Origin of the sequence: Paenibacillus cymbidii (genome assembly GCF_004764705.1) — a bacterium.
GTDB lineage: Bacteria > Bacillota > Bacilli > Paenibacillales > NBRC-103111 > Paenibacillus_AN > Paenibacillus_AN cymbidii.
Map to the genome: position 1 here is coordinate 1 of NZ_SHLX01000032.1, position 57,671 is coordinate 57,671.

Below are 57,671 nucleotides of genomic sequence, written 5' to 3' on the forward strand. Positions count from 1 at the left end.
TGATTACAATCGCACTCGCATCCATTCGTCAATTGGTTACCTCACCCCGCATTTATGCGAAAAAAGGTACTACGAGCAACAGCAGATCGCTTAAATTGTGTGTCTACTTTCTTGACAAAGGTACATTCCGGCGAGCGGCGGACGAAATAAGGCTGATTTCAGCCTTACAGCAGATCGGGGCAGATGCCGTCGCTTAACCTGACAACATGTTTCGGGGTAGAGGGGGGTATCTTTTCCCATCGGCCTGCTTCCATTTTCCGGACGCCCCATATGGCTTTCCCTCCAAATTTTCTTGTGAGTTCTGATCTACGGGATTTCGTGCCGGGATGGTAAAATAAAGGCAAATCCTTATCAACGATCAACGGGAAGGCGGAACAGCAATGCAGCACATGAACGGAGGGGATATTGCGTGCGAGTGGCTGCGTTATGACGTCGTCAATTACGCCATGCAGCAAAATTACGTGCCCGTCGTCCGGCAAGTGTCGATCCGGAACCGAACGACCGCCGATCTGCGCGGCGTGACGGTGCACATCTCGGCGGAGCCGGAGTTCGCCGCCGTATGGACGAAAACGCTGGACGTCGTGCCGGCCGGCCAGACGGTGGACCTCGGTGCGATTCATCTTCCTTTGAATGGCACGTATTTGGCCGGGTTGACGGAGCGGCTGCTCGGCATTCTCCTGCTGGAAGTGAAGGCGGGCGAAACGACGCTGCACCGCGAAAGCTCGCCGCTCGCCGTGCTCGCTTACGATCAATGGGGCGGCCTCGCCTCCATGCCGGAGATGGCGGCGGCGTTCGTGATGCCGAATCATCCGGCGGTCGCGCAAGTGATCGCCGAAGCGGCGCCGCTGCTCGAGCAATGGACCGGCAACCCGAGCTTCGACGCCTACCAGAGCCGCAGCCCGAACCGGGTGCGGATGCAGGCGGCGGCGCTGTTCGCGGCGCTGCAGGCACATCGCCCGACCTATTGTGTCGCGCCGGCAAGCTTCGAGGAAACCGGGCAACGCGTCCGGTTGCCCGATGCGATCCTGGCGGCAGGCGGCATGGGCAACTGCCTCGATCTGACGCTGCTTTACGCCGCTTGTCTGGAAGCGGTCGGGCTGTATCCGCTGCTTGTTTTTACGAAGGGGCATGCGTTCCCGGGCGTCTGGCTCGTGCAGGAAACGTTCGCGGAGTGCGTGCAGGACGACGTGTCGCTGCTGACCAAACGGCTGGCCGCCGGCGTTCACGAGATCAGCGTCGCCGAAGCGACGCTGCTGTGCGCCGGAAACGCGGCCACGTACCAGGAGGCGGAAGCTTCCGCCATGGCCAAGCTCGCCAACCCGGCGGCGTTCGACGGCTTCGTCGACGTGCGCCGGGCGCGGGCAAGCGCCATCCGGCCGATTCCGCTGCGTATTCCGCAGCCGGACGGCTGGGCGATCCTCGAGGAAAGCAGGCAAACCGCAGCTGCCGCCAAGGAGGCGCCGGACGACATGACGATCCGCGAGCGCCCGGCGGAAGCGCCCGCGATCGCCGTCACCAAGCAGAAGCAGTGGGAGCGCAAGCTGCTCGATCTCAGCCTGCGCAACACGCTGCTCCATATGCGTCCGACCCGGTCGGCGCTGCCGCTGCTGTACAGCCGGCTGGACGAATTGGAGGATGCGCTGGCGGAAGGGCGCGAGTTTCAGCTGCTGGCGAAGCCCGCGGACTGGAGCGACACGGCGCGAAGCGCGGAGCTATTCGCCAGCGTCGGCCAGGACGATCCGCTCGCGCTGCTGATCCGCGAGGAATTTCTGCAGAAGCGGCTGCGCACAGGCGCAAACGAAAAGGAGCTGGCGGACAAAGCGACGCACCTGTATCGGGCGGCCCGGCTGTCGCTGGAAGAGAACGGCGCGAATACGCTCTATTTGGCGCTGGGGCTGCTCAAATGGTACGAATCCGGCGCAAGCGAACTGGCGCGTTACGCGCCGATCGTGCTCATTCCCGTCGAACTGCTGCGCAAAACGTCGCGCTCCGGCTTCGTCGTGCGCATTCGCGACGAGGAGCCGCAAATCAACATCACGCTGCTCGAAATGCTGCGGCAAGACTTTGGCCTGCAAATCGAAGGATTGGACCCGCTGCCTCGGGATGAAAAAGGGATCGATTTGCGCGGCATTTTCAGCGCGATCCGCCACGCCGTGATGAGCATGCCCCGCTGGGACATTGTGGAAACGGCACTGCTTGGTTTGTTTTCGTTCAGCCGGTTCGTCATGTGGAACGATATCCGCAGCCGGGCGGGCGATTTGGCGCGCAATAAAGTGGCGGCAAGTCTCATGGCCGGCCGTTTGACCTGGGAGCCGGAAGGGCCGTTCCCGGCGGCGAGTCAACTGGACGAAACATACGCGCCGGATCAGCTGCTGCTGCCGATCAGCGCCGATTCGTCGCAGATGACGGCCGTGCTGGCGGCTGGCGAAGAGCGCAGCTTCGTGCTGCACGGTCCGCCGGGGACGGGCAAGTCGCAGACGATCACGAATATGATCGCTTCGGCGCTCGCCGGAGGCAAGACAGTGCTGTTCGTGGCGGAAAAAATGGCGGCGCTCGCCGTCGTGCAAAGCCGGCTCGCCTCGATCGGTCTCGGGCCGTATTGCCTCGAGCTGCATTCCAACAAAAGCACGAAAAAAGCGGTGCTCGAGCAGCTGCGGCTGACGCTCGAATCGGCGCGCACCGCGTCGCCGGAGCAGTGGAAGCGGCAGGCCGACCGGCTGGCCGCCGCCCGCGCCGAGCTGAACGGCTACGTGACGGCGCTGCACAAGCGGCACCGGTTCGGCGCGTCGCTGTACGAGGCGATTGCCCGGTATGGCCGGGTTCAGGCGGCGCCCGGGTCGGTGCGTTTCGAACCGGCGGCGGTGGCCGCGATGGACGAAGCGCAGGCGACAGCCTGGTCCGACCTGGCGAAGGAGCTGCGCGTGGCAGGGGCCGCTTGCGGCCATCCGGCGGCGAATGTGTGGGAGGATGCGGCTTGTACGCATTACACGCCGGCGCTGAAAGCGCAAGCCGAAAGCTTGCTCCAGGCTTACGCGGCCAAGCTGGAGGAGGCGCGGGAGGCCTACGCCGATCTTGCGTCGTGGCTCGGTTACGCGAACGAATCGCCGCTTCCGCCCGACCTGGAACGGCTTGTCGGCGTTGCGGAGCATGTGTTGGCGATGCCGGCCGCGGTGCCGACGGGCGTGCTCGGGGCGGAGCAGCCGGGCGCGGCGTTCTCGCGCGTGGAGCTGGCTGCCGGTCACGGACGGTCGTACGGCGCGCTGCGTTCGCGGCTGGAAGGCCGTTTCGACATCGGCGCAGCTGCCGGCTTCGGGGCCGAAGCCGCGCTCGCCGAATGGCGGCAAGCGGAGCGGCAATGGTTTCTGCCGCAATGGCTCAAGACGAATCGCATCCATAAGCAGGTGAAAGGATTTGCGCTGCCGGGCGCGGCGCCGGAGAAGAAGGATACGGCGGCGACGCTGGCGCTGCTGGTGCAGTTTCAGGCGGAAACGGCTGCGTTGCGGCAGTTCGGGCCGGAAATGGCGTCGCTGCTCGGCGCCTTGTGGCAGGGCGGAGAAACGGATTGGGAGGCTGCGCTTCAGGCGGGCGAATGGACCCGTCAACTCGCCGGGCTGCTGCTTGGCTTGTTTACGGACCCGGTGCGGGCCGGGCAGGCGCGGGAGCGGATCTCGGCTTATTTGGCCGCCGGGCGCGAATCGTTCCTTGCCCGCTCCGGCGAAACGCTGCAGCGTTATGTCGCCTGCAAGCGGGAGCTGGACGAGGCGGAACGCAAGCTGGCGGAGGCGCTGGCGATCGATATGGCGGCGCTGGACCGGAAACGGGAGGCGGAGCCGTGGTTCGTTTATCGCGAGCGGCGCGTGCGGCAATGGCTCGGCGGTGTAGCGAATTTGCGCGACTGGTGCAGCTGGCGCAGCATACGCGAACGGGCGCTGGCGGTCGGGCTGGCGCCGCTCGTAGCGGCTTACGAGTCGGGGCAGCAGCTGCCTCATGACGACGTGCTGCCTGCATTCGAACGGGCGTGGTGGAAGGCGGCGATCGAAGCGATTTTGGCTGCAGATCCGGAATTGGCGACGTTCTCGGGCAGGCTGTTCGAGGAAAAAATCCGCTCGTTCCGCGAAACCGCCGAGCGCTTCGAGCAGCTGACGCGGGAAGAAATCGCCGCCCGGCTGGCGTCGCGCATACCGCCGCTGCACAATCAGGCCGCCGGCAGCTCGGAGACGGGCATCCTGCTGCGGGCGATCCGCAGCGGCGGGCGCGGGCTGTCGCTGCGCAAGCTGTTCGAGCAAATTCCGCAGCTGCTGGCGCGGATTTGCCCGTGCATGCTGATGAGCCCGCTGTCGGTGGCTCAGTATCTGGACCCGGCGAACGCGCCGTTCGACCTTGTCGTGTTCGACGAAGCGTCGCAGCTGCCGACCAGCGAAGCGGTCGGGGCGATGGCGCGCGGCCGCAGCGTCGTGGTGGTGGGCGATCCGAAGCAGCTGCCGCCGACGAGCTTCTTCATGAATGCGGCTACCGGCGAGGAGAACGACGAGGTCGTACCGGAGGATCTGGAAAGCATTCTCGACGATTGCCTCGCGCTTGGCATGCCGCAGGAGCATCTGCTCTGGCATTACCGCAGCCGGCATGAAAGCCTGATTGCGTTCAGCAACCGCCATTTTTACGAAAACAAGCTGCTGACGTTCCCTTCCCCGTTCGAAAAGCATTCGCGCGTCGAATGGCATCCGGTGGACGGTTTCTACGATCGCGGCAAGTCGAAAAGCAACCGCGCGGAGGCGGAAGCCGTCGTGGAGGAAATCGCCCGGCGGCTGCGGCATCCGTCGCTGTCGGCGCTCAGCATCGGCGTCGTCACGTTCAGCTCCGTGCAGCAGACGCTGATCGAGGATTTGCTCGACGAAGCGTTTCACAAGGACGCCGAGCTGGAGCATGCGGCCGGCAAACTGCAGGAGCCCTTGTTCGTCAAAAATTTGGAAAACGTGCAGGGCGACGAACGCGACGTGATTTTATTCTCGATCGGCTACGGGCCGGACGCCGGCGGCAAGGTGAGCCTGAACTTCGGGCCGCTCAACCGCGAAGGCGGCTGGCGCCGGCTCAACGTCGCCGTGTCGCGCGCCCGCCATGAGATGCACATCTTCTCGACCTTGCGCGCCGACCATCTTGACGTTTCGCGGACCCAGGCGCACGGCGTCGCCATGCTGAAGGCGTTTCTGGCGTACGCGGAAAAAGGGCTTCCCGCGCTCAAGGCGCAAGCGGGGCAGCTGGCGGCGGCCGAACCGGCCGGCGTCGGGCTCGAGACGCAAATTGCCGAGGCGTTGGAGCGGGAAGGCTGCCGCGTCGACGTGCACGTCGGGGCGTCCGGCTATCGGGTCGATCTGGCGGTTATCGACAATGAGCGACCGCAGGAATACGCGCTGGCAATTCTGTGCGACGGCAGCGGCTACCGCGAAGGCCGAACGGCGCGCGACCGCGAGCTGCTGCGCGCCCAGGTGCTGCGCCAGCTCGGCTGGCGGATCCATCGCGTCTGGTCGATGGATTGGCTGGACGATGCCGGGCGCGAGCTGGCGCGCATCCGCGAAGCCGTGCGCGCGGCGCAGGCGGAAGCCGCCGCCGTTCGGGCGGCCGCGGCAGAAAGCGCGGCACAGGCGGCGGTGCAACCGGCAGCCGCGGAGAGCGTGCCGGTGCAGTCGGCCGCCGTGGAGCAGGCGGCGCCGGCGGTGGTGGTGGCGGCTGCGGAATCGCCGGTGCAGTCGCGTCCGTCGCGCGAGCGCGTATATGCGTCGTGCGCGCTGCCGGAAGTGCCGCTGCCGGCGGAGGAGTTTTACAATCCGGAGCAGGCACGGCTCATCGCCCGGCAAATCGCCGACGTCATTGCAGCCGAAGGGCCGATCAGCCGGCCGCTGCTGTGCCGGCGGGTGCTTCAGGCGTGGGGCATGACCCGCACGGGCGCGCGGCTGGAGCGGCAGTTCGACGAGCTGCTCGAGCGGACGGCGGTCGGGGTGACGACGGCGGCGGACGGCACGGCGTTTTATTGGCCGCGCGGCGTCGAACCGGAGCGGTACGACGTCTACCGGGTCGCGGCGCGGGAGCAGGATCGGCGGAACGCCGAAGATTTGCCGCCGCAGGAAGTGGCGGCGGCGGTGGCGGAAGTGCTGGAGGGGCAGATCAGTTTGCCGCAGGAGGATTTGGCCCGCGAGACGGTGAAGCTGCTCGGCTACGCCCGCTCCGGCGCCTCTCTCGACAAAGCCGCGGAAGGCGGCTTGGCGGAGGCGGTCCGCCGCGGCACGGCGCGCGTGGAGCAGGGGCGCGTGTATTTGGCGTAGCGGCGGGCGGCACGAGTGTGCTTTGCCGAAATAGCCAATGAAAAATGGCTTATTCGCCCGTTTTCGCCTGCGGTTGCGAAAATAGCCAGCAAAACCGCTGGCTATTTTCACCAAACAGCCTCAAAATCGGCCTTCTCAAAGAAATAACCAGTGATTTCACTGGTTATTTCTTTGCTGTCATCCCTTTTTGACGCAATAGCCAATAAAATAGGGCCTATTTTTGAACATGCCTGGTTAGCGGGCGTGTGACGGCATGACGAGGCGGCGGCACCGAGCTGACGGTGCTTTTATGCGCTTGGCTGCGGTGTGCGACGTGCGGCGTGCCGACGATGGCGGGAACCGCTGCTACCCCGCAAGCGGCAGGTGTTTTCTTGCTGCGCAAACCATCAGCCGCTGCGCTTGATGCGGCTCCGGGAAGCGGCGGCGCGTTTCCGCAGCGCCGGTCGGCGCTTGCCGAGTCGTCGGCGTCGCATCGCATGACGCCGCGTAAACGCCGGACGCTTGCGCGCCAGACGGCGCCGCCGTGCATGACGCCGCATGAACGCCGGGCGTTTGCGCGCGCGTTTCCTAACGGGAAGCGCGACCGTCCCGGGTGGCGGCTGATCCGGCAACGGCCCGGCGCCGCATGCCTCGCCCAGGATGCGCCGGATTTCCGGAAGCTCGCCGGTCCCGTGCAACTCGTACAGGTCGCTTGCCGCCTTGAAGGCCGGCTGCACCGCTTCCAGAAGCTGCAAGTAGGCCGGCGACGCCGGATTGTCGATGCATAGCCGGGCTCCGCGTTCGCATGTCGCCCGGACGTGGGCGGCGGCGCTGCGGTACAGCGGGTTGTCGCCGGTTGCCCATGCCTGCAGGATGCGCAGCACGTTTTTGTACACCCGGATATCTTTCGACGGCGGATACACGGCCAGCAGGCTGAGCTCCGGATCGCTGCAGCCGTTGTTTTCATAGAGCAGGTCCAAATTGACCGTTGCCGATTCGCCATTGCGGTACGAGCCCGGATGTTCCTGGTGATAGCCGATCGTTTGGGCGATGCTGGCGAACCGGCAGCCGAGCCGGTGGAGGCGGTAGCCGAGCTCCCAATCCTCCAGCCCGTGCTGCTGGAATTTGTCGAAAAAGCCGCCCGCCTGCCGAAACAGCCGCCGCGGCATCGACAGGCAGCGGGTGACGGCCAGCATCCAGGGAGCGACATCCGTCGATGCGAATTGCGCTTTGATCGGCTGCGGCAAATCCCAGGAGGCAACGACCCGCTCCAACTGGCCCGTTCCATGCCGTATGTCGTCCGGCGTTACGATTTCGACGGTGGACCGCGCGTGCCAATAGCCGTCCTGCCAGAGCCCGGATTGCTGCAGCGAGGCGCGCGCCACGTGCTTCTCCTCTTCGGTAAAATCGGCGTGGAAATGCGGATAAACGCGGCCCCATGAATGCGGGATGCCCGATACGACGGCGTTTTCTGCCTGACTTTGATACTGGTCGTGCATGCTCAGAAATTGCGGCAGCACAACAAAATCGGGGTCGCAGAACACGAGAATGTCCCCTCGAGCCGCCGATACGCCGACATTGCGGGCGACGGCCCGGCCCGTCTGCCGACTGAGCGAAACGAGCTGGAGTGGATACGGCGGGGCATACTGCCTCAGCCGCTGGTCCGTATCGTCGGTCAAACCGTCGTTGACGACGATGAGTTCGAATTGCCCGAGCGGGTAAGCCATCTTCTCGAATGCGGCAAGCGTAAGCATCAATTGGGCGGCGCGGTTGTACGAAGGGATGACGACGCTGAATCTCATGAAGGGGGATCACCTCCGGAGAACGGGATTGTCATCCATAGTATACGTAGACGAATGCGGTCTGAAAGGGACAATAAACCAGCGGGCATCCGGCAGTCGGGCAGGTTTGGGGAAATAGCCCGGCTGCTGCTCCCTCAGCCGATTGCGTTAAACGGCGCGTTCACCGATGGCCCCGATATCGTCAAGCAGTTTGCCGATCTCCGGCCAACCGGCAGCCCGATATACCCGTTCGTGGCTGACATCGCGATTATAGGGCTGGTCGAACAAAATGACGGGCCTGTTGCGTTCGGCGAATTCGCGGGCGTAGTGGGGGGCGTCGTCGATCAGCACGTCCACTTTGGCCTCCATGCAGGCTTCCAGCTTGTTTTCGGTGAACGCGATGCGATGGTAAGGGACGCCGTGATGCGCCAGCCAGCGGAGCGTCACATCCTGGAACAGCGGGGGACGGGCGGTAATAATCGACAGCCGATGTTGCGCAGCCAACTCGCCCAGCACCTCGATTGCCGACGGGAAGGGCGACGAATGCCAGTGAATATCGTGGCCGTGGCGATGGTAAATTTCGTCCCGTTCGGCCCGGCTCCATCCGTACAGCCGGTAGATAAAGAAGTCGTTCACATCCTCGGGGACGAACGATAAGCCGGACACTTTATTATAGTAGAACAGATGGGATGAAGTAGCGTCGAGCACGGTATTGTCCAAATCGATTCCGATGTGCAACGGGGTGCCTCCTTTTTTTGCGAAAATAGCCGCCCTGCAGCGACGCCCGGGCCCGCCCGTCGCTTGTCCATGCTACTTCGCCGCCCGGCCCCCCATGTCCTGCTCCGCAATAAGGGGCCCGATTCGTAAGGTTATTTTGCGGCCAGAATCTGTTACGATAAGAAAAAAGCGAAGGAGGCGTTTCGGCCATGCCGATTCGCGAAAGCAGCGAGGCGGAAGTGCTGCGGATGACGGCGGTCGCCGGTTCGTATGCGGTTTTTCTGTATACGCCGCTGTGCGGCACATGCGCGCTCGCCGAGCGTATGCTCGACATTGCGCTGGCGGCCGGCGTACGCGTGCCGCTGGCGAAGACCAACATCAACTTTGCGCCGAAGCTGCGCGATGCGTGGCAAATCGCCAGCGTGCCGTGCCTGGCGCTGCTGCGGGACGGTCGGCCGGTGCGCCTGGCTTACGCGATGCGTTCGGTGCAGGATGTGCATGCGATGCTCAAAGAGTTGGAGTGAACCGCGCATGAAGGTGGGCCGGCTGGCGCACGGTTTGCCGCTATGGCCCGATTCCGCTATAATGACGGGGACTTCATTTCACGTACGGAGGCGTTGCAGGTGCTCAGTTTCGAACAAAAGCTGGCGATTGCGGACTCGTTTCGCGAATTGTCGCGCAAGGACGTTTCGCTCGGCCGCGTCAATTATCATTACGAAGCGAGCGTGCAGGAGAAGAAGACGGTGATCTACCACCTGCACCCGAATGGCAACGGATTCGTTTATGCCGGCGAGTTGAAAGGGTATGAGGCGGATGCCAAAGGGCTGGTCAACATTCGCGATTATTCGGAGGACGAGCTGCGCGCATTGATCGCGCAGTCGATTCGGCTGCTCGGCGGCGGCAGCGAAAGCGTTGGCGGCGCAGGAACGGGCGTGCCCGAGCCGTCGGCGGCCGGGTCCGAGGGCGAGCCGACGCGCGAGGAGCGCTGGCGCAATGCGAAGCGGCAAGAGCTGTTGCTGCAATGGGAAGAGGAAGACGGCATGTGGTATGTCTTCGCCGGCGACAACCTCGACACTGTCTGGGAAACGTACGACGAGGCGCGCGAGTACCTTGAGGAGGAAGGCTTCAGCCGCGTTGGTTAGCGTGCAGGAAGCTGTTGCCGCACATAGAAAGCCCCGCTCCCGCAGCCGAATCGGCCAGCGAAGACGGGGCTTTCCTGCGCGAGCGCGGCTGCTTGGCGTTACTCTGTTGCGGTGCGTCTCTCCGCATCCAGGTAGATGCGGCTGCCGGTGGCGTTGCGCTGGCCCTGGTATTTGCCGCGGTACGGGCGTTCCGCTTCATGGTCCATCTCCGCGATCACCAGCTGGCAAATGCGCCAGCCGCTGATCAGCTTGATTGGCAGCCGGTTGGCGTTATACAGCTCCAGCGTAATTTGCCCTTCGAAGCCGGGATCGACCCAGCCGGCGTTCTGGATGAACAGGCCGATGCGGCCGATCGAGCTGCGCCCTTCGACGAACGCGGTCAGGTTGTCCGGCAGCCGGATCGTTTCCACCGTTGTGGCGAGCAGGAACGAGTGCGGCGGAATGATGACCGAGCCGCTTTCGAACGACTCGTATTCCATCTCTTCATCGAGCGAAACGTAGCCGACTTGGTTTTCCTTGATTTTCAAAAAGTGCGTGCCCAGCCGCAAATCGATCGAAGCCGGCTGCATTTGCTCCGGCGTAAGCGGATCGACCGCAAGCTGCCCTTCCGCCAACAGCCGGTTGATCGTGCGATCGGATAATATCATGCGTTTGCCACCTTCCATCATCCGGGAAAATAGTACCCTGCGACCAGCTTATCATTCCGCCGACGGAATTGTAAACGTGCGACAGCTGCGTTACGGAAGCTGAGATTTTGCCTTCCTCACGACGCTCTGAACTCCGAGCTCCAGGTCGTAAATCGTCTCGCGCGTTTCGACAAGCTGACGGGAGGTCGCCACAAGCGAAGCCAGCGAGTCGGCGGCGGCGCGGACGTCTGTCTTTTTGGCCGCGGCGGTGAACGATTTCCACTCCGCGGCATACTGCTTCTTCTGCGCCGCTGCGCCGGCGGTGCGCGTTTTGATGCCCGTCTTCCGCGTATCGACGCCGGCAAGCGTCTCGCGCACGAGTTTGGCGGTTTTGGCGGCGCTGTCCTTGGCCGCCTGCAGCGCCTTATCTTTGGCGCGAATCTCGTCCTTGGCCAACTGCACGGCCGGCTTCATCAGCGCCGCCTGCGTGCGCAGCACGGACGCCCATTCCTTGGCGCCGATCGTACGCGCCAGTTCGATCTGGCGGTTCACAGCGGTGTACGAATCGAGCAGCTTCCGGTGGCGTTCGCGCGTTTGTTTGGCCGCGTCTGTCAGTTGATTCTTCTTCTCGGCGCCGATCAGCGCAATCTGCTTGCGCACGGCGGCGGCTTCCGCTTCATTGGCGGCATGCAGCGCCTTGATCTTGGCCTCCCACTCGACCTCCCGCTTGCGCGAAGCGAGAAGATCGGCGTACCGGGCGCGCAGGTTGTCCGCCGTTTGCCGATCCGCAGCCGCTATCGTTTTGTCGAGCGAGGCGCGGATTGTCACCCCTTCTTCGGCCAGCCCGGCGGCGGCCAAGGCCGGCCAGGCTTCGACTGGCAGCAGCAGCGCGGCCCATACGAACAGCAGCATACTCCAGCGTTTCTTCATCTCATTCCTCCCTCTGCGGATTGTCGCGCGAACGCAAAAAAGCACCGGCAAGAAACGGCCGCATACGGCCATTCTTACGGGTGCTTCCATCGTAAGCGCAACGAATGTTCAATCACGTTAAAGCATGTCTGAGAACTCCGAGGGCAGCAGGGGGGAGAAGGCGGTGCAAGATGCCACTGAGCGGGTTTCCGACATGCCTTAACTGTACAATGGCGCAAGAGGACGTGTCAAGCACCCCTTATCCACGGAAATAGCGGGTGTCCGAAGAAAATAATGTTGTAGACTGGGCAAAATTGTTTGCCCGATTCGGGCTTTTGAACAAGCAGACCGATGATTATTGGAATCGAATTTCGTCCAAATAAATGAGAAAAAACAGAGGTCAATTAAAATGATGTGGGAGGAACTCGATGATGAGAAAAATTATTGTGCTTGAACATGTCTCTATTGACGGCGTCATTCAAGCCCCAGGCGGACAAGACGAAGATACCAGCGACGGTTTTGCATATGGCGGGTGGTCAGCGCCATATGCCAACGAAGTCGTAGGAACGCTAGTGAGAAGGCAGATGAACATGCCGTTCGATCTGTTGTTGGGGCGCAAAACCTATGAAGTTTGGGCACCGTATTGGCCGAAACATGCAGATGTATGGCCTAATGCCAACAAAGCTACCAAGTACGTAGCCTCGAACACCATGACAGCTGGCGAATGGCAACCGTCCGTGATTTTAAGTGGGGATATTGCGGAAAAAATCGCTCAAATCAAGCAACAGCAGGGGCCCGATTTGCACGTTTGGGGAAGTGGCGATCTCGTTCAGACGCTATTCAAGCATGATTTGGTCGATATGTTCTGGTTGATTGTTTATCCTATAACATTGGGCAGTGGTAAGCGGTTGTTTGCTGACGGCACAATTCCTGCGGCATTCAAGGTGACGGAGAGCACAGTTGCTCCGAATGGCGTTATTGTCGTGAGTTACGAGCGTGCAGGTGCAATCGCAACCGGAAGTTATTGAATAGGCAGGATTATTCAGTCGCGTAAATGAAACAGCGACAGTCAGGGACTTTATTTTCACGTCCCTGGCTGCCGCTGTTTCATTTCCTAAGTTCAGCCTATCGCTTATTCTCCCTTTACAATTGCCGCATGCTGGCATATACTCGACTCAACAGAAAAAAAGTGAGTAATCACTCACTTGTCCGGAGCGGAATCAATCACGCCGCCGGGAGCGCTGACCAAGATCAAGGAGGAATCAATCATGTCCACGACCACAGACGATCATGCCGTAGACGTTCGCGACGTCGTGCGCACGTTCGGCAGCCGCAACGTGCTGGACGGCGTGACGCTGAGCGTCCGGCGCGGCGAGCTGTTCGGGCTGCTCGGCCCGTCCGGCTCGGGCAAAACAACGCTGATCAAGCTGATCACCGGCATCGACAAGGCGGATCGCGGCACGGTGCGCATGCTCGGCGAGCGGATGCCGCAGCTGGCGATGCTGCAGCGGTTCGGCTACATGGCGCAGTCGGATGCGCTTTACGGCGAGTTGACCGCCCGCGAGAACCTGCAGTTTTTCGGCTCGCTCTACGGCCTGTCCGGCGCGCGCCGGAACGAGCGCATCCACGCCGCAATGGCGGTCGTCGATTTAACCGACCACCTGAACAAGCCGGTGTCCGCCTATTCCGGCGGGATGAAGCGGCGGCTGTCGCTCGCTATTTCGCTGCTGCACGAGCCGGAGCTGCTGGTGCTCGACGAGCCGACGGTCGGCATCGACCCGGTGCTGCGTCAGTCGATCTGGGCGGAGCTGCTCCAGCTGCGCGACCGCGGCACGACGATCATCCTGACGACGCACGTCATGGACGAAGCGGACAAATGCGATCGCATCGGCCTGATCCGCGACGGCGTTCTTACTGCCGTCGATTCTCCGGCTGCGCTGAAAGCGGCCAGCGGCACGAACACGATCGAAGAAGCGTTCATCAAGCTTGGGGGAGGTGTCCGCGCATGAGAATCCGCGCCCTCGCCTTCCGCATCATGCGCCAGTTCATTCGCGACAAGCGTACGTTGGCGCTTATTTTTCTGGCGCCGCTGCTCATTTTGACGCTGATGTACTTCGTCTTCGCGGGCAATACGGTGAAGCCGGACATCGGTCTCGTCGGCACGCCGCCGCAACTGCAGCAGCGGCTGGAGCAGCTCGATGCCAATGTCGCCTCCTACGCGACCGCCGACGTAGCCGAGCAGGCGCTGCGGGAAGGCAAGCTCGACGCCGTGCTGTCGCTGGCGGGCGGCAAGCCGTCGATCCGCTTCGAAGGCAGCGATCCGTCGATGAACCGCGCCTCGCTGCTGTTGCTGCAGAAGGCGCTGCAAGGGCAAGGCGACGCGCAGGCGGCGCAGCCGACGGTATCGTATTTGCACGGCGAAGAAGATTTGTCGACATTCGATAACATCGGCCCGGTGCTGATTGGCTTCTTCTCCTTTTTCTTCGTGTTCATGCTTGCCGGCGTCGCCTTCCTGCGCGAGCGCACGACCGGTACGATGGAGCGGCTGCTGGCCACGCCGATCCGCCGAGCGGAAATCGTCGCCGGTTATTTGCTGGGCTTCGGCGTGTTTACACTGCTGCAGGCCGCGCTCATCGCCGCCTATGCGATCGGTGTGCTCGGGCTCTACATGGAAGGAGCCATCTGGCTCGTGCTGCTGCTGAATCTGCTGCTGACACTGACGGCGCTGACGCTCGGCACGCTGCTGTCGTCTTACGCGAGCACGGAATTCCAGATCATTCAGTTCATACCGATCGTCATCGTGCCGCAAGTGTTTTTCTCCGGCTTGTTCAATCTGGAGGCGATGAGCGTGTGGCTGCAGAAGCTGAGCTACATCATGCCGCTGTATTACGGAGCCGACGCCATGCGCGGCGTCATGCTGCGTGGCGAAGGGTTCGCCGACATCCAGCTCGACGTGTACGTGCTGCTCGCTTTTTCCGTTGCGTTCGCGTTGCTCAACGTCATTGCGCTCAAGAAACAGCGGGCCATTTAGCAAGCGGACCGGCGATGTGATAGGATAGACGAAAACGGTGGGAAGCGGAGGACGGGACAACGTGACGGATGCGATGGAGCCGTGGATCGAGGAGCTGCTGCAGGCCGGGACGAACGACGGCAACATGACCGCCAAACAAAGCCGGATCGTCGAGGCGGCGATCGAGGTGTTCGCGGAGAAAGGCTATGCCGGCTCGTCCACGAACGAAATTGCGCAGCGCGCCGGCGTGGCGGAGGGGACGATTTTCCGTCACTACAAGACGAAGAAGGACTTGCTGCTTTCGATCGTCACCCCCGCCGTGGTCAAAATGATTGCGCCGTTCCTGCTGCGCGAATTCCGCGGTGTGCTGGATACCGAATACAAGAGCTACGACGATTTTTTGCGGGCGATGATCGAAAACAGGCTGCAGTTCCTCGAACGCAATTTGTCCCTGTTCAAAATCGTGCTGCAGGAGTTTCCGTTCCACTCCGATCTGCAGGAGCAGCTGCAGAAGGTCGTTTTTTCGCAGGTGAAGGAGCGGCTGGAGAAAGTGATCGCCAAGTTCAAGGCCGAAGGGAAACTGGTCGACCTGCCTTCGATGACGATCATCCGGCTGAATGTGTCCGCGATTATGGGGTATGTGCTGTTCCGCACCTTTTTCGGCTCGCGCGAAGGCGCGCTGTGGGACGACGAGCGGGAGCGCGAAGCGACGATAACGTTTATTATGAAGGGGCTGGCGCCGTAGAAGGGCCGTGCGCTCCGTGTTTGCGTTTACGAATAACCCCGCTCTCGCCGTCGAATCGAAGATGGGCGAAGGCGGGGTTATTCGCGCGCGGCCTTGCTTCGCTCCGCTTCGACAACAGAGAGAACTACCCGAAAACAGAAGTTTATCCACTACGACGTCTTGAAAACGCTTGCTATACTATGCGTATGACAGGAAGCGGGAGGGACATCATGGGGACATGAACAGCAGACGCATACGAAAAAATTGGGATCTCTATTTGCTGATGGTGCCGGGTATCGGATTTTTGGCTTTGTTTAAATACGCGCCCATGTACGGAGTTTTGATTGCTTTTCAGGATTTCAATATATTCAGTGGAATATCAGGGAGTACTTGGGTTGGGTTAAAGCATTTTCAGGAATTGCTCGTCTCCGAGGAGTTTCGAAACGTATTCCGCAATACCTTGCTGATCAGTCTGTACAAGATTGTTATCCTGTTTCCCATTCCTATCGTGATCGCCTTGTTTCTCAACGAAGTTCGGCATGTGTTGTTTAAACGGTCGGTGCAGACGATCATTTATTTGCCCCACTTCCTTTCCTGGGTCATCATCAGCGGCTTGTTCGTCAATCTGCTGTCGCCTTCCGGCGGGCTTGTGAATGAGATTATCCGCAAATTAGGCGGACAACCGATCGCGTTCTTCATGGAGAACGCGGTGTTCCGCAGTCTTGTCGTGTTCACGGCGGGCTGGAAGGAAAGCGGATGGAACGCCATCATCTTCATCGCAGCGATCGCCGGCATCGAGCAAGAGCAGTACGAGGCGGCGGCAATCGACGGCGCAAGCCGAATCAGGCAAATGCTGCACATCACCATTCCCGGCATTTCATCCGTCATCGTCCTGCTGCTGATCCTGCGTCTCGGTTCCGTTCTCGAGGCGGGCACCGAGCAAATCCTTGCCATGTATAATCCGATCGTATATGAAACCGGCGATGTCATCGGAACCTTCGTCTACCGGATCGGGCTGGGGAAGATGGATTACAGCTTCAGTACGGCCGTGGGACTGTTCAATTCCGTCGTCGGGTTTATACTGATCGTTCTGGGCAACACGGCCAGCAAGAAGCTGACGGGCCGAAGCATTTGGTAGGGGGATCGACATGCGCGCAAAAACGGCAAGCGATAAAGTGCTCGACGCGGTGATTTATGTTTGCTTGATCCTTCTGGCCCTCTCCACGCTGCTTCCGTTCGTAAACGTCATTTCCAAGTCCGTAAGCGAGGAATGGGCGGTCGTCTCCGGCAAGGTCGGGCTGCTGCCGGTAGGCTTTCAGCTTGATACGCTGAAATACGTGATTACCACGCACGAATTCATTCGCGCTTTTGAAATTTCAATTATCGTCACCCTGATCGGAACGCTGCTGTCGCTGGTTAGTACAGCCGTTACCGCGTATCCGTTGTCGAAGAAGCACCTCCCCGGCGTCAAATGGATGCTCGTCCTGTTTGTTTTCACCATGCTGTTCAACGGGGGCATTATTCCCAATTATTTGCTGATGAGGCAACTGGGCCTGATCAACGATTTATGGTCGCTGGTACTGCCCGCCTTGATTAGCGTATTCAATATGCTGGTGATCAAAAACTACTATGAGAGCCTTCCGGAAAGTCTGGAGGAATCGGCCAAGATGGACGGGGCAAACCATATCACGGTGCTGATTCGAATCATCGTCCCGCTGAGCGGCCCGGTTCTGGCCACGATTGCCTTGTTCTATGCCGTCTATTACTGGAACGATTTTTTTCATCCCATGCTTTATATGAACTCGCCTTCTCTCCGTACACTGCAGCTGTATTTGCGCGACATCGTTATGGAAGTCAACGCTCCCGGGCAAAAAACGATGGACGAATTGATGAACGTTTCACCCGAAGGCGTGAGATCGGCGACGATTGTCGCTTCCACCGTTCCGATCCTGCTGGTGTATCCGTTCCTGCAGAAATATTTCATCAAGGGCGTCCTGATCGGATCGGTCAAAGGGTAGTGGCATTAAGGGGAGGGGTCGCACCCGAACTTAATGATAAAGGACCAATCATACAAGGAGGATCTTCCATGTCCGGTAACAAACGAAAGTCTGCCATCATTGCCGCCGCAGCGGCCGTTTCATTGACCGCCTGCTCTTCCGCGGGGCAGCAAACCCAATCCGCGGGCAGTTCGTCTCCCGCCGTCAAACCGACGCTCAAGGTTCTCGGCATCTGGCAGCAGGACGATTACAACACGTATCCCGTCGCGAAGATGCTGGAGGAGAAAACGGGCTACAAGGTGCAATACGACATGCTGCCGCAGGACAAACCGGAAGAGAAGCTGAATTTGCTCATAGCCTCCAACGAGGCGTACGATCTGGTGACAACGGGAAGCGGCGCTACGTTCAACAGCATTTATTTCAGCTTCGCCAGTCAAGGAGCGCTGACGGACTTGACTCCTCTCATCGATAAGTATGCTCCGAACGTCAAGTCGCTCGTTTCCCAGGAGTCGCTTGACGCGTTTAAAGTAAACGGCAAATTATATGCAATTCCCAATCGCGCGACCGATGTCGTCCGCAACGGCATCATGGTGAGAACGGACTGGCTGGAGAAGCTGGGGATGAAGGCGCCCTCGAATCTGGACGAATTCGTCGCCATGCTGAAAGCGTTCAAGGAAAAGGACCCCGGCGGGAACGGGGACAAAAACATTCCGATGACGGTGCGCAGCGACGCCCCGTTTATCGATAACCTGGTTGGCGCATTCGGCATGGCGAACGGATGGAACGATGTCGGCGGCAAGCTGATTCCGCGGGTACTCGATCCCGCTTTCAAGGATTACGTGACGTTCGTGGGCGGATTGTTCAAGGATGGATTGCTCGACAAGGAATTTCCCGTCAACAAGGATGCGACCGTCAAGGAAAAATTCGCAAGCGGGAGAGCGGGGGCGGTTCCCCTCGGCTGGTCGGATGTGCCGGCGGTCAGCGACGCGCTGCTGAAAAATAATCCGAATGCCAAAATAGCCTATATTCCGGCGCTCAAAGGCGCAACCGGCAAATACGGCCACTCGCTTACCGTCGGCTTCGACCGTGTGTCCTATATTCCGAAGTCGGCGAAAAATCCGGAGGAAGCGATGAAATGGATCAATGCCAAGCTGGAGAAGGAAACGTTCAAGAACCTCAGCATCGGCGAGGAAGGGAAGCATTATACGTTCAAGGACGGCAAATACGAACCGATCCTTCCCATCTTTACGACCGAACGAAACAATGCCAACAATTATCAAACGGGCGTTGACGAGAAGCTGTATCCGGAATACTGGCAGGCGCGCGTGCGCAAGGACCCGCGGCTTTACGAGGCGTGGGCGTTTCTGAACGTGAATCAACCGAAAGATACGCAGATCAAGGACGTAATCGGGAGCATTCCGTATTCGCCCGATTACACGAAGTATGCCCAGCAGCTCTATGTCATGGCGAACGATTATACGATCAAGCTGATTGCCGGAGCGGAGCCGGCGAGCGGAATCGAAGCGTTTATTCAGAAATTCAACGCAGCCGGCGGCGAGGCCAGCGTCAAAGAGGTTAATGCCTGGTATTCCGCCAGAAAAAAATAGCGGCTTGCGCTTGCGAAGCAAGGCCACAACATGTTGGACGGGAGCGAAAGCCATGAAGAAAATCAGGGTTGGTTTGATCGGATTGGGGGAAGTGGCGCAGGTGATTCATCTTCCCGTCCTGAAGCAGCTGCAGGATCGGTTTGAAGTGACCGCCCTTTGCGATGTGTCGCCGGAGCTTGTTCGCAGCATCGGAAGCGACTATCCTCGCGCAGCCCAATATACCCAATTCGACAAGCTTGCGGGCGATCCGCATGTGGATGCCGTATTCGTGCTGACCAGCAACGAATATCATACGGAAGGGGCGCTTGCCGCAATCAATGCCGGCAAGCACGTGTTGATCGAGAAGCCGATGTCGGTTACGATCAGGGAAGCGGACGAAATCATCGCGGCCAAAAATCGGATGGGCGTTACCGTTATGGTGGGGTACATGCGCAGATTCGCCGCCGCCTTCGAGCAGGCGGTCGACAAGGTGCGCGGCATGAAGGAAATTACGTATGCAAGAGTTCGCGATCTTATTGGGCCCAACGCCTATTTCATCTCCCAGTCGTCCGTCGTGCAGCGCTTCGAGCTTCCGGGATGGGCTGTCGCCGATCGCCGTGAACGCGGCCGCAAGCTTGTGCGCGAAGCGATCGGCGAAGCGAGCGGCGAACTGGTGTCCGTATACCAGCTGCTTCTCGGTTTAAGCTCGCACGACATTTCCGCCATGAGAGAGATGCTGGGCTTGCCGAAGCGGGTCGTTTCCGCCGAATATTGGCGGGGCGGCAGATTCTACTCCGTGCTGTTCGATTACGGCGATTTCCGCGCCTTGTTTGAAACCGGCATCGACGAGCAAGGCCGGTTTGACGGGATGATCGAGGTCATGAGTCCAACCCAAACGGTCAAGGTGGATTATGAAACGCCCTATATCCGGCACCTCCCGGCAGTCGTTACCGTCTCCGAAACGGACGGCGACTCCTATCGGACGGAAGTATTGAGACCGACCTATCAGGATCCTTATACACGCGAATTGCTGCATTTCCACCGGGCCGTCACGGAGCGGCTGGAGCCCAAAACGTCGGCGGAGGATGCGCGGGAAGATCTTGTCCTGTTCCGACAAATTATTGACGCCATGCGTCAGCCCGGCAATGAATAGGAGGAACGTGGCGATGGACCAGTCGTATTCGTATCAAACGAGGCTGCCGGTATTTGCCGAAGCGGATGTCGTCGTAGCGGGCGGAGGGCCGGCGGGGATCGGCGCGGCGCTTGCGGCGGCGAGGAACGGCGCTTCCGTGCTGCTGGTGGAGCAAAGAGGATTTCTGGGGGGCATGGCGACCGTCTCGCTTGTTCCTGCCTATACGCCTTACTCGGATCAGGAAAAGCCGGTCATTCGCGGCATCGGCCTGGAAGTGCTGCAAGCGATGAAGGATGCCATGCAGCCGGGATTGAAGGAAGCGTACCGGGATATTGTCGACTGGGTGCCGATCGAAGCGGAAACGCTCAAGCTTCTGCTCGATGCCAAGATGGAGGAAGCGGGCGTTCGCCTTCTCTTCCACACGTGCATCAGCGACGTCATCCGCAGCGGCGACCGGGTGGAGGCGCTGGTGATTCATAACAAGAGCGGCAGCCATGCGGTCAAGGCCAAGTGGTTCATCGATGCCACAAGCGATGCGGATCTCGTGTTCCGCGCAGGCGGGAAGTTTCATAAAGGCGGCGAAGAGGGAGAGCTTCAGCCGGCGACGATGTGTTTCGTCCTGAACCGGTTGAATCGGAGCCGTTTCGAAGCGTTCACCAGGGAACACGGGAAGCTGAATGCGCATATCGAACGAGGCAAAGCCAGCGGGGAGCTGAAGGTTCTTCACAACTGGGCGGCCATTGCCTTTCACAATGAATCGACGTGCGGCTTCAATTTCGGCCATATCGCGGGGATTGACGGCACGAACGCGGAGGATTTGACCCGAGGGGCGGTGGAAGGCCGCAAGCTGGTCCACCATATTGCCGACTGGCTCAGACGCCACATTCCCGGGTTCGAAGAGGCGGTAGTGGCGCAAACCGGAGAGCAGATCGGCATTCGCGAAACGCGCCGGATCGTCGGGGACTATACGGTTACGTTCGACGATTTTACAACGTGCCGCTCGTTTCCGGACGATATAGCGCGCAACGCCTATTACATCGACGTTCATTTATCGAAGCCTTTGCGGGACGGCAAAACGTTTATCGACAAAATATACTTGCCGCCCGGCAAATCGCACGGCATTCCGTACCGTTCGCTCCTTCCCGTCGACTTCGCCAACCTGTTCGTGGCCGGGCGAAGCATCTCGGCGGATCGCACGACCCAGGGCTCGATGCGGGTGATGCCGACCTGCTTCGCCTTCGGGGAAGCCGCCGGCACCGCCGGGGCCTTGTTGACCATAGCCGGCAAGACCAATACGCGAGAGCTCGACATGGCCGTTTTGCAGCGCCAGCTCGTCAGGCAAGGGGCTTGGATCGGCGACGGGAACGACGCCAACTAGCATATGCTTTCGAAGCGGCGGTTGCTATCACAAACGCTTGGCATATGCTTTCGAAGCGGCGTTTGTTATCACAAACGCTTGGGAGGCGGAGCGCATGTTTACGCTCTTGATCGTCGACGATGAACCGTCGGTTCGCACGGGGCTGCGCGATTGCATCGAATGGAGTCAGTACGGCATCGAGGTTGTCGGGGAAGCCAACGACGGCGAGCTTGCGTTGCAGCTCGCCGAGCAGCTCCGGCCCGATCTTGTCATTACCGACGTTCGGATGCCGATTATGGACGGGATCCAGTTCGCTTATGAAGTCAGCTCCCGGCTGCCGGCGACCAGAATCCTGTTCATCAGCGGCTACGACGATGTCGAATACCTCAAGTCCGCGTTGAAAATCAATGCTTTCGACTACATGTTGAAGCCGGTTAACCTTGACGAGCTGCATCAGGTGCTGCTCGGCATTACGGGGACGCTGCAAAGCAAGCTGCGTCAGGATCAACGGATCAAAGCGATGCAGGAAAAGCTTCTGGAAAGCATGCCCGTGCTTCGGGAGAAATATGTGGTGTCCCTGCTGCGGGAAGCCCCGGCAACCGGGGAGCGGACGCGCGAGAAGCTGGAGTTTCTCGAGCTGAACTGGCCGCTCGAGGCCAATTATTGGGTCATGGTAATCGACATCGACGATAAACCCGAGCAATTCTTTCCCTTGCTCGAGCGTGACCGTCAACTGCTCGCCTACGCCATTCTGAACATTTGCCAGGAGCTAATCGACCGCCATATTCAGGGATATGTGATTGAATATGGAAATGGTGAATTTGTTTCGATTCTATGGGATACGCAACTGATCGACGAAGCGGAGCTGTTGTTTCGGGTTGCCGAAGAGGTGCGGGAAAATATCCAGCGATGGCTCAAGTTCAATGTAACGATCGGGATCGGCGAGAGGGTAGACGGCCCAAGGGAGCTTCACCGTTCCTACAGGATGGCGCGGGCGGCGCTTAACCAACGCTGGTACCTGGGCAAGAATCGGGTAATAGCAATGAACAAGATTCAGACGCCATCTCCTCATGCCCCCCAATTTGACGCCGCGGTGGCCGAGAAGCTGGAAGCCCTTATTTGCGCGGGAGACAGGGAAGGGCTGAACCGGGTTGTGGCCGACGTATTCCAGGAGCTCGGGAGCCAGCGCACGCTCCGGTTTAAATTCGGCTTGAATGCCGCCTTTCAAATGCTGCTGCTCGGCTCCCGCGTTTCCCTGGAGCTGGGGCTATGGAACGAACAGATGGAGCGCGATGAAGCGGAGCTATGGGAAGTTCTGCCTCGGCTGGATACGTTGCACGATGTACGGGAGCAGCTGACCGCCTATTTGAACGATATTGTCCGCGTTATCGTAGAAAAGCAAGAAGGAAAGAACGGCTATTACATTGAACTCATCAAAAAACATATCGAGCAGCACTATGCCGACAATTTGTCGGTTGCCCATATCGCGAAAGAAGTGTTTCTGAATCCGACGTATATGTGCATGCTCTTCAAGCAGGAGACGGGCGGCACGATTCACGAATATCTCTATTGCACCCGCATGGAGCAGGCCAAGCGCTTGCTTGCGGATCCGGGCAACCGGTTCTATGAAATCGCGGCGGCGGTCGGCTACTCCGATCCGAGCTATTTCAGCAAGCAGTTCAAGAAGTATACGGGGTTGAGTCCTTCCGCCTACAGGGATCGCTTCTTGTAAAGGTCGTTCAACAAGCCGCAAGCCGACTTTTTGGATACGCATTGATTGCCGGGGGTTGAGAGAGATGCCATCCGATTCGACTGCATGGAAAGAATGGACCGGCCGATGGCTCCATTGGCTGCGATCGGCCAAATGGTGGATCGTCGGCTACCTCTTTCTGATCGTCCTTCCGGGCGTGATTCTGCTTAACTTCTTCGATCGGCGATCCAATACGATTCTGGAGGAAGAGGTTACGCGCTCCATGCTGCAAACGATTCGACAGGCGGGCCTCAATGTGTCCTATCAATTCAACCGGGTTGCGGACGTGTCCAATACGCTGCTGATGAATACAAGGCTCCAGGACGATCTGTTTCATAGCCAGAACCAGGCGGAAATCGGCCCTGTCATCGATTATTACAACGAAATGGATGCCATCCTCTTATCCGCCAAAACGTCGGCGGATATTTTCCGCATTCGACTTTTCGTTCATCCCGGCAGTTTATTGACCGGAGAGCAAGTTCATTTTTTTTCGATCGCGCAGCTGGAGAGCAAGCCGTGGTACCGCCAGGTGACGCAGCGAAACGGAGCCATCTATTGGACTCCGTTGTACGAGGAACGGTTTATCGATCAAGGAACCGTACCGGTTCTGTCATGCGCGCGGATGCTGCGCAGCTTCCGGCAATTGGACCAGTCTTACGGCGTGCTCGTTGTGGATGTGCAGGCGCAGGTCATCCAATCGATTCTGGCCAATATCGGGTCCCCCAACGAGCGGCTGTATATGGTCGATCAAGAAGGCCGGGTCGTATACGACGCCGATCGGTCGACCATCGGTACCGAAACGAAAATTCACGAATCATTGGCTTCCCGCGGGGAAGACGGCATTGTGCGGTTCAAGCTTGCCGGCGGCGAATCGACTTATGCCGTGTTTACCACGCTGGGCCCAACGGGCTGGAAGCTGGTAAGCGAAGTGCCTGCCGAGGAAATTTCGCGAAGATCGGCCCAGTTAAATCACTATTCGGGCATCGTAAGCTTCGTCTGGCTGACCTTGCTGTTTGCCCTGCTCCTGTTTATTGTGACTGCGTTTATGCTGCGGCAAATGAGCGACCGGGTGCGCCGGATGATCGGGACGATCCGTCGGGGCGGCATTTCGCAGCTTCAAATGCCGGTCAAGCAAGGCCCGGGAGGCAGCGTCAAGCGACTGGAGCAGGACGTGGCCCACTTGGTCGGAACCGTGGGCAAGCTGATGGAGGAAACGTATCTTTCCCGAGTGCAGGAACGCGAGGCGCAATTGCGGGCCCTGCAAGCCCAGATCAATCCGCATTTTCTGTACAATACGCTGGATACGATCAACTGGATGGCCATTCGCCGAAAAGTGCCGGATATCAGCGCCATGATCGGATCGCTGGCCAATTATTTTCGATTGAGCTTGAACAAGGGGCGGGATACGGTTTCGGTAGCGGACGAACTGAAACTGGTCCAGGTGTATCTGGACATCCAGCAAAGCCGGTTTACGGGCGAATTCGACTATCGCCTGGACACGATTCCGGGGCTGGAGCGATTCTCGATGCCCAAGCTCATCCTGCAGCCGATCGTCGAAAATGCGGTTATCCATGGCATCCACAACTTGCGCGACCGCAAGGGCGTTATTACCGTCGCGGTCAGGTTGTCCGGCGATTTGATCCAGTTTGTCGTCGCGGATAACGGGATCGGCATGAAGACGGAGCGCATCCAAACGATGCTTCGGGAAGAACCGGACGGCACAACCCGGTCATTCGGCGAAAGCGGTTCCTCCTACGGTCTGATGAACGCCAAAGAACGGCTGAGGTTGTTTTTTGGCGAGGGGTTCGGCATTTCCTTCGAGTCCGAGCCCGGCAACGGGACAACCGTGAGCCTGTGGATTCGTGCAAAAGAAAACGTTGCCGGCGACGGACCGTCGCAATAGCATAAGATAAGGAGCTTGACGCGGATGGATGCGATGAGTGTATTGGAAGTGAACAACGGAAGCATGGCCGGTCCGAAGCCGCTGGTCGTCGTTTGCCACGGCTGGACGGGGCAGAAGGAGAACATGCTGGATATGGCGGCCCGCTTCGCAAACATCGGTTGCTTCGCCGTATCGATCGACGCTTGTTATCACGGGCAACGCAAGCGGCGCGAAGGCGATCCGCCGCTGCTGGAAGCGATGATCGAGACCGGGCGCGAACTTGACGAGCTGATTGACAGGTACAGCGATCATCCCCAGGTGGATGGGAATCGTGTCGGACTGCTCGGAGTGTCGATGGGAGGCGCGATCGTCCTCAAATATTTGACGCAAACGAGACGGTCGGTCCGGGCCGCCGTATCCGCCATTACGACGTCGGTCTGGTCCGACATTCTCCATAACGCGGAATTGGGAGAAAGATTAAGGAGCATGGAGGCTGACATTAGCAAGCTGGAGGCGCTCGCGCGCGACGAGCAGCCGATCAACCGGTGGTCGGCGATTCCGAATATGCCGCTTCTGCTGCTCGCAGGCGACGAGGACCCGCTGGTGCCGCTTCCGCATGCGGAGCGACTGAGCGACCTGCTCCGGAGAAGGGACGGGGAGGATAGCTTGATGAAGCTGAGCGTATATCGGGGCGTCAAGCACGACTTCACGACGGAGATGGCTCAGGAATCGATCGAATGGATGCGGCGGTTTGTGTGAGGCTGCTTCTTTCGCAATCGATCGGGGGCCAGACCTTGCGGCCTCGGTGGCCATCGCGGCCCGACTTGTGTCGGGCCGTTTGATTTGGCCGGGGCGGGGGAATCCTAGCGGTATCGTCATTTGGAACTTTACCCGACGGGAGACTTGCCCATGGCTACACTTCGCTGCCAGGCGCCTTTCGCTCGCCACCGGATTTTGCTCGTCACTGTTATGCTGCTCCTGTATGCCTGGCTCCTGCTGGCCAAATCGCCGACCGACCGCTCGGACTGGTGGCTGGAGAACGTTCCGCTGCTTGCGTTTCTGCTCGCCATGGCGCTGACGTACCGCAAATTTGCGTTCCGCACCTCGTCTTATGTGCTGATGGCGATCTTTTGCCTGCTGCATGCCGTTGGCGCTCATTACGGCTACCAGAACACGCCGTTCGATACGTGGCTGCGCGCTCACATGGGGGTGCAACGAAGCATGTACGACCGCGTGGTGCATACGGCGTTCGGGCTGTTCCTGGTTGCGCCGCTGCTCGAAATCGCCAGCCGAGCGGCCAAGCTGCGCGGCGTGTGGCGCTATATTTATGCGTTGGCCGTTCTGATGGCGGCCAGCGCGCTGTACGAAATCGCCGAAATGGCTGTGGCGCTGATCGCCAATCCGCAATTGGCCGGTCAGTACCTCGGCTTGCAGGGAGACGTGCTCGATACGCAAAAGGATATGCTTTCCGCGCTCTGCGGAGCTGCGGTTGCCGCCTTATTCCTGGCGCTTCGCCAGTGGCTCGGCAGGCGGCATAACCGGCGCGAACATGATATAGTAGGAGGGAATGCGGCAAACGAAAGGTGAGCGAAATGGGGAAGTCCAAATATTATGTCGTCTGGGTGGGCCGGACGCCGGGCGTTTACCGGACATGGGCGGAATGCCAGGCGCAGGTGGCCGAGTTCCCGGACGCCAGGTACAAGTCGTACGAATCGCAACAGGAAGCGGAGGCGGCGTACCGCAAAGGCTGGAAAGCGTCGTTCGCCGCGGCGTCCAGGCCGAAAGCTTCCGCTGCGGCAAACAAGCGGGCGGCCGGCGAAATCGATTACGACAGCATTTCCGTCGACGTCGGCACGCGCGGCAATCCGGGGCCGGTCGAATACAAGGGCGTCGACACCCGCACGGGAGACGTGCTGTTCTCGTACGGCCCTATTGCCAAAGGCACGAACAACCTCGGCGAGTTTCTCGCCATCGTCCATGCGCTCGCTTATTTAAAGCAGCAAGGCAGCAGCAAAACCGTCTACTCCGACTCCCGCAACGCGCTCAAATGGGTTGGCGAGAAAGCGGTCGCTTCTTCGCTCGTGCGCGACGAGTCGACGCGCGAGATTTGGGATCTGGTCGACCGCGCCGTCAACTGGCTGCGCACGAACCGATACGACAACAAGGTGAAGAAGTGGGAAACCGACGCGTGGGGCGAAATCAAAGCGGATTACGGACGGAAGTAACGAACAGGGAACGGCGGCACTGTCACGAGGAGATGGCGGTGTCGCTGTTTTGCCATTTTCCCGATTGGCGCTTCGCCTTCTTGTGCCTTATAATGCTCCTATATGCATGTGGCTAATCGGTCCGGCGAAAGGGGAACACGGATGAAAACCGTAACCGTACAACATTTGGTGGATCGCTTTCAGCTCGAGGTGCTGGCGGGCAGCGGCCAGTTGCAGCGTGAAATTACGAAGCCGCGGGCGCATCGTCCGGGACTCGAGTTTGTCGGCTATTTCGACTTTTTCCCGCATGCGCACGTTCAGGTGCTCGGCAGCAAAGAAATTACGTATTTGCACAAGCTGACGGAAGAAGAACGCAATCATCACATCGGCAACATCGTCAATTATCATCCGCCCTGTTTCGTGGTCACGCGAAATTTGGAAGGGCTTAAATATTTGCAGAAATATTGCGAGGAAGAAGGCATCCCGCTGTTGCGTTCGCCGCTGCCGACGGCGCGGTTTCTCGATTTGACGGACGCCTTTTTGTCGAAAGCGCTTGCACCGGAAATCGCCGTTCACGGCGTTTGCGTCAATGTGTCGGGCATCGGCATTTTGCTGCGCGGCAAGTCCGGCGTCGGCAAAAGCGAAACCGCGCACTCGCTGATCCGCCGCGGTCACCGGCTGGTGGCGGACGACATCGTCATCCTGAAGAAAACCGGACCGGAAACGATTCTCGGCACCCACGACGGCAAAACGAAGGAGTTTCTCGCCTTGCGCAGCATCGGCCTGATTAATGTGTCGCGGCTTTACGGGCGCAGCGCCTTCCAGGACGAAACGCGCATCGTGCTCGATGTCGAGCTGACCAAATGGCAGGACAACGCGCTCTACAACGAACTGGAGCTGGAGCAGAAATTTACGGAATACATGGACATCCGCATCCCGCATATCGAAATCCAGCTGCAGCCCGGCCGCGACGTCGCGGGGCTGGTGGAGGCGGCCGCGAACAACTGGTACTTGCGGCAGCAGGGCTACTCCGCGGCGGAAGATTTCATGAAGCGGCTGGAAATGCCGTAATGTTACGTTTTGCCGGGAAACGTGGTAAGATGGGACTATTGAAAATGGCGGGAGAATAAGGAGGCACCATCCATGTCGCAACACGAAACGGACGAAAACGAACAAGCCGCCAGAGAGCAGCACGAAGCCATCATTGGCCTCTTCCGGCTTGTCGAGCATATACTGGACTCGCAATTCGAAGATTACCAGGTGCAGAGCAACATCGGCCAGCACCCGATCTACGGACCGATGTACGCATACGGACTGATCAAGGAAGACAAGGTATACGCCTGCGGCTTCTTCGCTACGGAGCTGATTCCGCGCTTCCAGGAAGGCAACGACCCTGCCGGGTATGTCGAATCGTTCTTCGTCGACATGATTCGCGAAGGCGACAGCCGACCGCTGCCGCAGCCGCCGCAGACGGAAGACGAAGCGAAGGCGCTGTTCGATAACGTCATCGTGCCTTACTGCGCGAAGACGGTGCGCGCGGAATTCGAAGAAGACACCGTGTACGTTGATCTGGACGTTCACCCCGAGCACGGGCCGGTGCTGGAAGCGGGCTTCCCGTTGTTGATCGAAGGGGTCAATACTTGCGCGATGCCGCTGCAATTTTTGCTTGCGCTCTACCTGCTCAACCGCGATCCGGCCGACCCGTTCATCCAGGCGCTATGGAAGCTGAAGGACGAGCGGAAAGAGGAGCTGGACCGGGCCAGATTGGTATAAAAGCAGCTCATCAGGCCAAGGGTGCTTTCCCGCCCTTGGTTTTTCTTTTCACAAGGAGGATACCGGACAACTATGGCAACGATCGAAGATTGGAGCAAATTGGACATTCGCATCGGCACAATTGTCGAAGCCGCGGCGTTCCCGGAGGCGCGCGTGCCGGCGATCAAGCTGCGCATCGACTTCGGCCCGCTCGGCGTCAAACGCTCCAGCGCGCAAATTACGAAGCGCTACGAACCGGAAGCGCTGATCGGGCGGCAAGTGGCGGCTGTCGTCAATTTTCCGCCGCGGCGCATTGCCGGGTTCGAGTCGGAGGTACTCGTGCTCGGCGGTGTGCCCGAACCGGGAGACGTCGCGTTGCTCGCCGTCGATGCGCCGGTGCCGAACGGAACGCCCGTCGCGTGACATTATGCATAACGCTACGTTATGTTGCAAATAGCCTGCCTGTTTTCTGAAAAACGCGCAAATATAAGGTCGGAAATGCCAAAGACATGGCGTACTTTGTCACAACAGGCGAAAAATGCGTTAAAATGGGACTATCTTGCGAGGAAGCGAGGGGTCCCCTTTGACGTTATCTCAGGTTATCGTGCCACTTTTTACCCACTTCCTGCCGATGATTTTTTTCGTCTTCATGCTGATGGACGTCATCGTGCGCAATCGCAGGAGCGCCGAGCATCGGCTGGCGGGCGGCATTATTTTGTGCTGCATGCTGATGTTTACCGAGGAGTATGTGCGGCAAATGCTGCCCTTGTCCTACAGCCCGATGATTTCCGTCATCTGGTTCAGCACCGCGGGCATTACGATCACGGGTTTCGGCTTGCACTTGTTTATCAAATTGGCCGGACTGGAGCACAAGATGCCCCGGTACTTGTATCCGGCTTTTTGTTATGTGCCGACGTTTCTTGTTATCGTCAACTTGTTGGTGAACGACCAGATGATTTCGGGCAACGAGTTCCACGAGGCAGGCATCTGGAAGCTGCCCGTGTACAACGAAGCTTATTACATCGCAATGGTCGGCAGCAACCTGTTCAATCTCGCTTATGTAATGATTTTGTCCAAAGGAAAGAAGCATGCCGTCTCCGCGGAGCATGGCGCAATATACAACGAGCTTATTCTTGGCGTGGTTGTGACGGCGTTTTTTAATCTGCTGATCGGCCTGATCGACTTCAAAGGCTGGTTGCCTCCGTATCCGTACATTTACGGCGGCTTCGCCTGGTGCGTGCTGCTTCGCCGCACGATGCTGAAGTACGATTTTCTCAACCATATCGACAAAAGATACGAGCGGCTGTTCAACCTGAACCCCGCGGCGATCATGCTGATGGATGTGCACGGGAACATGAAGGAAGCGAATCCGAGCGCCAGGCAGCTGTGTCGGGAGATGAAGCTCGACTATACCCGGTTTTTCGCCATTCTGAGCGAGGATGTGAAGCGGCGGATTCGGGCGAAGGAAGACATCGGCAATTGCGAAATGACGATCGATATCGGCGGCAAACAAGTGGATGTGGTTCTGGACGGCGACTATGTGCTGGTGGACAATCAGCCCCATCTCATCCTGATTGTGCGCGACGTTACGCAGGAGAAGAAGAACCAGCGGGAAGTGACGTTTCTTGCCTATCACGACCCGCTGACGAGGCTGCCGAATCGGCGTTATTTCAACGAGAGCCTGAACGCGGCGATAGAAGGCGCCGAACGGCACGGACATAAACTGGCCGTCGTGCTGTTCGACATCGACCGCTTCAAGGAGCTGAACGACAAGTACGGCCATGCGGTCGGCGACCAGGCGTTGTCGCATCTGGCGTCGATCGTCCGCGAAGCGATGCCGCAGGGCGGCATGGCGGCGAGACTGGGCGGGGACGAGTTCGTGTTGTTCCTCCAGCCCGTCGCATCGGCGCAGGCGGTCAAGGAACTGATCCAACGGCTGCAGCGGGAACTCGAAACGAACAAGCTCATCGTCGACGGCGAATGGATTCCGATTCGGCTCAGCATCGGCGCCAGCTTCTATCCGGGCAACGGCTTGGACAGCGACGCGCTGCTCAGCAGCGCCGACAAGGCGCTCTATCACGTCAAGCAGCGCGGCCGCAACAGCTTCCATATGCTGCCGGAAACGTCGTAAGGGCATAAGAGCCGGGCCAGGCCCGGGCTATTGGCTCAAATAATCGTCCAGGTCGCGATTCGCTTTGGATTGGTTGCATTCGTTGCAGGCGCAGACGCAGTTGACCGGAGTCGTATGCCCGCCTTTCGAGCGCGGCACGAGATGATCGAGCGTGTCGCCGGGGCCGCCGCAGAAGAAGCAGATGCGGCCGTCCCGATCCAAAATATAATCGCGGAATTCCTTGTTGCTGAACAGCCGCCGGATCGTATGCGGGCTTACGACGACGGCGGCTTTTTCCCGTACGAGCGTAACGGCCGTTTCCATATCCGTCGGCTGAAGCCAGCGTTTGCCTTTATCCGTGCGGCCGCGCATGCGGACGACGCCGGTGCGGTCCGGCCGCAAGGCGCGCAGGTCGAAGCCGGTGGACGGGATGGCGAAATCCGGCTGCCCCGGGAGCGGCCGGATCGTGGCGCGGCGCGAAGGACGCGGCGCGTGGGCGTGCGTGTGCGAGATCGGTACGGCGGCGGCTTCTTCGCCGACGGGAACGCCGACGGCTTGCCGGCACGTTCTGCAGGCGCCGCGGCGCTCGCCCGAACGGCTTCTGCGCCCGGTTCTGCGTTTGAATTCCTGCAGCGGCCGGGGCACTCCGCAGCGCGAGCATATTTTCATGGCCTTGTCGGTGGTGCCGGCGTTCGTCATGGGGCTGTCTCCATTTTCGCTTATCGTTTCTTACAGTATAACGAATCGTGTGTGTTCACTTCCAGTGGGGATGCCCGCAGGCAAATTTGGGCTCATCGTGGCGAGGCCTCACGCCAAAGTGCGGGAATGCGGGCTGTCCGCCAGCTGCCGCTCCATATTCGCCGTGACCGCCATGCCCGATAGCCGGAATGCCATCAGTACGGCTCCGGCTGCCGGCGAAAAGGCCGGCTCGACAACGGTGTAGCGGCGGGGTTGCATCGTTGGTTGGCCCAGCGCACGAACCAAATGGCGGCGCATATAACGGCAACGCGCAACGCCGCCGATCAAGGCGACGTCGACGGCTTGATCCGCAAATCCCGCGCCGATCAGCCGGACTCCAGTCGCCAGTTGTTCCGCTGCCGTTCGGCAAACCGATGCGGCCAGCGGACTGCCGGTTTCAGCCGCTTCCGTCACCAGCGGCGCCATCAGGCCAAACGATCGATCGCACGCCTGCCTGTCCCGCCGAAATCCGTCTTTCGCCAGCCCGCCCAAATAACCCGTGTCCGGCGCCTCCCAGTAGGCGAGCACCTGTCGAACGAATGTTTCGTCTTCCGCTGCATATTCTCCGGCGACGATTCGGAATACGGCATCGTAAGCGAGATGTCTGGCGGCTGCATAAGCATAGTGGCGAAATTGATAATTGTTCCGCTGCTCGCCGGACTCGTCCACGCCGTAAACGATCGAACCGGTTCCCGCGATCGCGATAATGCCCGGCTGTCCGCGCAAGGCGCCGGCTTGGGCGATTCGGGCGTCGTTGACGGCCAGCTTCTCCCCGCGCATGCCGGGCAAATCGATCAACGCGTCGGCCCACGGCCGATCCTCGTCGCGATCCAGCCCCGCCACGCCGGCGACGATCGCCGCCACATCGGCCTCGCTCCGTTTCGCTTCCCGCAACGCCGCTTCTATCGCTTGCCTGACATGCCGCACGGCATCCGGATCCTTGTGCGCGTTCGCCGGGCCTCCTTGCGAATAAGCTAGCACGCGCCCCGACGGATCGGCCGCCATCACCCGCGTATAGCTTCCCCCTCCGTCGATGCCGATCACAATACGTTGGTCCATGCGGGTCGGCTCCTTTCATGATGGACGGCATCATGGCGATGCCTCCTCGGTGTATATGATCGTAACCCGCAATCCGCACAATCACAAGTCCGTTTGAACGATCTCTCGGATGCATAAGCAAAACGGCTGTTCAAATCAATTTAAATTGTGTAAAATTAAATTGTATAAAATTGATTCGAAGGAGGACCGCACCATGAACATATACGATTTCAACGTGCAAACGATAGGCGGCGAAGAGAAGACGCTGGCCGAATATCGCGGCCAGGTGCTGCTGATCGTCAATACGGCGACCCAATGCGGACTCGCGCCGCAATTCGACGGGTTGGAGAAGCTTTATCAGACGTACAAGGAGCAAGGCTTTACCGTGCTTGGTTTCCCGTGCAACCAGTTCCGCGAGCAGGAGCCGGGCGACAACGGCCAGGTCGAACAAGCGTGCCGGATCAACTTCGGCGTTACCTTTCCGCTGTTTGCCAAAATAGACGTCAACGGCAACGCGACGCACCCGCTGTACCGTTATTTGAAGAAGGAAGCGGGAGGGCTGTTCGGCTCGGGCATCAAATGGAACTTCACCAAGTTCCTCATTGACCGGGACGGCCGCGTCGTCAAACGGTTTTCGCCCACGACAACGCCGGCCAGAATCGTCAGCAAAATCGAACGGCTGATCGGAGCGCCGTATGCGGCAGCCAAATGAACGAATGAAGCTGGACAACCAGCTTTGTTTTCTGCTGTATGCCTCCTCGCGGGCGGTTACCCGCCTGTACCAGCCGCTGCTGGATGAGCTAGGCATCACGTATCCGCAATATTTGGCGCTGCTGGTGCTGTGGGAGCGGGAAACCGCGACGGTGAGCGAATTGGGCGCCAGGCTGGAGCTCGATTCGGGTACGCTGACGCCGATGCTGAAGCGGATGGAAGCGGCCGGGCTGGTCGTGCGCGAGCGCGATCCGCTTGACGAACGGCGCGTCGTCGTGCGGCTGACAGCCGCAGGCGAGGCGCTGCAGGAGCAGGCGTCCTGTTTGCCGGAGAAGCTGCTTGCCGGTGCGGGCGGCACCGAAGCGGAGGCGCTGGAGCTGCTCGGCACGCTGCGCCGCCTCCTGGCCCGGCTGAAGGCGCCGGAATGAAGCGGCGTTAGAAGGAGTCTGGCGTCAGGAAGCGGGGCGCCGGAAATTTGGCCCGGATGCGCGCCGCGCTTGCCGGCGGCAGCGCGTACAGATCCATGATGAGGGCGTCGATGGTTTCGTAAATCGACGCTCTTTCCGCTGCGTTGCGCGAGGCAAGCATGCCGTCGACCAGCCGGACGAGCCGCTCCTGTTCGGGCTGCAGGCAGCGCGGCAGCGGGATGGACTCGATGTGCCGGCGCAGCACCTTGACCGAAGCGAAAGCGCAGCGGTAATAAAACTGCGCCGCCCGCGAGTTCAGCACGGCCATCACCGCTTTGGCCGGAAAACCGTCCAGCTGCGGGATGAGCACATTCGCGCTGTTCAGCGAGAGCAAACCCGTTTCGTCGTAAGCGAACACAAGCTGCGCATTGATGAAGCGGTACAGCAGCTTCTCCGGCGCACGGTACATGCGGGCGGGAGCGACCTGCTGGAACTGCTCCGGCCGGAACCGAATATACCGCGGCTCGGCCGGAAACACGTTGTATTGAAAAACGTCGGCGCCGGCCACGACGGTTTCGCCGCCATCCGGCATGTCGCGAAGCACCCAGCGGCTGTTGTCGCCGGTGACGATGCCGAGCGCAAATTCGGCATGGCCGGCGAGACTTCCGCCGCCTGCAGCGCGCATCCGCTCGAGGATGCGATGATCGCCGCCTGTGGCGCCGATATTGAAGACGGAGATTTCGTTGCCGGCAAACCGCCGCTGCAGCGCGCGATGGTTCCCGTCGCTGCCGGCGATCGCGACCCGGTGGCGGCCGTCTGGCGGCGACTTGCGCAGCGTCAGCGCAATCGCGTCGCTGTTCACGTGCGAGAACGACTGGCCGAGCGCTTCGATGCGTTGCAAGCTGCTGCGTTCGAGCAGCAGCTTGCGCACGGGCTCGTGCGCCCCGACTGCCAGCAGCGATTCGGGCAGGACGAAGGCGAGCGTTCCGCCGGGGCGGAGCAAGCCGATGCCGCGCTCGAGGAACAGCGCGAACGAATCGCCTTTGGCGGCTGCGGTTTCGTAGCGGCCGGCCAGCCGCTTGCGCTGTTCGCTCGCGAACGGTACGCCCCACGGCGGATTGCCGACGACGATGTCGTAAGCGCCGTCGCTCAGCCCGGCCGGCTCGGGCGCGGGCTCGAGCGAGTCGCCGACGAACAGTCGGTCGCCGACGTCGCTCCGGCCGGGCGGTTCGCCGAGCAGCGCCAGGTTGACGCGGGCGAGCGCAACGGCGACCGGGTCGATGTCGCAGCCGGTCAGGCAGCGGCAACGAATGAGCTTGTCCGCTTCCGCCGCCGACATGCCGCGGGCAATGAAGCGGGCTTTGAGCGCCAGGTAGGCGCGTATCAGGAACATCCCCGTGCCGCAGCAAGGATCGACGAAACGCGGCGCGGGTTCGTCTTCGCACAGCTCAAGGCATTGGTCGACGAGCTGTGCGGCGATGGGGGCGGGGGTGTAGTAGCTCCCGCCTTTTTTGCGCGTGCGCAGCATGGTGAGCGACATGTAGAGCAGGCCGAGCAAATCTTCGCCTTCGCGGAAGGCGACGGGCAGCCGCGCGACGGCCCGCAGCGCCGCGAGGGCGTCTTTGCTCGCCGCCGCCACCCGCGAAGGCGGGCAAATCGCCGCGAGCATGGCGGCATAAGGCGCCGCGTCGAGCTCGCCGGCGGCGAACCGCTCGCTGAGCGAGCGGTCCGCGCCGCCGGCTGCTGCGCTGCCGGCCGCGGGCAAGCGGCCGCGGTCGGCGAGCAGCAGCAGCGCCGTCTCCAGCAGCGCGAGCGCGGCATCGTCTGCGCCGGCAGAGGCTTCGGCGATGGCCGAAGCCAGGTGCCGGCCGGTTTTGCCGGTGCCGTAGGCGGCCGGGAGCGCGCGGCCGCCTACGGCGGATTTGTTGCGGCGGCTGCGCAGCCGCGTGTCTTTGCCGCTGCGCAGCGACTCGCGCAGCCGGAGCAGCTCGCGCTCGTCGAGCGCGAGGGAGCGCCCGCGCCGCGAGCCGGCGAGGCGGCCGGCCCGCAGCCAGTTGCGCACCGTCGCCTCCGACACCGCAAGCGCTTGCGCGGCATCGGCGACGGTTAGCCATCGCTCGCGAGTCTGCGCGCCGGAAGGGGCGTCAGCATGCACATCAGGCTGCACGCTTGCCTTCACATTTGTTCGTTCGTCGATTGGTTCCCCCGGCATGTTGTTCTTCTCCTGCGCGTTTTCATTGATCATTGCCCTTATCATACCGCATGGCTAGGCTAGGGGGAACTGTTCGTCAACACGCATAACGAAGCAGGTGCACGTGTCATGTCCCATAAGTTCGCACACGAGCGGCGACCTTGGCAGCAAACTCATATCATGGTCGTTCGTTATTTGTTCGAGTTACTGTAGCAGCATATCACCTACTGGTTGGACGGTGTGATGCGCAGGCGAAGCAACTGTTTGTTCGGGACAGGACGCTGCGGGAGCGCTGTTGCGAAATAGGCCATCTTTTATGGCCTATTTGGTCCAAAAGGGGCAGTCGCCACAAAATAGCCAGTAATTTCACTGGCTATTCGTGTCGATCTAACCGGATTGGACTTGTTTCGTCCCAATAACCAGTGTTTTCACTGGCTATTTGGGAGGGGGAAGGGCGAAATGGGGAAATAAGCCACTTTTTATGGCTTATTTCGCTTCCAGCAGGCCCTTCGGCAAGATCGACGAAAATCAATAAAAAGAATGCCCCGAAGCCTGCGCGTGATCGGCCTTCGGGGCATTCCGGCACTTTCTCGTACCGTCAAGCGGGTTGCTCGCGCTTCTCCTCGATTTTCCGTTTCAGCGCCTCGCGTTCGCCGCTTTTCAGAATCGGGCAATTGTAGCACTTCTCGCCGTTCTCGCGGCGGTAATACATGCAGCAGGAGGAGCGGACCATCAGCTTGGCGCCGGGCTTGTAAGGGCTGTCGATATATTCCGCTTCATGCACGAAAGGATTGCGCCGGCGGCCGAACAGCTCGGCCGGCAATTGCTCCAGCAGCTTCAGGTCGGCCTGAAACCGCACCCGCGCCGCTTCGCGCGGATCGTTCTCCAAGACAAAATCGCGGGCAAACGCCATGCGCGCCCCGTATTGGTTCCAGACGAGGTCGGGCTTGACGCCCGCACCGGCCCCCACGGCCGCGAGCATCGGTCTGATCGTGTCGCGGTAATACGCGGTCAACGCTTCCGTCACCGCTTCGTCGCGTCCTTCCGCTGCAGGCAGGTCGCTCCAGCGCAGCTCCTTGATCCGGAACACGGTATGCGCATGGTCCTCGTGCTGTTCGAGCTGGAACTCGAGGTTGTCCGGTGTCAGGTCCAATACGCGATTGTACTGGGAAATGCCGAGCTGCACGATCGCGCACAGGCCGAAGAAACCCATGCCGATATGCGACGCGGGCAAATCGAGCCCGTGCGCCTTCAGCAGGTCGCGGCTGCAATTCAGCGCCTGCGCCATCGTGTCCGGCTGCAGCAGCTCGGCGACAGGGGCGGAGAATGCAGGATCGTCCGCTCCTTTGAGCGAGATGTGAAAAAATTTGTCGGCCAGCGCGAGCAATTGCTCCAACGTTGCTCCTCCTCGGGCGATGCGTTAATAAAAATGAGAATCATTTTCACGAATTCAGCTATCAAAAAGTATACGGCAATCGGCCCGCGCTGTAAATTCTTTCTTTGTTTGCGTTTGTCCGCACTTGTCCGCGCTTGCCCGCGAAGCAGACTCGGCGGCTCCCCGCCTCGTATACTTTCGTCTTCGTTCCCATTATACTGGTACCGAACCCGAATGAGCGGAGGCAATTCGATGAACGAGTACCTATATACATTCGCCTGCCACGAGGACGAACAGCTGCTTGGCGGCATGGAGCGCCGCGCGCTGTTCGGCGGCGACGGGCTGCCGGCCGTGGACCGCGGCCGCTTCGTCGTCAGCCGCCGGGCGATCGATGCGAGCCGCAGCCCGTTCGTGAAGCAGCGGATCGAGGTGATTGCCGAAAGCGGCGATCCGGAGCAAATTGCGGCGCAGATGGAGCGGACGGTGCGGCTGGACGGCGCAACGTTCAAGATCGTATACGTGCCGGCCGACGAGGACGCCGCGGATTACGACGAGCGGCGGCGCATCGAGCGGCTGATCGGCGCGCGCGTCGTCGGCCGGGCCGATATGAAGCGGCCGGACGCTGTGTTCGGCATCGCGCGGGCGAACGGGCGCTGGCTGTTCGGGCCGTGCGAGGACAACGCGGCCGTCTGGCTGCGCAACAGCCGGAAGCCGCGCAATTATTCGACCGCGCTCGGCACCCGGCTGGCGCGGGCGCTCGTCAACATCGCCGCGCCGGAGCCGGCCGGCTTGCGCCTTGTCGACCCGTGCTGCGGCATGGGCACGGTGCTGGTCGAAGCGATGTCGATGGGGATCGCCATCGCCGGCTTCGACATCAACCCGCTGGCCGTACGCGGGGCGCGGGACAATCTCGCCCATTTCGGCATGCCGCAGGATGCCGTCGCCTTGGGCGACATGCGCGAACTGAACGGCGCATATGACGCGGCGATCGTCGATTTGCCGTACAATTTATGCTCGGTGCTTTCCGCCGGCGAGCGCATGGAGCTGCTGCGCGCCGTCCGGCGCCTGGCGCACCGCGCCGTCATCGTGTCGACGGAGTCGATCGACGCCGATGTCGCGGCGGCGGGTTTTGCCATACAGGACCGCTGTACGGTCAGCAAAGGCAGCTTCGCCAGGCAAGTGCTTGCCGCCGAATCATCCTCATTTCGCCCCGTTCCCTCTCCCCTCGTATGAAAAACTCCGCTGGCGGGAATGACTGGAAGTGAACTCATTCCCGCCAGCCGGAGGCCCATCCCATGAATCCGCCCGATGCGACCCTTGCCATTCCCGCCAGTCTGGCGCAAAGCGTACGCCTGATGACGGAACAATTCGGAAACAGCAGCGACTTTGTCGTGCGCCCGTTCCAGCTCGGCGGCGAACCCGAGGCGGCCGGTCGTTCGCCCTGGTCGTCAGCTTCGCTGACTGCTCCCCTGGTCGTTCCCTCCGGGAACTGCTCGGGCATGCATCCGGGGGTATGCGACCTGCCTGACAACGAACTGCCCGCCCCTGCATCCGGGGAAGGAGCGGCGTTGTATATCGACGGCCTCGTCGACGGCGGCGCGGTGCGCGGCAATATGGAGACGCTGCTTCGCTGCGCGCGCGAGTACCGGCTGGCGAGCATGAGCCGGCAGTACGATTGGGCCGATCTCGTCCAGTATGTCGCCATTCCCGCCGACAGCATGCAGGCGGTGTCGACGGCGGACGAAGCTTGCGACGCTATGCTGTCAGGCGCGACTGTCTTCCTGTTCGACGGGTACGCAGGCGCCTTGCTGTTGCATACGCCTGGCGGCGAGGAGCGCGGCGTGGAGGAGCCGGCCACCGAAACGTCGGTGCGCGGGCCGCGCGAAGGGTTTACGGAATTGATGCGCACCAATACCGCGATGGTCCGGCGCAAAGTGAAGGACAAGCGCCTCCGCACGGAGCAGCTGCAGATCGGGCGCGTGACCAGAACGAACGTCGAAGTGATGCACATTTCCGGCATTGCGGACGAATCGGTCGTAACGGAGGTGCTGATCCGTCTGAAACGAATCGACGTCGACAGCATCCTGGAAAGCGGCTATATCGAGGAAATGATCGAAGACGAAACGTACGCGCTGTTCCCGACGGTAGCCAACACGGAGCGTCCGGATGTGGTCGCGGCCAATTTGCTTGAGGGGCGAGTCGCCGTTTTCGTTGACGGCACGCCGTTCGTGCTGCTGGCGCCGGCGGTGTTTGTCCAGTTTTTCCAGGCGGCGGAAGATTATTACCATCGGTATACGTATGGCCTGATCCGGCTGCTGAGGCTGCTTTGTTTTTTTATCGCCATGTTCGGCCCCGGCTTCTATATTGCCATCACCACGTTCCATCAGGAAATGCTGCCCACCGGCCTGCTCATCAGCTTGGCCGCGCAGCGGGAAGGCGTGCCGTTTCCGGCGTTTGTGGAAGCGCTCATGATGGAGGTGACCTTCGAAATTTTGCGTGAAGCGGGCGTGCGACTGCCGCGGGCGATCGGCCAGGCCGTTTCGATCGTCGGGGCGCTCGTGCTCGGGGATGCGGCCGTGCAGGCGGGACTCGTTTCGCCGGCGATGGTGATCGTCGTTTCGCTTACGGCGATCGCGAACTTCGTTATCCCTGCCTTCGAGGTGGCGATTTCACTGCGCATTCTGCGGTTTCTGTTCATGGCGATGGCCGCCAGCTTCGGTCTGTTCGGCATGACGATCGGCTTCATCGCCCTGCTGCTTCACTTGTCGAGCCTGCGTTCGTTCGGCGTTCCGTTTACGTCGCCCTTCGCACCGTTCCGGCTGGAGGACCAGAAGGATACGCTGCTGCGTTTGCCGATCTGGAGCATGCGCAAGCGGCCGCATTTTTTCAGCCGGGACAACCGGGTTCGCCGCCGTGCCGGCAAACCGCGCAAGCCGTCCGGCCGCTCGTAATCGTTCCGTCGATACCGCAGGAAAGGACGTGACGCCTATGGCGGTCCGCCCATTTCGCTTTCGCAACCTTCTGATGCTTGTGCTTGTCGCGGCGCTGCTGGGCACGCTGCTGACGGGCTGCTGGAACCGCCGGGAGCTGAACGAGCTCGCCATTACCGTCGGCATGGGCATCGACAAGTCGGGGGACCAGTATGTTGTTTCGGCGCAAGTCGTCGATCCGGGCGAGGTAGCCGCGCGCAAAGGCGCCACGGGCAACCGCACGCCGGTTGTGCTTTACAAGGAGCAGGGAGCCAGCGTGATCGAAGCGATGCGCAAAATGACGACCAAAGCGCCCCGCCGCATCTATATGGCGCATCTGCGCATGCTGGTGGTCGGCGAGGAGCTGGCGCGGGAAGGCCTTGCGCCTGTGCTCGATTTTTTCTCGCGCGGGCATGAGCTGCGCACCGACTTCTTCATCACCATCGCCAAAGACGACCTGGCGGAAAACATCCTGAAGGTGTTGACGCCGCTGGAAAAAATTCCGGCTAATGAAATGTACGCCTCGCTGGAATCGTCGCAGCATTTCTGGTCGCCGACGAACGGCGTGTTTCTCGACAAGCTGATGAATCAACTCGTGGCGGAAGGGCGGAATCCGGCGATTACCGGCATCCATATCGTCGGCGACAAAACGCAGAGCGGCCGGCAGAGCAACCTGAGCGTCATTGAACCGCCGGGCCAGCTGCAGTACGTCGGTTTCGGCGTATTCAGGCTTGACAAGCTGATCGGATGGCTGAACGACAGCGAGAGCAAGGGGTATAATTATTTGGTCAATCAGGTGACCAGCGCGGTGGCGCACTTCCCTTGTCCGGACGGCAGCGGGCGGATCGTGTTGGAAATCCTGCGGTCGCATACCCGCTTGACCGGCAAGAAGACGGCCGACGGCAATCCGAAGATTCAGGTCGATTTGCGCGCGGAGGGAGATATCGCCGAAATTGCCTGCAAAGTCGATTTGAACGACACTGCGGTGTTCGAACAATTGCAGCGGATGGGGGAGCAGCGGCTTCGCGAGTTGATGGAGCAGGCAATCCGTAAGGCGCAAAAGGAGTTGGACGACGATTTTCTCGGCTTCGGCGCCGCATTGAACCGCTCCTATCCGAAAGATTGGGAGAAGCGGTGGAAAGCGGAATGGCCCCGGTTGTTCGAGCATGTGCCGGTGGAAATGAAGATCGATTACAATCTGAGACGGGTGGGGACGGTGACGAATTCGTTCCTGCAGCAATTGAAGGAGTAGAGGACAATGGGATGGTCTGTCGCCGGCGTCGTGGCGGGGGTAACGCTGCTCGGCCTGATCGACGTGCCGTATTTGCGCAAGATGCGGTCGCGGAAGGAGACCTGGGTGTACATCGTATTGATGCTGTCGGCTTTGACGCTGAACGTGTTATGGATACTGGATGTGCCGCTTCCGAACCCGGTCGAGTACATCACCGCGATTTACAAACCGTTAAGCAATTGGCTGTACGGGTTGTTGAAGTAACGAGCCATCAACCGGAATCGGGAGGGGATGCAGGCATGGGAAACGGGAAAATCGCGATTCGCCAGTTTATTGTGCTGGTGACGATGTTCTGCGTCGGCAGTTCGATCCTTCTCGTTCCTGCTGCCCTGGCGATCGACGCCAAACAGGATGCCTGGATGTCGGCCATCGTCGGCACGCTGGTCGGCCTGCTGCTGATCGTCCTGTTCGGCAAATTGGCGAGTCGGTTTCCGGACATGACCCTTGTGCAAATGAGCGAATGGCTGCTGGGCAAATGGCTGGGCAAGCTGGTTGGCTTGCTGTACTTCGTGTTTGCGTTTCTGCTGTCGGTGTTCATGCTGCGGTACATCGGCGATTTTATGACTTCGCAGATGATGACGGAAACGCCGATCGAAGCGATTCATATCCTGTTCATGACTATCGTTGTCATGGGTGTTCTGCTCGGGCTAGAGACGTATACGCGCACGGCGGAAATCATGTTTCCATGGATAACGGTCTTTTTCGTCACCCTCGCCATCCTGGTCGCGCCGCAATTTCAGTCGCCGTTCATCCAGCCGGTCCTGGCTCATGGCATCAAACCGGTGCTGCGCGGCTCGTTTCCGCTGATCGGCATCCCGTTTCTGGAGCTTGTCCTGCTTCTGATGCTGACGCCGTTCGTCGCGGGGCCGGAGCGCCGGTTGAAAGGGTTTCTTATCGGCGGCTGCATCGGCGGCCTGCTGGTGTTCGGCGTCACCATCGTTTCGATTCTGGTGCTTGGTCCCGATATGACCGTCCGCGACATCTACCCGAGCTACGTCTTGACCAAAAAGATCAATATCGGCAACTTCCTGCAGCGGATTGAAGCGATTCTGGCGGTTGTCTGGTTCTTCACGATTTATTTCAAACTGACAATCACCTTCTATGTGTCGGCGCTGATTCTGGCCCAGGTACTGGGCTTGCCGCGCATCCGGCCGCTCGTGATGCCGCTGGCGCTCCACACGCTTGTGCTTGCGCTCGTCGTGTACCCGAACATCATGTACGGCATTCAATTCGCCGGCAAAATGTGGACGCCTTTCGCGATGACGTTCGGGCTCGCGCTGCCGCTGCTGCTGCTCGCCGTATCGTTCATCCGCCGCCGCAAAGGCGCCGCTCCTCCGTAAAGGCAAGTTATCGCGAAATAGGGAGGGGGTGGCGAAATAGGCCATCTTTTATGGCCTATTTCGTCTAAAATGGGCAGTCATCTCAAAATAGCCGGTGTTTTTGATGGCTATTCGTGTAAATCTGGTCTGATTGAGGCTCTTTGACCGAAATAACCAGTGTTTTCACTGGCTATTTTCGATGAGACTGGCGAAATGGGGGCAATAAGCCATTTTTTATGGCCTATTTTTTCGCCCCAACCGAACGATGAGGCGGGGGAAACGCTCCGCCCTCCGTGTCGTCCTCCGTGTCGCCCTCCGTGTCGCCCTTCGCGACCAGTGCGCTGACGCGGGCCAATTCACCGGCTTCGCTGCCATCGCGTTGCCCATCCGTCGCCGCCATACCGTCGGCATTCTCCTTCGCCGCCGTCACCGCCGACGCCGCTTCGGCATCTTTCGCCCGCCGCGCCAAATACAGCGCATATTCAATCGGCCGCCGCAGCGCCGTCACATAAATGCCGGTTTCGCCGGTTTTGAGAAACACGTCGCGGCTCGGCTTCGGATTCGCCTCCAGCAGCCAGACGCGCCCCTTCTTGTCGACGCCGACGTCCAGCCCAAACTCCATCATCGGTCCAAACCGCTCCTCAATTGCCGCCACCACCGCAAACGCGAGCGCATCGCATTCGCGCCCGATCCGTCCCGCTTGCTCCGCGCCAAACCGGCCGCGCATGAACGCGTCGAACGGCACCGCCGTGCCGCCGCGCCCGCGCAGCAGGTTGGTCGTCGGGCTGTTGCGGCCGCCGATGCGCAGCGCCTTGCCGGTCAACTGCCATTCGCCGTCGCCGTTTTTCTGGATCAGCACGCGAACATCCGCGACGCGCCCCGGCACCAGTTCGGTATCCAGCCCCATCTGCACGAGAAACCGACCGGAGCGGATGCTTTGCGACCGCGTCCAGGCCAAGGTCCAGACGAGCAGCGCCTGCAAGCTGCCGAATTCGAGCAATCGCAGGGCGGACTTTTTTTCCCGCGCCTGGACGAGGTAGCCCGTCCCCCGGCGCGCGATCTTCATCACGCCGAAGCCGCCGGTGCCGTTGGCCGGCTTGACGTAAACGATCCGGTGCCGCTGCAGGAAGCGGCGCAACGTCTCCGGCGAGCAGAGCTCGGTTTCCGGCACCCATTTGCGCACCGCTTCCGATGCGGTGTACAGCTTCGTGGCTTCCGATTTGAAAGTAAAATGGTTGTTCGCATACCGAAAACAATTGCTCTCCCGCAGCTGCGTCAAGGCCGGCGTCCAATGGCTGCGAAACCGGTCGATCACGATGTCGGGCCACGGCAATTCCCGCCTGCTCCAGCCGCCGCCCGCATTCGGCACGAAGCCGTAAACTTTTTTGCGCTCATGCTGCACGTCCTGATGGGAGAACAAATACACGTCAGCTTCAAGCTTCCGGCCTTCCCGGATCAAATCGCGAAAATAGTCCGGCTCCATGAACCGCTTGTTGTCCCGGTAGGTCAATACGCCGATGGTGGTTCGCCGCAATGGAGTCGCTCCTTCCCCCATGAACAAGAATGGTTTCTTTCCTCAAGGTATGAGCGGAGGGTGCGGGCGGTGTGGGCATGGTTACTTCTTTGCGAAAAAAGGGGATATTTTACATTTCTGCGACATGAATTTCCATGTAATTGGATTTATACGTCAAATTTCTTAACATTAAAGCGTTTGCAGCACAATAATTTTCGGGAATGGCACCAAATTTTCTTTTCATATGGTACAATTAGTGACATATAAATTACATAAGTTGGATAAGGGGTGTGGTGCGATGTTCGATTGGCTCGGATGGAGGAAAGGGCTGCCCCTCTGGTGGTCTTATCGTTTGAATGCGAGGTCGAAAGAAGATGTCGAGGACATTTTCGTCGGCATTGCCGAAACGCGGATGAACTTGCTGCAGGCTTGGACGCTGGAATATTGGGGCCACCTGGATCGTTTGCTCGATCAAATGAAGCCGTGGGACGACCGCGACCGCAGCGGGGCGGAGCGGCTGTTCGCCAAGGCGCACATGCGGGCGGCGGATTTCTCCGAAATCTTCCTGCTGGATGCGGCGGGAACGGTCGTTTTCTCCACCGACCTGCGGCACCGCGGGCAGAAGTACGGCGAAGACGGGCTGATTGCCCCCGGGCTGCGTTATTCCCGCGGCGTGCCGGGCGGTCGAAAATGTTTGTACGGCCCTTACGCCGATCCGTGGACACTGACGATTGGCCCAAGCACCTCCTCCTTCCACGATAAAATGACGCTGCTCTTCATTACCCCGATCGTTTGGCACGGCGAATGGCAAGGCGCCTTGTGCGGCCGCGTGCCGAACGACGTGATCGGCGACTTGATCCAGCGCGAATCAGGCCACGTGTACCCCGACTCGGGCGACAACTACCTCTTCATGGCGAAGCCGGAACTGAACAAACAGATTGCGCCCGGCACGGCCTTGTCGCGCAGCCGGTTCGAGGATCGCACCTTTACGCACGGGGAAAATTTGAAAGACGGCGTCACGACCGACTGGGGCGTCGTATCGGTCAAGGAGCATACGGAACTGGAGCTGATGTTTACCGACCCGGCGACCGGCGAGCTTCATCCGGGCGTGGCGAATACGATCCGGAGCGGCAGCAATTTATTCGTTGCGTTTCCCGGCTATTCCGACTATCGGCACATTCCCGTCATCGGCAAAGGCGTGACGTTTCAACTGCCGCACTGCCCCGACGTCTGGGGGATGATGTGCGAAGGCGATCTGGAGGAAGTGTACCGGATTCGCGGCATCGCCTGGCGCCAGTTCCGGCTCCATCTCGGGCTGATCGCCGGCTCCGGCGTTCTTACGGCGCTGCTGGCTTACGCGCTGGCGGGCCGCGTGTCGCCTGCCGCATCGGGCCTGCTGCTGGGCGGGGCAGGCATTGCGTTCGGGCTGCTCGCTTCCTGGGTGCTTCACCGCAGAGGGAGCGAACGGATCGTCGGCCATATGCGCCGGCTGAACCGTTTCATCCGCATCAATGCGGAGGGCAAGGGCGATTTGACGCAGCGGCTCGACACGCGGCAGTTCGACAACGACGAAACGCGCGATTTGGCCAAATGGATCAACAACATGATCGACTCGCTGGAAGGCATCATGCTGCAGGTGAAGCTGGCGTCGAGCGACGTGCTGTCGAGCCAGCGCGTGCTGGGCGAGTCTACGGCGAACACGGCGGTGGCGACGGAGCGCATGAACGAACGCATCAGCGCGATGATTCTGAGCATCCGCAGCCAGTTGAAGGATATCGACGTGGCGAAGGACGTCGCCGGGGAAATGCGCGGCACGCTGCGCATGCTGGAGGACAAGGCGTCGGCGCAAATTGCGGTGGCGCAAGGCGAAGTCGAACGCATCGGCGACAAGATGCGGCAAATATCGCAGAAGGTGGCGGAGACGAATGGCACGATCGGCGCCTTCATGCAGACGACGCAGGAAATCCGCAACGTGCTGCAGGTGATCGAGGAAATTTCCGCGCAGACGAACCTGCTGGCGCTGAACGCTTCCATCGAAGCTGCGCGCGTCGGCGAGCAGGGCCGGGGCTTCGCTGTCGTCGCCGCGGAAATCAAGAAGCTCGCCGAGCTGACGCGGCAATCGACGATGGAAGTAAGCGACATCGTTCAGCACATTTACCGCAACGCGCAGCATGCAACCGCCTCGATGGAGGAAGGCACGCTGGTCGTCGGCGAAGGCACCGAGCTGGTAGCGGCGGCTTCGGAAATATTGGGCGCGGCCAAGGCGGACGATTCGCTGAAGACGCAAATCGTCGACGAAGTGGTGGTGCTGATGGAGAAAATTGCCACCGTCAGCATGCAGAACCGCTCGATTTCGACCGAGGTGGAAGGCAAGGTGCAGGAGCTGATGACCGACATTGTCGGCGTGCGCCACACGTCGCATCATGTGGAAGCGATCACCGCCTTCCTGCAGCAATTGGTCGGTCAATTCCAGCTTACGGAAGCGCGCAGAAGATAACGGCGGCGAATTTCGCCGGAAGGCAGGAATTCGTTCTTCCCCGGAGAAACTTTACTGGAGCAAGCCAAATCGCAAACGAGAAGCGGGAGGAACGCATCATGATTTTCGGCGATATTCGCAATTACGACAAGGAAAAGAACACGTACCCGGATGCCGTGCGGCGGGGGCTGGAGTATATTCGCGCGACCGACTGGTCCAAGGTGGAGCCGGGCCGCTACGAAGTCGAGGGCGACAAGCTGTACGCCATGCTGCAGACGCCGGAGACGAAGCCGGCCCCGCCAAAGGCGGAGTCGCATCTGACGTATACGGATATTCAGTTTCTGCTGGAAGGCGAAGAAAGCATGGGGTTTGCGCGCTGGGACGAGTCGATCGTCGTCACCGACGATCTGATCGAGAAGGGCGACGCCTACCTGTACGAACATGTCGATAACGAATTCAACCTGCTGCTGAAGCCGGGCATGTTCACCGTGTTTTTCCCGTCGGACATCCATCGACCGAACGGTGCGGTGAATGAACCCATGAAGATCCGCAAAGTTGTGGTCAAAATTCACCGCGATCTGCTGGGGATTTAAACGCAAAACGATCGCTTCCCGTTCGGCCGTCCTGGCCGGGGAGGCGATTTTTTTTGCCAATTGACCTTGGTAGGATGAAGCCTGTCATGCTCAAGCGTATTTCTCCATCATTTTGGCCAGATAGTTCCGGAAGGCTTCCACATATGCCCGCGGCTTCACGATTTCAAGCTGGTACCGAAGCTTGCCAGAAACTGAAACCACGTACTGTTTTGCGGGACCTCAATGGTTGCCGATAAATAGGCCGGACGGTGGTTTTCCATTCGTTTTCGACCGTACCGTTCAATAAATTGATCTTTAATGCCCGGCGAAATCAATACCTTGATGGTGACTAATTCCGGTTGATAGGTTGCGTCCCGTTCTTGTTCGGGCACATGTTCTCTGGGGACGAATGTTATTTCATCCATGTGAAAATGATCGATCCGCGACAATTTGAAGGTTCGATAGTCCATGCGTTGTAAACAGAAGCCCCTTAAATACCAACTCGATTCGCTAAAATGAAGCTGATATGGTTCGACGATTCTTTTCGTTGCGATGCCTTTTCATCGATATGGAAGCTTGACATGTCTTTAAGGTTTGCGCCATCTCGGACTGTCCCTCCCAGTCGTAAAACGACAGTTGAACGGAACTTGTCAGAGACAGCCGGCTCACCATTGCCTCCATTTTTTTTATCGTCCGTTCCACTTCCTCGCTAAGCAGTATTTGTTCCAATCCACCTAATGCAGTCAGTATATTTTCCAGGTCGGAGTTGCTTAACAGCCGTTTATCAACCTTGTATGCATCCATAATCCCGTAGCCGCCGTTAACGCCATTAAATGAAGCGGACGACGGGTGAAGTCGTTCCAGGCAATAACGTGCTGATATGCTTGACATGGACGACAAACAAGTCATGTCATCATGCCGTTAGTCAATACGCCTTGGTCGTCGTGCTTCGGCATGCTGGTCGACAAGTTCGGGATCTGTTGGAAGTTCAATCGCGATGCGGATCGGTTTCTTGATCAAGTGATTGTCGGCAAAAAGTAACTCCTGGTGAAGGCGCTCCATTTTCGTTTGGAGCGATTGGTTGGGAAGGTTCCGTTGCCAGGGAACTTGTGTTCCGCGGGAATTCGGCAACCATAAAGGGAGGCCATCGATCATGATGGCCTCCCTGTTTACCGTTGCAGGAGCTTGTTGCGGCGCCTGCGCTTATTCGGGCGTTTCGCCAAGAAGCCGCCGCAAGCCGAGCAGCGACTGCGCGGAGCCGTCGGCGGTCGTGCCGCCCGGGGGCACGTAGTGCGTTTCGATGCTGTACAGGCCGTTGTAGCCGTCTCGTTCCAGCGCCGCCAGCTGCCCGGGAAAATCAACCGTGCCTTCGCCGATGGGCACGCATTTGGCGCCATCCGGTCCGTGTATGGCGTCCTTCAGATGGACGTGCGCCAGCACCCGTTTTACCGCTTCGTAGCCGTCGGGGAACGCCGTGCGCCCCGTATAGGCTTCGTTGCCCGGATCCCACAGCACGCGCAGCGCGGGCGAATCGACCCGCTCCGCCAGCCGGCCGACTTCGGCCGCGTTGCCGCCGTTGCAGGACGGTTCGTTCTCGAGCAGCAGCAGGAAGCCGCGCTCCTGCGCGATGTTCGCGGCCCGTTTCAGGTGGGCGGCGATTTCCGCTTCATGCTGCTGCGGCTGCTCTTCGCGCCAGAAGGAGAAGATGCGGATGCGCGTCGTCCCGAGCAAGCCGGCGATTTCTATCGCCCGCTCCAACAGCTCGAAATGGCGGGCAACGTCCTCGTCGGCCGATTGCCCGAATGTATCGCCGCCCGCTACCGGCCGGTTCGGGTCCAGCGGACACTTGAACACGGGCGATGCGATCGCGGCCACGTACAGGCCGTGCGCTTCGACGCGCCGCCGCACCTCCCGCGCCTCGTCGTCGGTCAGTGCGATGACGTTGCGGCCGTCCACCATGCGGATTTCCACATGATGCAGGTTTCGCTCCTGTATCCACGTCAGCGCGTCGTCCAGCACCGGCGATACCTCGTCCGTAATAATACCCAATCGTTCCAGCATGCGGTGTGCCTCACTCCTTTTTCATCGAAATTCCGCTGTCCGGCATGTCATTTGCGCGAGAACATGCTCCAGCCGCCAAGTACCGGCGGGTCGCCCGGATCGTCCACCAGCAGCGCTTCGTAATTTTCCGCCGCTTTGCGGAAAGCGTTCGCGTATTGCTCGATCTGGTCCTTGCGGAAGTGCTTGAACCACGGGATGGAGTACACCCGCCGGGCGATCCCGACGGACACCGGCAAGTCCGCGTCGAGCGTCCTGACGTCGCGCGAGGCATTGGCGATCCGCGTCGGTTTGCCGTGACCGTAAACGTCCGCTTCCTGGAACAGCGGATGCTTGTGCAGCGGCATGTTGCAGCCGGGCTGGCAATCGGCGACGCCTTCGGCCCGCACCGCTTCGGTGAAGCGGGTCACGGAAAGTCCGCCGAGCTCCTCCGGCTTGTAGTGACCGTGCGCCGCGTACCAGCCGCCCATCGCGCTGCCGGAATCCGGCCGCGGGCGGTGCGCCGCGAGCCCCGGCACTCCTTCGAGCAAATCCCAGAAGTAATTCATCGCCCGCCCGATTTCGGCGTTGCGTTCGTCATAATGCCGCAGCTGCACCCTGCCCATGGCCGCGCTCATCTGGTGCATGCGGTGCTTGTAGCCGCCGAGCGGCAAACCCGCGTACGGCTGCAGGCTTTCCGTATGGATAACGCCGTTGTAGCGCTCGTAGTGGCCGAAGGCGAGGGCGCGTTCGTATATTTCCCGGTCGTTAGTTGCCAGCATGCCCGCTTCGCCGATGGCGAGCGCTTTGCCTGACATGAGCGACATGCCGGAGACATCGCCGATTGCACCGAGCGCCCGGCCCTTGTAAAGGCCGCCGTGCGCATGCGATACGTCCTCCACGACCTTGATTCCGTGTTTCCTTGCAATCGCCATGATCTCGTCCATATCGGCCGGATAGCCGAAATAATGGACAACCACGATCGCCTTTGTCTTTTCGCTGATGCAGCGTTCGATATCCTTCGGATCGATGCACAGCGTGACCGGGTCGATATCCGCAAACACGACGGTTGCGCCGAGGGAATAAACGGACGTGCACGATGCCCAGTAGGTGATGCTCGGGCAGATCACTTCGTCTCCTGCGCCGACGCCGACGCCGAACAGCGCCGCATGCAAGGCACTCGTGCCGTTGTTGGCCCCGAGCGTGTATGTCGTCCCAAGCCAGGCGCGGTAGTCTTGCTCGAACTGCTTCGTGATGTCGGTGCCGGACATCGCCCGCTTGCGCAGCACGTCGAGCACGGCCGCCTCGTCCTCCTCCGTCACGATCGGCCAGGCGAACAGATCGCCCGGTTCCGACACGACGGCCCGATTGCCGCCGAACAACGCCAATGGATGGTTGCTCATGTTTTTCCACTCTCCCGATTGCCAAAGGTAGCGATTCGTAACGTATAATAAAGGAGAACCCGGAAGGAAGCTTGCCAAAAAAGGAATGCATGCAGCCATTTTATGATCGGAGGCTGGCGGGCGATGAGCGTTTTCCCGCAGTACGAGGATTTAATGACGATGATCGCAGCGCGAAGCGGGAAGCTTCCGTTTTATATTTCGATTCACTCCGTGCGCCAGACGCGGGTGCATCATCACGATTTCGTCGAATTGACGTTTATGCTCGAAGGAAGCGGCAGCGAAACGATCAACGGCGTGACGCATCGCATGCAGCCGGGCGTCGCTTCGTTCCTGCTCCCGCATCACATTCATCATGTCGAAAGCGATTCCGACCGACCGCTGGTCAAATATTGCTGCATGTTCGACATCAATTTGCTGTTCGGTTCGGCTTATGAGGCGGAGCTGTCCCGGTTGCTGTTTCGCGTCGGGTCGGAGCTGCCTTCCTCCGTCGCGTTCGACCCGGCGCTGGCTGCGCAGATGCAGAGCGTGCTCGACATGCTGCATGCCGAATACGTCAACAAGGACGGAATCGGCCGAAACAGCTTTATCCGCGTCAAGCTTACCGAGGCCATGCTGCTGTTTATCCGCGCCGCGCAGGCGGCCGCCGACGCGCCTCCGCCTTCGGGCGAATTGTCCGAGGCGGGGCTCGATTTTGGCGAGGTGCTGCGCTTCATCCACGTCCATTATGCCGAGCCGCTGACGCTGGACAGGCTGGCGGAGCATTGCCGCGTCAGCGCCGCGCATCTCAGCCGCTCTTTCAAGAAGCGCATCGGCTGCAGCTTCCTTGACTACTTGCACCGCTTGCGCGTGGAAAGCGCGGCCAGCATGATGCGCTCCACCGATATGACGCTGATCGATATCGCCGCCGATGCGGGCTTTCCGTCCTATCGCAGCTTCTCCCGCATTTTCCGCGACCTTCAAGGTCGGACGCCGAGCGAGTATCGGCTCGCCTTCAAGTCGGTCGGGGGAGGGTGAGGGAATTCGGCTACTTGAGAGCATATGCGCGGCTTCGTGCGAGTTGTTGGGGCGGAGACGGGGACGGTCGATGTTTGGCTTGTTGGAAGAGGGGAGACGCCGTTCGCTGAGGGCTGAAAGGGGCGGATTCTGCTCGAAGTCGAGCTTGAGCCGCCTGAAATGCGGCTAACCATCAAAATAGGCAATAAAACATGGCTTATTCGGGCTTTTGCACCTGATTTATCAAAAATAGCCAGTGAAATCACTGGCTATTTTTGATAAACGGCTTCAAAATCGAAAAAACGGCGAAATAACCAGTGAAATCACTGGCTATTTCTTTGCTGGCGCCCGTTTTAACGAAATAGGCAATAAATCATGGCTTATTTTGAAGACGGGTGCCGCGCAACGCAGCGTACCGCCCCGCCCCTGCGGAGCGGTCCTTGCCTTACTTGGTGTCGCGCGCGTCATCTTCCTTCGAATAGGCAACGAGCACGACGGATTCGTTCGTCTCTCGCTCCAGTCGCTGCTCCAATTGCTTTAATTGCTCGATTTGGGCGTCGGTCAGCGACGACGGTTTGAATTCGGGCATTAATAATCACCTCACGGCACTACTATTCCCCGTCAGGCTCGATATGATGAGCCGCCGAGGCCGCTCCAAGGTCGCATCGAGCTGAAGTCGTGCCAATGCCGCTCCAACCTCGCCCCAAATGTCGTCGATCTCGCTCCAACCGCACCCAATGTCGCGCCGATCGCTCCAATGTGCCTCGCACTCAACCTACGGCGTCCAAATCGTGGCCGCGATGTAGCAGGAGCCGCCCATGGCGTCGTTGTAGTAATACGCCGTCACCAGCTTGCCGTCGGGCCGCTGCACGGTGCGCGTATAGCCGATGTCGTGGCTGCCGGCGTCCTGCCGCAGCACGATGTCGGCCCCCCACGTTTGCCCTTCATCTTCGCTCAGCCGGGCGCGGATCCCGTACGGGGCGTTGCGGAAGCCGTACGTCATGCACAGCCGCCCGTCCGCCAGCCGCGTGAGCGTCGGCGGATTGCCGCCGTTGCCGCTGTCCGGCACCGGGCGGCTCATGTAGCGCCAACTGGCGCCGTTGTCCGCCGAGCCGTACAGGTCGATCCAGTTGTCGCTGCGGTCCGCGGCCACGCGCCGGTCGCGGGTCGCGACAAGCAGCCGCCCGTCGGCCAGCCGCACGCCGGCCGGCATGATGTCGAAGCCGCCTTCCGGCGCGTCGCCGATCCAGGAGACGAAGCCAAACGTAAGCCCGCCGTCGACGGTGCGCGCGCAGAACGTGCGGCTGCCCGTTTCCGTGCCGGGAATGGTCGGCGCGGTCAGGAACAGCAGCAATTCCTTCGGACCGGCGACGATATAATCCGTTCGCGCGGAAATGCCGACCAAGCCCATCGGCGGCAAAGCATAAGGCCCTTGCCACGAGCGGCAGCGGTCGGTCGAGGTATAGAACCACGACATGGCGCCGCCGGTCAGGTCTTTGCGCGCGAACAGCAGGGCGAAGTCGGGATGGGTGAAATCCGTCCCGCCCGGATAAGGAACCGGCTCGTTGCGATCTTCCGCCGCGCCGCCCGTCCCGCCCGCCGCCGCAGCCGCATGCTCGCCGGCCGACAGCCCCTGATTGCCGGGCGTGCGCAGCGGCATCGGTTCGGTCGTCCACGTGTCGCCGCCGTCCAGGCTGCGCGCCTGCATGGCGGTGAACGGCTTCGTTTTGTCGCGGGCGTGGAAGCCGCCGTCGTTCAGATGATAGCCGGAAGTAAACCCGACGACGATTTCGTTCCCCCACGACCAGATGCCGTAGTTGGCCGGCCAGGCGGCATAACGCCCCGGCTCGCGATACAGAACCACATGTTTCATGTGCGTAAGCTCCTCTCATTCAAACGCCAAGCCCGCACGCGGCGAGCGGCGGGCTTGACGCAATGGCTTGCAGTCCGGCTGGCCGTTACTTTTTAATCCGACCCCAAGCCGTATTGTAGATGTTCTCGATTTCCGTGCCGCCGCTTGTGGCCACTTCCTTGACGAAAGCGTCCAGTTCGCTAAGCGGCCGCGTGCCGAGAATGAATTTGTCGATGTTCTGCGTAAGCAGCGTGTTCACTTTGGTGTTCAACTGCTTCAGTTGCTCCGTTTCGGCCGAGTTGAACGGCGGGTCCTGCGGCTTCTCGATGACTTCCTTAGCGTCCTTCTGCTTCTTGACGATGTCCGACCATTCCTTCAGCGACGGGTTCGAAATCGTCAGCATCGGCGTATCGTCGGTGAACACGCTGAACGCCAGCAGGCCGGTGCCGAGCGCGGATTGCATCGAGCGGTAAGGGTCCTGTTTATCCTTGTACTGGTTCAGCAGCGTGTCCGGAATAGTCACTTTGTCGCCCGAGCGGGTGAAGTCCGTGCCCGGCCGGCCGAAGTTGGTGACGTCCGCACCCGCGTCCGAATACATCCAGTCGAACAGCTTGACGATTTCCTCCGGATTTTTCGCTTTGCTGCTGATGACATACGAGTTGAAGCTCGACGGGTTATCCATGTAGTTGCGTTTTTCGCCCTTGCTGTCTTTCAACAGCGGGAGCATGTCGAACTTCGCTTTCGGATTTTTCTGCTGCAGCGCGGCGTTGAAGTTGACCGCAAACGTGTAGTTGTCATAAAAGAAGAGCGATTTGCCCGAGCTCAAATTTTCCGTCCATTGCTGCTGGGTCAGGTTGGCGAAGTTCGGATCGAGCAGCTTTTCCTTGTACAGTTTGTTGAAGTAGGTGATGACTTCCTTGAACGCATCGGTCGACGTGCCGTAAATGTACTTGTCCTGCTTCGGCTCGTAGTAGATGTTGAAGCCGCCGCCGAACGCGTAGACGAGAAACCGCAGCGTATATTGCGAGCCGTTGCGGATTGTCCACGGATACGAGTCCGGATACGCTTTCTTGAACGCGGACAGCACGTTGTACAGCTCGTTGAAATCGGTCGGCGCTTTCAGGTTCAGCTCGCTTAAAATATCCGTGCGGATCATCGGGAAGTTGCCGACGTTCGCCGCCGCCGACTTGCGCGCCATGATCGGGAAGCCGTAAAACTTGCCGTCGACCATCAGCTTCTTCGCTTCCGGTTCGGCTTCGACCCGCTTCAGGAAGTTCGGCGCGTATTTGTCGAGATACGGCGTCAGGTCAAGGAAAACGCCGGTCGAGGCGAAGTTGGTCAAATCCGCTTTGGTCGCCCGCAGCACGTCGGGAAGATTGTTCGTCGTGATGAGGGTGCTTTTTTTCGTCTCGTAGTCGCTTTGCGGCACGCCTTCGAGATTGATTTTCACATTCGTCTGCTTCAAAATTTCCTGCAGCGCCGGCGCATCCTTGACCAGCGGCTGGGTCGAGCTGTCGCTCATCATGACGGTAATCGTGCGCGTTTCCTTCGGCGTTGCCGCCGGATTGGCCGACGCCGTTGCCGCAGGAGAGCCCGCGGCGGGCGAAGCGGACGGCGAACCGGCCGACTTGTTGTCCTTCGAGCAAGCCGGCAATATGGCCGCCGCCAGCAGCAGCGTGCTGAGCAGAACGGGTGTCGTTTTTTTCTTGAATGTAAGCATGGAATCCCCTCCCGATATAGTCCAATTAACCTTTCAACGACCCAACCATCGCGCCTTTGACAAAATATTTTTGCAGGAACGGGTACAAAATGAGGATCGGCAAAATGGCGGTAATGACGACTGCGTACTTGATATTTTGGCTGACGATCGCCGCATTGGACGTGTGAATTTCCGCCACCTGGCTGCTCGTATCGCCTTCCACGACGATGCTGCGCAGAATGATTTGCACCGGATATTTGCTTCGTTCGTTCAAATACACCAGGGCGGAGAAGAAGCTGTTCCAATGGCTGACCGCGTAAAACAGCGTCATCGTCGCCATCAGCGGCACGGACAGCGGCAGCACGACTTTGCGGAACACCGTCCAGTCGTTGGCGCCGTCCATATAAGCCGACTCCTGCAGCGCTTCGGGAATCTGCTGGAAAAACGTGCGCATCATCACCATATACATCACGCTGACGGCCGGGGGAAGCACGATCGCCCAAATCGAATTAATCATGCCCAGCTTGTCGATGACCAAATATTTGGGAATCAGCCCGCCGTCGAAAAACATCGTAAACACGATCAGCATCGCGAACACTTCTTTGCCGTAAAACGTCCGCCGCGACAGCGGATAGGCGCACAGGCACGTCATGACGAGGTTGATTGCCACGCCGACCGTCGTATACAGCAGCGTATTCCCGTAAGCGCGCACGATCGGGGCGTCGGTAAAGACAATTTCGTATGCCTTCCAGGTGATGCCGATCGGCAGCATGCCGACTTCGCCGCGCGACACGGCGCCGCCGCTGCTGACCGATACGATGGCCATGTAGTAAAGCGGATACAACATGACGAACACGATGACGAGCATAAACAGAACATTAAGGACGTCAAACAACGAAAAGGAAACTTTGCCGGATCGTTTCATGACATGCGGACACCACCCAGAAGGTTTTGCGATACTCCCCGAATCGGCATCACGCGAGCAAAAACTTGCATCGGAAGCATACGCTTCGTTACCATAAGCTCGTTCCACCGAGCCGTCTCGTGATGCGATTCGCGCCGATCACCAGGATGTAGGCCACGACGGACTGGAACATGCCGACCGCCGCCGAGTAGCTGAGATCGCCGCCAAGCAAGCCTCTACGGTATACGTAGGTTTGAATGACATCCGCCGTTTCATACGTGGACCCGTTGTACAGCAGCAAAATTTTCTCGTAGCCGATGGACAGGAAATGGCCGATATTGAGCAGGAACAAGATCGTGATGACCGGAAAAATCGCCGGTATCGTAATGTTTACCGTCATCTTCCACCGGTTGGCTCCGTCCATGCGGGCCGCCTCGTACAAGTGCGGGTCCACCCCTGTCAGCGCGGCCAAATAAATGATCGTGCCCCAGCCGATCTGCTGCCACACTTCTGAACCGATGTAGATCGTGCGGAACATGGCCGGGTCGTTCAGAAACTGGAGCTGTTCGCCGCCGAACCACTCGATCGCCTGGTTGAGCATGCCGTCGAAGGACAGGAAATTGACGATCATGCCGGCGATGACGACGGTCGACAGGAAGTGGGGCAAGTAGGCGACGGACTGCACGAAGCGCTTGAACAGCGGCAGACGCAGCTCGTTCAGCAGCAGTGCCAGCACGATCGGCGCCGGGAAATTGAAGATCAGCCCGTACAGGCCGAGCAAGGCCGTGTTGCGCAGCAGCTTCCAGAAATAAGGATCGCCGAAAAACAGGCGAAAGTTATCGAATCCGACCCACTTGCTGTGGAACAGCCCGGCAACGACGTTGTATTTCTGGAAGGCGATGACGTTCCCGATCATCGGGATGTAGTGGAACACAAGGAAATACAAGGCGGGAAGCAGGAACATCGCGTACAATACTTTGTTCCGGCGAATGGCGGCCGCCATGGCGCCGGAGCGCCGGCCGGCCTTGATGACGCCATCTGCCCCCCGGTGCGGGTCGTTCACGTTGTCACCCCCAGTCTGTCTTGGATAAGCGGATATCTCGCTCCCTTATCGTAAGCCGGGGCAGCAGGCGAAATCGACGGGCAATCCGTCGTTTCGAGTCTCGATTGTCCGTTTTGCGCCGTTGTCTCACCACTCCGCATCAGTC

General features: G+C 59.9%; 49 protein-coding genes and 1 pseudogene. 32 read left to right on the plus strand and 18 right to left on the minus strand.

The window, feature by feature from the left end:
• Together EXY20_RS39580 and EXY20_RS31050 are read left to right on the plus strand one after the other, a co-directional pair.
• A partial coding sequence (locus EXY20_RS39580; protein WP_207671358.1) for a hypothetical protein occupies nucleotides 1–197 on the plus strand: 197 nt, incomplete at its 5' end.
• Nucleotides 198–380: 183 nt separating this feature from the next.
• Complete coding sequence (locus EXY20_RS31050) at nucleotides 381–6,317, plus strand: DUF3320 domain-containing protein (RefSeq protein WP_135556314.1); 5,937 nt, start codon at nucleotides 381–383, stop codon at nucleotides 6,315–6,317.
• Between the two features lie 386 nt (nucleotides 6,318–6,703).
• On the opposite strand, the gene EXY20_RS31055 is transcribed toward EXY20_RS31050, so the two are convergent.
• Nucleotides 6,704–8,098 (minus strand): glycosyltransferase family 2 protein, encoded by a 1,395-nt coding sequence (locus EXY20_RS31055; protein ID WP_135556315.1) that lies wholly within the window; start codon nucleotides 8,096–8,098, stop codon nucleotides 6,704–6,706.
• A gap of 147 nt (nucleotides 8,099–8,245) precedes the next feature.
• On the minus strand, nucleotides 8,246–8,815 hold the full coding sequence (locus tag EXY20_RS31060; protein WP_167859650.1) for a 5' nucleotidase, NT5C type: 570 nt from the start codon (nucleotides 8,813–8,815) through the stop codon (nucleotides 8,246–8,248).
• Nucleotides 8,816–9,003: 188 nt separating this feature from the next.
• Between EXY20_RS31060 and EXY20_RS31065 the strand changes: the two genes are divergently transcribed.
• Complete coding sequence (locus EXY20_RS31065) at nucleotides 9,004–9,318, plus strand: thioredoxin family protein (protein WP_135556317.1); 315 nt, start codon at nucleotides 9,004–9,006, stop codon at nucleotides 9,316–9,318.
• A 99-nt stretch (nucleotides 9,319–9,417) separates the two neighbouring features.
• Nucleotides 9,418–9,936 (plus strand): hypothetical protein, encoded by a 519-nt coding sequence (locus EXY20_RS31070; protein WP_135556318.1) that lies wholly within the window; start codon nucleotides 9,418–9,420, stop codon nucleotides 9,934–9,936.
• Nucleotides 9,937–10,034: 98 nt separating this feature from the next.
• On the opposite strand, the gene dcd is transcribed toward EXY20_RS31070, so the two are convergent.
• Nucleotides 10,035–10,583 (minus strand): dCTP deaminase, encoded by a 549-nt coding sequence (dcd, locus tag EXY20_RS31075; protein ID WP_135556319.1) that lies wholly within the window; start codon nucleotides 10,581–10,583, stop codon nucleotides 10,035–10,037.
• Between the two features lie 90 nt (nucleotides 10,584–10,673).
• Entirely contained in the window at nucleotides 10,674–11,492 is an 819-nt protein-coding gene (locus EXY20_RS31080; protein WP_135556320.1) for a hypothetical protein, read from the minus strand.
• A gap of 410 nt (nucleotides 11,493–11,902) precedes the next feature.
• On the opposite strand from EXY20_RS31080, the gene EXY20_RS31085 reads away from it, so the two are divergent.
• The 18 genes from EXY20_RS31085 (at nucleotide 11,903) to EXY20_RS31170 (ending at nucleotide 30,996) form a co-directional block, all read left to right on the plus strand.
• The gene (locus EXY20_RS31085) at nucleotides 11,903–12,499 is read left to right on the plus strand and encodes a dihydrofolate reductase family protein (RefSeq protein WP_135556384.1); all 597 of its coding nucleotides are present in this window, start codon (nucleotides 11,903–11,905) and stop codon (nucleotides 12,497–12,499) included.
• Between the two features lie 240 nt (nucleotides 12,500–12,739).
• On the plus strand, nucleotides 12,740–13,480 hold the full coding sequence (locus tag EXY20_RS31090; protein WP_135556321.1) for an ABC transporter ATP-binding protein: 741 nt from the start codon (nucleotides 12,740–12,742) through the stop codon (nucleotides 13,478–13,480).
• Nucleotides 13,477–14,502 carry an ABC transporter permease gene (locus EXY20_RS31095; protein ID WP_135556322.1) on the plus strand — a complete coding sequence of 342 codons (1,026 nt, stop codon included), beginning with the start codon at nucleotides 13,477–13,479 and terminating at the stop codon, nucleotides 14,500–14,502. Before EXY20_RS31090 ends, EXY20_RS31095 begins: the two co-directional genes overlap by 4 nt.
• 61 nt (nucleotides 14,503–14,563) lie before the next feature.
• Entirely contained in the window at nucleotides 14,564–15,226 is a 663-nt protein-coding gene (locus EXY20_RS31100) for a TetR/AcrR family transcriptional regulator (protein ID WP_235886282.1), read from the plus strand.
• 307 nt (nucleotides 15,227–15,533) lie between these two features.
• Complete coding sequence (locus EXY20_RS31105) at nucleotides 15,534–16,343, plus strand: ABC transporter permease (protein WP_328592609.1); 810 nt, start codon at nucleotides 15,534–15,536, stop codon at nucleotides 16,341–16,343.
• A gap of 10 nt (nucleotides 16,344–16,353) precedes the next feature.
• Nucleotides 16,354–17,223, plus strand: a complete 870-nt coding sequence (locus EXY20_RS31110; protein ID WP_135556324.1) for a carbohydrate ABC transporter permease — start codon at nucleotides 16,354–16,356, stop codon at nucleotides 17,221–17,223.
• A gap of 68 nt (nucleotides 17,224–17,291) precedes the next feature.
• Entirely contained in the window at nucleotides 17,292–18,809 is a 1,518-nt protein-coding gene (locus EXY20_RS31115) for an extracellular solute-binding protein (protein ID WP_135556325.1), read from the plus strand.
• 52 nt (nucleotides 18,810–18,861) lie between these two features.
• Complete coding sequence (locus tag EXY20_RS31120; RefSeq protein ID WP_135556326.1) at nucleotides 18,862–19,941, plus strand: Gfo/Idh/MocA family protein; 1,080 nt, start codon at nucleotides 18,862–18,864, stop codon at nucleotides 19,939–19,941.
• Between the two features lie 13 nt (nucleotides 19,942–19,954).
• On the plus strand, nucleotides 19,955–21,298 hold the full coding sequence (locus EXY20_RS31125) for an FAD-dependent oxidoreductase (RefSeq protein WP_135556327.1): 1,344 nt from the start codon (nucleotides 19,955–19,957) through the stop codon (nucleotides 21,296–21,298).
• Nucleotides 21,299–21,392: 94 nt separating this feature from the next.
• Nucleotides 21,393–23,009: a response regulator gene (locus tag EXY20_RS31130; RefSeq protein ID WP_135556328.1), complete on the plus strand. Its 1,617-nt coding sequence runs from the start codon at nucleotides 21,393–21,395 to the stop codon at nucleotides 23,007–23,009.
• A gap of 64 nt (nucleotides 23,010–23,073) precedes the next feature.
• Entirely contained in the window at nucleotides 23,074–24,930 is a 1,857-nt protein-coding gene (locus EXY20_RS31135; RefSeq protein ID WP_135556329.1) for a cache domain-containing sensor histidine kinase, read from the plus strand.
• Between the two features lie 24 nt (nucleotides 24,931–24,954).
• On the plus strand, nucleotides 24,955–25,668 hold the full coding sequence (locus tag EXY20_RS31140; protein WP_135556330.1) for an alpha/beta hydrolase family protein: 714 nt from the start codon (nucleotides 24,955–24,957) through the stop codon (nucleotides 25,666–25,668).
• Between the two features lie 150 nt (nucleotides 25,669–25,818).
• A complete protein-coding gene (locus EXY20_RS31145; protein WP_135556331.1) occupies nucleotides 25,819–26,496 on the plus strand; it encodes a DUF2238 domain-containing protein in 678 nt (225 codons plus the stop codon).
• Between the two features lie 5 nt (nucleotides 26,497–26,501).
• Nucleotides 26,502–27,134, plus strand: a complete 633-nt coding sequence (gene rnhA / locus EXY20_RS31150; RefSeq protein ID WP_135556332.1) for a ribonuclease H — start codon at nucleotides 26,502–26,504, stop codon at nucleotides 27,132–27,134.
• A gap of 141 nt (nucleotides 27,135–27,275) precedes the next feature.
• Complete coding sequence (gene hprK / locus EXY20_RS31155) at nucleotides 27,276–28,184, plus strand: HPr(Ser) kinase/phosphatase (RefSeq protein WP_135556333.1); 909 nt, start codon at nucleotides 27,276–27,278, stop codon at nucleotides 28,182–28,184.
• 72 nt (nucleotides 28,185–28,256) lie between these two features.
• Nucleotides 28,257–28,886: a hypothetical protein gene (locus tag EXY20_RS31160; protein ID WP_135556334.1), complete on the plus strand. Its 630-nt coding sequence runs from the start codon at nucleotides 28,257–28,259 to the stop codon at nucleotides 28,884–28,886.
• Nucleotides 28,887–28,958: 72 nt separating this feature from the next.
• Nucleotides 28,959–29,288, plus strand: a complete 330-nt coding sequence (gene csaA / locus EXY20_RS31165) for a chaperone CsaA (RefSeq protein ID WP_135556335.1) — start codon at nucleotides 28,959–28,961, stop codon at nucleotides 29,286–29,288.
• Between the two features lie 160 nt (nucleotides 29,289–29,448).
• The gene (locus EXY20_RS31170; protein WP_135556336.1) at nucleotides 29,449–30,996 is read left to right on the plus strand and encodes a sensor domain-containing diguanylate cyclase; all 1,548 of its coding nucleotides are present in this window, start codon (nucleotides 29,449–29,451) and stop codon (nucleotides 30,994–30,996) included.
• A gap of 27 nt (nucleotides 30,997–31,023) precedes the next feature.
• Here EXY20_RS31170 and EXY20_RS31175 read toward each other — a convergent pair whose 3' ends face one another.
• Nucleotides 31,024–31,674: an HNH endonuclease gene (locus tag EXY20_RS31175; RefSeq protein WP_135556337.1), complete on the minus strand. Its 651-nt coding sequence runs from the start codon at nucleotides 31,672–31,674 to the stop codon at nucleotides 31,024–31,026.
• A gap of 108 nt (nucleotides 31,675–31,782) precedes the next feature.
• Nucleotides 31,783–32,772, minus strand: coding sequence for a BadF/BadG/BcrA/BcrD ATPase family protein (locus tag EXY20_RS31180; RefSeq protein ID WP_135556338.1), 990 nt, complete (start codon nucleotides 32,770–32,772; stop codon nucleotides 31,783–31,785).
• Nucleotides 32,773–32,965: 193 nt separating this feature from the next.
• Between EXY20_RS31180 and EXY20_RS31185 the strand changes: the two genes are divergently transcribed.
• Complete coding sequence (locus tag EXY20_RS31185) at nucleotides 32,966–33,463, plus strand: glutathione peroxidase (RefSeq protein ID WP_135556339.1); 498 nt, start codon at nucleotides 32,966–32,968, stop codon at nucleotides 33,461–33,463.
• Nucleotides 33,447–33,890, plus strand: coding sequence for a MarR family winged helix-turn-helix transcriptional regulator (locus tag EXY20_RS31190; RefSeq protein WP_135556340.1), 444 nt, complete (start codon nucleotides 33,447–33,449; stop codon nucleotides 33,888–33,890). The genes EXY20_RS31185 and EXY20_RS31190 overlap by 17 nt, the downstream gene beginning before the upstream one ends.
• Nucleotides 33,891–33,897: 7 nt before the next feature.
• On the opposite strand, the gene EXY20_RS31195 is transcribed toward EXY20_RS31190, so the two are convergent.
• Together EXY20_RS31195 and EXY20_RS31200 are read right to left on the minus strand one after the other, a co-directional pair.
• Nucleotides 33,898–36,081, minus strand: a complete 2,184-nt coding sequence (locus EXY20_RS31195) for an N-6 DNA methylase (RefSeq protein WP_167859651.1) — start codon at nucleotides 36,079–36,081, stop codon at nucleotides 33,898–33,900.
• 577 nt (nucleotides 36,082–36,658) lie between these two features.
• Nucleotides 36,659–37,456, minus strand: coding sequence for a (2Fe-2S)-binding protein (locus EXY20_RS31200; protein WP_135556342.1), 798 nt, complete (start codon nucleotides 37,454–37,456; stop codon nucleotides 36,659–36,661).
• Nucleotides 37,457–37,687: 231 nt separating this feature from the next.
• Between EXY20_RS31200 and EXY20_RS31205 the strand changes: the two genes are divergently transcribed.
• The 5 genes from EXY20_RS31205 (at nucleotide 37,688) to EXY20_RS31225 (ending at nucleotide 43,035) form a co-directional block, all read left to right on the plus strand.
• Nucleotides 37,688–38,668: a TRM11 family SAM-dependent methyltransferase gene (locus EXY20_RS31205; protein ID WP_135556343.1), complete on the plus strand. Its 981-nt coding sequence runs from the start codon at nucleotides 37,688–37,690 to the stop codon at nucleotides 38,666–38,668.
• A 62-nt stretch (nucleotides 38,669–38,730) separates the two neighbouring features.
• Nucleotides 38,731–40,386 carry a spore germination protein gene (locus EXY20_RS31210; protein ID WP_235886283.1) on the plus strand — a complete coding sequence of 552 codons (1,656 nt, stop codon included), beginning with the start codon at nucleotides 38,731–38,733 and terminating at the stop codon, nucleotides 40,384–40,386.
• Between the two features lie 37 nt (nucleotides 40,387–40,423).
• The gene (locus EXY20_RS31215; protein ID WP_135556344.1) at nucleotides 40,424–41,656 is read left to right on the plus strand and encodes a Ger(x)C family spore germination protein; all 1,233 of its coding nucleotides are present in this window, start codon (nucleotides 40,424–40,426) and stop codon (nucleotides 41,654–41,656) included.
• A 6-nt stretch (nucleotides 41,657–41,662) separates the two neighbouring features.
• Nucleotides 41,663–41,899, plus strand: coding sequence for a hypothetical protein (locus EXY20_RS31220; RefSeq protein ID WP_135556345.1), 237 nt, complete (start codon nucleotides 41,663–41,665; stop codon nucleotides 41,897–41,899).
• Nucleotides 41,900–41,934: 35 nt separating this feature from the next.
• On the plus strand, nucleotides 41,935–43,035 hold the full coding sequence (locus EXY20_RS31225; RefSeq protein WP_135556346.1) for a GerAB/ArcD/ProY family transporter: 1,101 nt from the start codon (nucleotides 41,935–41,937) through the stop codon (nucleotides 43,033–43,035).
• A 220-nt stretch (nucleotides 43,036–43,255) separates the two neighbouring features.
• Here EXY20_RS31225 and EXY20_RS31230 read toward each other — a convergent pair whose 3' ends face one another.
• Nucleotides 43,256–44,548 (minus strand): YheC/YheD family endospore coat-associated protein, encoded by a 1,293-nt coding sequence (locus EXY20_RS31230; RefSeq protein WP_167859652.1) that lies wholly within the window; start codon nucleotides 44,546–44,548, stop codon nucleotides 43,256–43,258.
• A 277-nt stretch (nucleotides 44,549–44,825) separates the two neighbouring features.
• On the opposite strand from EXY20_RS31230, the gene EXY20_RS31235 reads away from it, so the two are divergent.
• The gene (locus EXY20_RS31235; RefSeq protein WP_135556348.1) at nucleotides 44,826–47,024 is read left to right on the plus strand and encodes a methyl-accepting chemotaxis protein; all 2,199 of its coding nucleotides are present in this window, start codon (nucleotides 44,826–44,828) and stop codon (nucleotides 47,022–47,024) included.
• Between the two features lie 98 nt (nucleotides 47,025–47,122).
• Complete coding sequence (locus EXY20_RS31240) at nucleotides 47,123–47,596, plus strand: YhcH/YjgK/YiaL family protein (protein ID WP_135556349.1); 474 nt, start codon at nucleotides 47,123–47,125, stop codon at nucleotides 47,594–47,596.
• A 90-nt stretch (nucleotides 47,597–47,686) separates the two neighbouring features.
• Here the strand turns inward: EXY20_RS31240 and EXY20_RS31245 are convergent.
• From EXY20_RS31245 to EXY20_RS31260, 4 genes and pseudogenes are all read right to left on the minus strand, one after another.
• Nucleotides 47,687–48,412 (minus strand): annotated as a pseudogene (locus EXY20_RS31245) (helix-turn-helix transcriptional regulator); the annotation flags it as partial.
• Between the two features lie 84 nt (nucleotides 48,413–48,496).
• Entirely contained in the window at nucleotides 48,497–48,730 is a 234-nt protein-coding gene (locus EXY20_RS40740) for a hypothetical protein (RefSeq protein ID WP_167859653.1), read from the minus strand.
• Nucleotides 48,731–48,778: 48 nt separating this feature from the next.
• The gene (locus EXY20_RS31255) at nucleotides 48,779–49,636 is read right to left on the minus strand and encodes a sugar phosphate isomerase/epimerase family protein (RefSeq protein ID WP_135556350.1); all 858 of its coding nucleotides are present in this window, start codon (nucleotides 49,634–49,636) and stop codon (nucleotides 48,779–48,781) included.
• A gap of 47 nt (nucleotides 49,637–49,683) precedes the next feature.
• Nucleotides 49,684–51,015 carry a DegT/DnrJ/EryC1/StrS family aminotransferase gene (locus EXY20_RS31260; RefSeq protein ID WP_167859654.1) on the minus strand — a complete coding sequence of 444 codons (1,332 nt, stop codon included), beginning with the start codon at nucleotides 51,013–51,015 and terminating at the stop codon, nucleotides 49,684–49,686.
• A 123-nt stretch (nucleotides 51,016–51,138) separates the two neighbouring features.
• On the opposite strand from EXY20_RS31260, the gene EXY20_RS31265 reads away from it, so the two are divergent.
• Nucleotides 51,139–52,029: an AraC family transcriptional regulator gene (locus EXY20_RS31265; protein WP_167859655.1), complete on the plus strand. Its 891-nt coding sequence runs from the start codon at nucleotides 51,139–51,141 to the stop codon at nucleotides 52,027–52,029.
• Nucleotides 52,030–52,453: 424 nt separating this feature from the next.
• Here EXY20_RS31265 and EXY20_RS39290 read toward each other — a convergent pair whose 3' ends face one another.
• From EXY20_RS39290 to EXY20_RS31285, 5 genes are all read right to left on the minus strand, one after another.
• Nucleotides 52,454–52,597 carry a hypothetical protein gene (locus EXY20_RS39290; RefSeq protein ID WP_167859656.1) on the minus strand — a complete coding sequence of 48 codons (144 nt, stop codon included), beginning with the start codon at nucleotides 52,595–52,597 and terminating at the stop codon, nucleotides 52,454–52,456.
• Between the two features lie 186 nt (nucleotides 52,598–52,783).
• Nucleotides 52,784–53,881: a sialidase family protein gene (locus EXY20_RS31270; RefSeq protein WP_135556353.1), complete on the minus strand. Its 1,098-nt coding sequence runs from the start codon at nucleotides 53,879–53,881 to the stop codon at nucleotides 52,784–52,786.
• A gap of 85 nt (nucleotides 53,882–53,966) precedes the next feature.
• The gene (locus tag EXY20_RS31275) at nucleotides 53,967–55,580 is read right to left on the minus strand and encodes an extracellular solute-binding protein (protein WP_135556354.1); all 1,614 of its coding nucleotides are present in this window, start codon (nucleotides 55,578–55,580) and stop codon (nucleotides 53,967–53,969) included.
• A gap of 25 nt (nucleotides 55,581–55,605) precedes the next feature.
• Nucleotides 55,606–56,484 (minus strand): carbohydrate ABC transporter permease, encoded by an 879-nt coding sequence (locus EXY20_RS31280; RefSeq protein ID WP_135556355.1) that lies wholly within the window; start codon nucleotides 56,482–56,484, stop codon nucleotides 55,606–55,608.
• A gap of 88 nt (nucleotides 56,485–56,572) precedes the next feature.
• Nucleotides 56,573–57,526 (minus strand): ABC transporter permease, encoded by a 954-nt coding sequence (locus EXY20_RS31285; protein ID WP_235886284.1) that lies wholly within the window; start codon nucleotides 57,524–57,526, stop codon nucleotides 56,573–56,575.
• Nucleotides 57,527–57,671: the final 145 nt, after the last annotated feature.

Coding starts and splice junctions, on each gene's coding strand:
- EXY20_RS31115 (WP_135556325.1), top strand. CDS start 17,292: ATGTCCGGTAACAAACGAAAGTCTGCCATCATTGCCGCCGCAGCGGCC.
- EXY20_RS31180 (WP_135556338.1), bottom strand. CDS start 32,772: ATGGACCAACGTATTGTGATCGGCATCGACGGAGGGGGAAGCTATACG.
- EXY20_RS31265 (WP_167859655.1), top strand. CDS start 51,139: ATGAGCGTTTTCCCGCAGTACGAGGATTTAATGACGATGATCGCAGCG.
- EXY20_RS40740 (WP_167859653.1), bottom strand. CDS start 48,730: ATGATCGATGGCCTCCCTTTATGGTTGCCGAATTCCCGCGGAACACAA.
- EXY20_RS31175 (WP_135556337.1), bottom strand. CDS start 31,674: ATGACGAACGCCGGCACCACCGACAAGGCCATGAAAATATGCTCGCGC.
- EXY20_RS31270 (WP_135556353.1), bottom strand. CDS start 53,881: ATGAAACATGTGGTTCTGTATCGCGAGCCGGGGCGTTATGCCGCCTGG.
- EXY20_RS31055 (WP_135556315.1), bottom strand. CDS start 8,098: ATGAGATTCAGCGTCGTCATCCCTTCGTACAACCGCGCCGCCCAATTG.
- EXY20_RS31255 (WP_135556350.1), bottom strand. CDS start 49,636: ATGCTGGAACGATTGGGTATTATTACGGACGAGGTATCGCCGGTGCTG.
- EXY20_RS31095 (WP_135556322.1), top strand. CDS start 13,477: ATGAGAATCCGCGCCCTCGCCTTCCGCATCATGCGCCAGTTCATTCGC.
- EXY20_RS31225 (WP_135556346.1), top strand. CDS start 41,935: ATGGGAAACGGGAAAATCGCGATTCGCCAGTTTATTGTGCTGGTGACG.
- EXY20_RS31240 (WP_135556349.1), top strand. CDS start 47,123: ATGATTTTCGGCGATATTCGCAATTACGACAAGGAAAAGAACACGTAC.
- EXY20_RS31145 (WP_135556331.1), top strand. CDS start 25,819: ATGGCTACACTTCGCTGCCAGGCGCCTTTCGCTCGCCACCGGATTTTG.
- EXY20_RS31220 (WP_135556345.1), top strand. CDS start 41,663: ATGGGATGGTCTGTCGCCGGCGTCGTGGCGGGGGTAACGCTGCTCGGC.
- EXY20_RS31160 (WP_135556334.1), top strand. CDS start 28,257: ATGTCGCAACACGAAACGGACGAAAACGAACAAGCCGCCAGAGAGCAG.
- EXY20_RS31090 (WP_135556321.1), top strand. CDS start 12,740: ATGTCCACGACCACAGACGATCATGCCGTAGACGTTCGCGACGTCGTG.
- csaA (WP_135556335.1), top strand. CDS start 28,959: ATGGCAACGATCGAAGATTGGAGCAAATTGGACATTCGCATCGGCACA.
- hprK (WP_135556333.1), top strand. CDS start 27,276: ATGAAAACCGTAACCGTACAACATTTGGTGGATCGCTTTCAGCTCGAG.
- EXY20_RS39290 (WP_167859656.1), bottom strand. CDS start 52,597: ATGCCCGAATTCAAACCGTCGTCGCTGACCGACGCCCAAATCGAGCAA.
- rnhA (WP_135556332.1), top strand. CDS start 26,502: ATGGGGAAGTCCAAATATTATGTCGTCTGGGTGGGCCGGACGCCGGGC.
- EXY20_RS31080 (WP_135556320.1), bottom strand. CDS start 11,492: ATGAAGAAACGCTGGAGTATGCTGCTGTTCGTATGGGCCGCGCTGCTG.
- EXY20_RS31260 (WP_167859654.1), bottom strand. CDS start 51,015: ATGAGCAACCATCCATTGGCGTTGTTCGGCGGCAATCGGGCCGTCGTG.
- EXY20_RS31280 (WP_135556355.1), bottom strand. CDS start 56,484: ATGAAACGATCCGGCAAAGTTTCCTTTTCGTTGTTTGACGTCCTTAAT.
- EXY20_RS31125 (WP_135556327.1), top strand. CDS start 19,955: ATGGACCAGTCGTATTCGTATCAAACGAGGCTGCCGGTATTTGCCGAA.
- EXY20_RS31215 (WP_135556344.1), top strand. CDS start 40,424: ATGGCGGTCCGCCCATTTCGCTTTCGCAACCTTCTGATGCTTGTGCTT.
- EXY20_RS31140 (WP_135556330.1), top strand. CDS start 24,955: ATGGATGCGATGAGTGTATTGGAAGTGAACAACGGAAGCATGGCCGGT.
- dcd (WP_135556319.1), bottom strand. CDS start 10,583: ATGATATTATCCGATCGCACGATCAACCGGCTGTTGGCGGAAGGGCAG.
- EXY20_RS31275 (WP_135556354.1), bottom strand. CDS start 55,580: ATGCTTACATTCAAGAAAAAAACGACACCCGTTCTGCTCAGCACGCTG.
- EXY20_RS31185 (WP_135556339.1), top strand. CDS start 32,966: ATGAACATATACGATTTCAACGTGCAAACGATAGGCGGCGAAGAGAAG.
- EXY20_RS31050 (WP_135556314.1), top strand. CDS start 381: ATGCAGCACATGAACGGAGGGGATATTGCGTGCGAGTGGCTGCGTTAT.
- EXY20_RS31205 (WP_135556343.1), top strand. CDS start 37,688: ATGAACGAGTACCTATATACATTCGCCTGCCACGAGGACGAACAGCTG.
- EXY20_RS31190 (WP_135556340.1), top strand. CDS start 33,447: ATGCGGCAGCCAAATGAACGAATGAAGCTGGACAACCAGCTTTGTTTT.
- EXY20_RS31195 (WP_167859651.1), bottom strand. CDS start 36,081: ATGCCGGGGGAACCAATCGACGAACGAACAAATGTGAAGGCAAGCGTG.
- EXY20_RS31210 (WP_235886283.1), top strand. CDS start 38,731: ATGAATCCGCCCGATGCGACCCTTGCCATTCCCGCCAGTCTGGCGCAA.
- EXY20_RS31065 (WP_135556317.1), top strand. CDS start 9,004: ATGCCGATTCGCGAAAGCAGCGAGGCGGAAGTGCTGCGGATGACGGCG.
- EXY20_RS31110 (WP_135556324.1), top strand. CDS start 16,354: ATGCGCGCAAAAACGGCAAGCGATAAAGTGCTCGACGCGGTGATTTAT.
- EXY20_RS31120 (WP_135556326.1), top strand. CDS start 18,862: ATGAAGAAAATCAGGGTTGGTTTGATCGGATTGGGGGAAGTGGCGCAG.
- EXY20_RS31105 (WP_328592609.1), top strand. CDS start 15,534: ATGTACGGAGTTTTGATTGCTTTTCAGGATTTCAATATATTCAGTGGA.
- EXY20_RS31135 (WP_135556329.1), top strand. CDS start 23,074: ATGCCATCCGATTCGACTGCATGGAAAGAATGGACCGGCCGATGGCTC.
- EXY20_RS31235 (WP_135556348.1), top strand. CDS start 44,826: ATGTTCGATTGGCTCGGATGGAGGAAAGGGCTGCCCCTCTGGTGGTCT.
- EXY20_RS31085 (WP_135556384.1), top strand. CDS start 11,903: ATGAGAAAAATTATTGTGCTTGAACATGTCTCTATTGACGGCGTCATT.
- EXY20_RS31130 (WP_135556328.1), top strand. CDS start 21,393: ATGTTTACGCTCTTGATCGTCGACGATGAACCGTCGGTTCGCACGGGG.